At 52.9% G+C, this 57,671-nt stretch carries 51 protein-coding genes and 6 pseudogenes (1 of these 57 running past the window's edge); 23 read left to right on the top strand and 34 right to left on the bottom strand.

All coding sequences use genetic code 11. From position 1 onward, the window contains the following. The 4 genes from xdhB to DS901_RS15720 form a co-directional block, all read right to left on the bottom strand. On the bottom strand, positions 1 to 1,961 hold the 5' portion of the coding sequence (gene xdhB / locus DS901_RS15735) for a xanthine dehydrogenase molybdopterin binding subunit (RefSeq protein WP_113777848.1). 340 nt of this gene lie to the left of the window's left edge; only the first 1,961 of its 2,301 coding nucleotides appear in the window; it begins with the start codon at positions 1,959 to 1,961; its stop codon lies beyond the left edge, outside the window. Continuing rightward, the gene (locus DS901_RS15730; RefSeq protein WP_113777847.1) at positions 1,958 to 3,310 is read right to left on the bottom strand and encodes a xanthine dehydrogenase small subunit; all 1,353 of its coding nucleotides are present in this window, start codon (positions 3,308 to 3,310) and stop codon (positions 1,958 to 1,960) included. The genes xdhB and DS901_RS15730 overlap by 4 nt, the downstream gene beginning before the upstream one ends. Positions 3,311 to 3,494: 184 nt before the next feature. Then, positions 3,495 to 3,794, bottom strand: a complete 300-nt coding sequence (locus DS901_RS15725) for an ArsR/SmtB family transcription factor (protein ID WP_113777846.1) — start codon at positions 3,792 to 3,794, stop codon at positions 3,495 to 3,497. Positions 3,795 to 3,914: 120 nt separating this feature from the next. Then, positions 3,915 to 4,424, bottom strand: a complete 510-nt coding sequence (locus DS901_RS15720; RefSeq protein ID WP_113777845.1) for a hypothetical protein — start codon at positions 4,422 to 4,424, stop codon at positions 3,915 to 3,917. A gap of 230 nt (positions 4,425 to 4,654) precedes the next feature. On the opposite strand from DS901_RS15720, the gene dnaE reads away from it, so the two are divergent. Further along, entirely contained in the window at positions 4,655 to 8,155 is a 3,501-nt protein-coding gene (gene dnaE, locus DS901_RS15715) for a DNA polymerase III subunit alpha (protein ID WP_113777844.1), read from the top strand. On the opposite strand, the gene DS901_RS15710 is transcribed toward dnaE, so the two are convergent. Beyond that, a complete protein-coding gene (locus DS901_RS15710) occupies positions 8,152 to 8,451 on the bottom strand; it encodes a hypothetical protein (protein WP_113777843.1) in 300 nt (99 codons plus the stop codon). The genes dnaE and DS901_RS15710 overlap by 4 nt on opposite strands. A 144-nt stretch (positions 8,452 to 8,595) precedes the next feature. On the opposite strand from DS901_RS15710, the gene DS901_RS15705 reads away from it, so the two are divergent. Further along, on the top strand, positions 8,596 to 9,702 hold the full coding sequence (locus DS901_RS15705) for a Hint domain-containing protein (protein WP_113777842.1): 1,107 nt from the start codon (positions 8,596 to 8,598) through the stop codon (positions 9,700 to 9,702). A 1-nt stretch (position 9,703) separates the two neighbouring features. Here the strand turns inward: DS901_RS15705 and DS901_RS15700 are convergent, their stop codons facing one another. After that, entirely contained in the window at positions 9,704 to 9,907 is a 204-nt protein-coding gene (locus DS901_RS15700) for a SlyX family protein (protein WP_113777841.1), read from the bottom strand. A gap of 164 nt (positions 9,908 to 10,071) precedes the next feature. Between DS901_RS15700 and hisS the strand changes: the two genes are divergently transcribed. The 4 genes from hisS to DS901_RS15680 are packed head-to-tail and all read left to right on the top strand — an operon-like array spanning position 10,072 to position 13,848. Then, on the top strand, positions 10,072 to 11,550 hold the full coding sequence (gene hisS / locus DS901_RS15695; protein ID WP_113777840.1) for a histidine--tRNA ligase: 1,479 nt from the start codon (positions 10,072 to 10,074) through the stop codon (positions 11,548 to 11,550). Next, positions 11,550 to 12,623, top strand: a complete 1,074-nt coding sequence (locus tag DS901_RS15690) for an ATP phosphoribosyltransferase regulatory subunit (RefSeq protein WP_113777839.1) — start codon at positions 11,550 to 11,552, stop codon at positions 12,621 to 12,623. Before hisS ends, DS901_RS15690 begins: the two co-directional genes overlap by 1 nt. Then, on the top strand, positions 12,620 to 13,312 hold the full coding sequence (hisG, locus tag DS901_RS15685) for an ATP phosphoribosyltransferase (RefSeq protein WP_113777838.1): 693 nt from the start codon (positions 12,620 to 12,622) through the stop codon (positions 13,310 to 13,312). Before DS901_RS15690 ends, hisG begins: the two co-directional genes overlap by 4 nt. Further along, entirely contained in the window at positions 13,309 to 13,848 is a 540-nt protein-coding gene (locus tag DS901_RS15680) for a hypothetical protein (RefSeq protein ID WP_113777837.1), read from the top strand. The genes hisG and DS901_RS15680 overlap by 4 nt, the downstream gene beginning before the upstream one ends. 8 nt (positions 13,849 to 13,856) lie before the next feature. Here the strand turns inward: DS901_RS15680 and DS901_RS15675 are convergent, their stop codons facing one another. Continuing rightward, the gene (locus tag DS901_RS15675; protein WP_113777836.1) at positions 13,857 to 14,288 is read right to left on the bottom strand and encodes a DUF1489 family protein; all 432 of its coding nucleotides are present in this window, start codon (positions 14,286 to 14,288) and stop codon (positions 13,857 to 13,859) included. 147 nt (positions 14,289 to 14,435) lie between these two features. On the opposite strand from DS901_RS15675, the gene DS901_RS15670 reads away from it, so the two are divergent. Continuing rightward, positions 14,436 to 16,718 (top strand): adenosylcobalamin-dependent ribonucleoside-diphosphate reductase, encoded by a 2,283-nt coding sequence (locus DS901_RS15670; RefSeq protein WP_113777835.1) that lies wholly within the window; start codon positions 14,436 to 14,438, stop codon positions 16,716 to 16,718. A gap of 361 nt (positions 16,719 to 17,079) precedes the next feature. Here the strand turns inward: DS901_RS15670 and DS901_RS15665 are convergent, their stop codons facing one another. Then, a complete protein-coding gene (locus DS901_RS15665) occupies positions 17,080 to 17,688 on the bottom strand; it encodes a TetR/AcrR family transcriptional regulator (protein ID WP_181820893.1) in 609 nt (202 codons plus the stop codon). Between the two features lie 93 nt (positions 17,689 to 17,781). On the opposite strand from DS901_RS15665, the gene DS901_RS15660 reads away from it, so the two are divergent. The 3 genes from DS901_RS15660 to DS901_RS15650 all read left to right on the top strand — a co-directional run bounded on the left by DS901_RS15660 (position 17,782) and on the right by DS901_RS15650 (position 19,872). Then, positions 17,782 to 18,066, top strand: coding sequence for a DUF3817 domain-containing protein (locus DS901_RS15660; RefSeq protein ID WP_113777833.1), 285 nt, complete (start codon positions 17,782 to 17,784; stop codon positions 18,064 to 18,066). After that, complete coding sequence (locus tag DS901_RS15655) at positions 18,066 to 18,461, top strand: CopD family protein (protein ID WP_113777832.1); 396 nt, start codon at positions 18,066 to 18,068, stop codon at positions 18,459 to 18,461. Before DS901_RS15660 ends, DS901_RS15655 begins: the two co-directional genes overlap by 1 nt. 430 nt (positions 18,462 to 18,891) lie before the next feature. After that, entirely contained in the window at positions 18,892 to 19,872 is a 981-nt protein-coding gene (locus tag DS901_RS15650) for an alpha/beta hydrolase family protein (protein WP_113777831.1), read from the top strand. Positions 19,873 to 20,582: 710 nt separating this feature from the next. On the opposite strand, the pseudogene DS901_RS19055 reads toward DS901_RS15650, so the two are convergent. The 5 genes and pseudogenes from DS901_RS19055 to DS901_RS15625 form a co-directional block, all read right to left on the bottom strand. Then, a pseudogene (locus DS901_RS19055) lies at positions 20,583 to 20,750 on the bottom strand (transposase); the annotation flags it as partial. Between the two features lie 32 nt (positions 20,751 to 20,782). Beyond that, complete coding sequence (locus tag DS901_RS15640) at positions 20,783 to 21,838, bottom strand: quaternary amine ABC transporter ATP-binding protein (RefSeq protein ID WP_113778069.1); 1,056 nt, start codon at positions 21,836 to 21,838, stop codon at positions 20,783 to 20,785. Positions 21,839 to 21,850: 12 nt separating this feature from the next. Continuing rightward, positions 21,851 to 22,888 (bottom strand): ABC transporter permease, encoded by a 1,038-nt coding sequence (locus DS901_RS15635; RefSeq protein WP_113777830.1) that lies wholly within the window; start codon positions 22,886 to 22,888, stop codon positions 21,851 to 21,853. Between the two features lie 129 nt (positions 22,889 to 23,017). Continuing rightward, positions 23,018 to 23,989, bottom strand: a complete 972-nt coding sequence (locus DS901_RS15630; RefSeq protein ID WP_113777829.1) for an ABC transporter substrate-binding protein — start codon at positions 23,987 to 23,989, stop codon at positions 23,018 to 23,020. Positions 23,990 to 24,106: 117 nt separating this feature from the next. Beyond that, positions 24,107 to 25,363, bottom strand: coding sequence for a M24 family metallopeptidase (locus DS901_RS15625; protein WP_113777828.1), 1,257 nt, complete (start codon positions 25,361 to 25,363; stop codon positions 24,107 to 24,109). A 100-nt stretch (positions 25,364 to 25,463) separates the two neighbouring features. Between DS901_RS15625 and DS901_RS15620 the strand changes: the two genes are divergently transcribed. Further along, positions 25,464 to 26,390 (top strand): LysR substrate-binding domain-containing protein, encoded by a 927-nt coding sequence (locus DS901_RS15620; protein ID WP_113777827.1) that lies wholly within the window; start codon positions 25,464 to 25,466, stop codon positions 26,388 to 26,390. A 649-nt stretch (positions 26,391 to 27,039) separates the two neighbouring features. Here DS901_RS15620 and DS901_RS15615 read toward each other — a convergent pair. Next, positions 27,040 to 27,954, bottom strand: coding sequence for a LysR family transcriptional regulator (locus tag DS901_RS15615; RefSeq protein ID WP_113777826.1), 915 nt, complete (start codon positions 27,952 to 27,954; stop codon positions 27,040 to 27,042). A gap of 117 nt (positions 27,955 to 28,071) precedes the next feature. Between DS901_RS15615 and speB the strand changes: the two genes are divergently transcribed. The 3 genes from speB to DS901_RS15600 are packed head-to-tail and all read left to right on the top strand — an operon-like array spanning position 28,072 to position 30,433. Further along, the gene (speB, locus tag DS901_RS15610) at positions 28,072 to 29,124 is read left to right on the top strand and encodes an agmatinase (protein ID WP_113777825.1); all 1,053 of its coding nucleotides are present in this window, start codon (positions 28,072 to 28,074) and stop codon (positions 29,122 to 29,124) included. Between the two features lie 12 nt (positions 29,125 to 29,136). After that, entirely contained in the window at positions 29,137 to 29,481 is a 345-nt protein-coding gene (locus DS901_RS15605) for a RidA family protein (RefSeq protein WP_113777824.1), read from the top strand. Between the two features lies 1 nt (position 29,482). Beyond that, positions 29,483 to 30,433, top strand: a complete 951-nt coding sequence (locus tag DS901_RS15600) for an ornithine cyclodeaminase family protein (protein ID WP_113777823.1) — start codon at positions 29,483 to 29,485, stop codon at positions 30,431 to 30,433. On the opposite strand, the gene DS901_RS15595 is transcribed toward DS901_RS15600, so the two are convergent. From DS901_RS15595 to DS901_RS15570, 6 genes and pseudogenes are all read right to left on the bottom strand, one after another. After that, the gene (locus DS901_RS15595) at positions 30,430 to 31,485 is read right to left on the bottom strand and encodes an ABC transporter ATP-binding protein (protein WP_113777822.1); all 1,056 of its coding nucleotides are present in this window, start codon (positions 31,483 to 31,485) and stop codon (positions 30,430 to 30,432) included. The two genes, DS901_RS15600 and DS901_RS15595, sit on opposite strands and share 4 nt — an antisense overlap. A 13-nt stretch (positions 31,486 to 31,498) precedes the next feature. After that, entirely contained in the window at positions 31,499 to 32,341 is an 843-nt protein-coding gene (locus DS901_RS15590) for an ABC transporter permease (protein WP_113777821.1), read from the bottom strand. Between the two features lies 1 nt (position 32,342). Beyond that, on the bottom strand, positions 32,343 to 33,194 hold the full coding sequence (locus tag DS901_RS15585) for an ABC transporter permease (protein ID WP_220150243.1): 852 nt from the start codon (positions 33,192 to 33,194) through the stop codon (positions 32,343 to 32,345). A 25-nt stretch (positions 33,195 to 33,219) separates the two neighbouring features. Continuing rightward, on the bottom strand, positions 33,220 to 34,311 hold the full coding sequence (locus DS901_RS15580; protein WP_113777819.1) for an ABC transporter substrate-binding protein: 1,092 nt from the start codon (positions 34,309 to 34,311) through the stop codon (positions 33,220 to 33,222). A 302-nt stretch (positions 34,312 to 34,613) separates the two neighbouring features. Then, a pseudogene (locus DS901_RS15575) lies at positions 34,614 to 34,941 on the bottom strand (IS3 family transposase); the annotation flags it as partial. 19 nt (positions 34,942 to 34,960) lie between these two features. Further along, positions 34,961 to 35,269 (bottom strand): transposase, encoded by a 309-nt coding sequence (locus tag DS901_RS15570; protein WP_181820892.1) that lies wholly within the window; start codon positions 35,267 to 35,269, stop codon positions 34,961 to 34,963. A 536-nt stretch (positions 35,270 to 35,805) separates the two neighbouring features. On the opposite strand from DS901_RS15570, the gene DS901_RS15565 reads away from it, so the two are divergent. From DS901_RS15565 to DS901_RS15555, 3 genes are read left to right on the top strand one after another with little or no spacing between them, the layout of a single operon-like run. Further along, positions 35,806 to 36,204: an MAPEG family protein gene (locus tag DS901_RS15565; protein ID WP_113777817.1), complete on the top strand. Its 399-nt coding sequence runs from the start codon at positions 35,806 to 35,808 to the stop codon at positions 36,202 to 36,204. A gap of 42 nt (positions 36,205 to 36,246) precedes the next feature. Then, positions 36,247 to 36,606, top strand: coding sequence for a YciI family protein (locus DS901_RS15560; RefSeq protein WP_113777816.1), 360 nt, complete (start codon positions 36,247 to 36,249; stop codon positions 36,604 to 36,606). A gap of 3 nt (positions 36,607 to 36,609) precedes the next feature. Next, positions 36,610 to 37,215: an RNA polymerase sigma factor gene (locus DS901_RS15555; RefSeq protein WP_113777815.1), complete on the top strand. Its 606-nt coding sequence runs from the start codon at positions 36,610 to 36,612 to the stop codon at positions 37,213 to 37,215. Between the two features lie 20 nt (positions 37,216 to 37,235). On the opposite strand, the pseudogene DS901_RS15550 reads toward DS901_RS15555, so the two are convergent. The 10 genes and pseudogenes from DS901_RS15550 to DS901_RS15505 all read right to left on the bottom strand — a co-directional run. Further along, positions 37,236 to 37,385: pseudogene (locus tag DS901_RS15550) on the bottom strand (transposase); the annotation flags it as partial. 720 nt (positions 37,386 to 38,105) lie between these two features. Then, a complete protein-coding gene (locus DS901_RS15545) occupies positions 38,106 to 39,263 on the bottom strand; it encodes a M20 aminoacylase family protein (RefSeq protein ID WP_113777814.1) in 1,158 nt (385 codons plus the stop codon). A gap of 38 nt (positions 39,264 to 39,301) precedes the next feature. After that, complete coding sequence (locus DS901_RS15540; protein ID WP_113777813.1) at positions 39,302 to 40,078, bottom strand: ABC transporter permease; 777 nt, start codon at positions 40,076 to 40,078, stop codon at positions 39,302 to 39,304. After that, positions 40,075 to 40,827 carry an ABC transporter permease gene (locus DS901_RS15535; RefSeq protein WP_113777812.1) on the bottom strand — a complete coding sequence of 251 codons (753 nt, stop codon included), beginning with the start codon at positions 40,825 to 40,827 and terminating at the stop codon, positions 40,075 to 40,077. Before DS901_RS15535 ends, DS901_RS15540 begins: the two co-directional genes overlap by 4 nt. Before the next feature lie 16 nt (positions 40,828 to 40,843). Then, the gene (locus DS901_RS15530; protein WP_113778068.1) at positions 40,844 to 41,614 is read right to left on the bottom strand and encodes a transporter substrate-binding domain-containing protein; all 771 of its coding nucleotides are present in this window, start codon (positions 41,612 to 41,614) and stop codon (positions 40,844 to 40,846) included. A 30-nt stretch (positions 41,615 to 41,644) separates the two neighbouring features. Beyond that, complete coding sequence (locus DS901_RS15525) at positions 41,645 to 42,418, bottom strand: ABC transporter ATP-binding protein (protein WP_113777811.1); 774 nt, start codon at positions 42,416 to 42,418, stop codon at positions 41,645 to 41,647. A 406-nt stretch (positions 42,419 to 42,824) separates the two neighbouring features. After that, positions 42,825 to 42,902 (bottom strand): annotated as a pseudogene (locus tag DS901_RS15520) (IS6 family transposase); the annotation flags it as partial. Positions 42,903 to 43,338: 436 nt separating this feature from the next. Next, positions 43,339 to 44,430 carry a tRNA-dihydrouridine synthase gene (locus DS901_RS15515; protein WP_113777810.1) on the bottom strand — a complete coding sequence of 364 codons (1,092 nt, stop codon included), beginning with the start codon at positions 44,428 to 44,430 and terminating at the stop codon, positions 43,339 to 43,341. A gap of 245 nt (positions 44,431 to 44,675) precedes the next feature. Next, positions 44,676 to 45,785: pseudogene (locus DS901_RS15510) on the bottom strand (FAD-binding protein); the annotation flags it as partial. Between the two features lie 151 nt (positions 45,786 to 45,936). Then, on the bottom strand, positions 45,937 to 47,664 hold the full coding sequence (locus DS901_RS15505) for a hypothetical protein (RefSeq protein ID WP_113777809.1): 1,728 nt from the start codon (positions 47,662 to 47,664) through the stop codon (positions 45,937 to 45,939). Positions 47,665 to 48,859: 1,195 nt separating this feature from the next. Here DS901_RS15505 and DS901_RS18915 point away from each other — a divergent pair. Beyond that, on the top strand, positions 48,860 to 49,495 hold the full coding sequence (locus DS901_RS18915) for a hypothetical protein (protein WP_113777807.1): 636 nt from the start codon (positions 48,860 to 48,862) through the stop codon (positions 49,493 to 49,495). A gap of 244 nt (positions 49,496 to 49,739) precedes the next feature. On the opposite strand, the gene DS901_RS15490 is transcribed toward DS901_RS18915, so the two are convergent. Continuing rightward, positions 49,740 to 50,285 (bottom strand): tetratricopeptide repeat protein, encoded by a 546-nt coding sequence (locus tag DS901_RS15490; protein WP_181820891.1) that lies wholly within the window; start codon positions 50,283 to 50,285, stop codon positions 49,740 to 49,742. A gap of 134 nt (positions 50,286 to 50,419) precedes the next feature. Here DS901_RS15490 and DS901_RS15485 point away from each other — a divergent pair, with 134 nt between their 5' ends. Beyond that, positions 50,420 to 50,608, top strand: a complete 189-nt coding sequence (locus tag DS901_RS15485) for a hypothetical protein (RefSeq protein WP_113777805.1) — start codon at positions 50,420 to 50,422, stop codon at positions 50,606 to 50,608. 486 nt (positions 50,609 to 51,094) lie between these two features. On the opposite strand, the gene DS901_RS15475 is transcribed toward DS901_RS15485, so the two are convergent. Continuing rightward, positions 51,095 to 51,463, bottom strand: a complete 369-nt coding sequence (locus tag DS901_RS15475; protein WP_113777803.1) for a hypothetical protein — start codon at positions 51,461 to 51,463, stop codon at positions 51,095 to 51,097. 628 nt (positions 51,464 to 52,091) lie between these two features. Between DS901_RS15475 and DS901_RS15470 the strand changes: the two genes are divergently transcribed. From DS901_RS15470 to DS901_RS15455, 3 genes are all read left to right on the top strand, one after another. Then, entirely contained in the window at positions 52,092 to 52,271 is a 180-nt protein-coding gene (locus DS901_RS15470) for a hypothetical protein (protein ID WP_113777802.1), read from the top strand. 204 nt (positions 52,272 to 52,475) lie between these two features. Further along, positions 52,476 to 52,655, top strand: a complete 180-nt coding sequence (locus DS901_RS15465) for a hypothetical protein (protein WP_113777801.1) — start codon at positions 52,476 to 52,478, stop codon at positions 52,653 to 52,655. Between the two features lie 539 nt (positions 52,656 to 53,194). After that, a complete protein-coding gene (locus tag DS901_RS15455) occupies positions 53,195 to 55,984 on the top strand; it encodes an Hsp70 family protein (RefSeq protein ID WP_113777799.1) in 2,790 nt (929 codons plus the stop codon). 223 nt (positions 55,985 to 56,207) lie between these two features. On the opposite strand, the pseudogene DS901_RS15450 reads toward DS901_RS15455, so the two are convergent. Both DS901_RS15450 and DS901_RS15445 read right to left on the bottom strand, forming a co-directional pair. Beyond that, positions 56,208 to 56,354, bottom strand: a pseudogene (locus tag DS901_RS15450) (IS3 family transposase); the annotation flags it as partial. A 326-nt stretch (positions 56,355 to 56,680) separates the two neighbouring features. After that, on the bottom strand, positions 56,681 to 56,965 hold the full coding sequence (locus tag DS901_RS15445) for a hypothetical protein (protein WP_113777798.1): 285 nt from the start codon (positions 56,963 to 56,965) through the stop codon (positions 56,681 to 56,683). Between the two features lie 466 nt (positions 56,966 to 57,431). Between DS901_RS15445 and DS901_RS15440 the strand changes: the two genes are divergently transcribed. Next, positions 57,432 to 57,671 (top strand): hypothetical protein (locus tag DS901_RS15440; protein ID WP_181820890.1); only part of this gene is annotated, 240 nt, incomplete at its 3' end.

The following is a 57,671-nucleotide window of genomic DNA, read 5'->3' as shown; positions in this document are numbered from 1 at the left end:
TGGCCAATATCAAGGGCGGGGTTAAGGGAGGCACCCGCGTCATGCAAAATATCCGTGCGCAGAATGCGGTTTTCACCTGTCAGCGTGTCGATGACGACTTCGGTGATTGCAACACCTTGGGCGAAATAAAAGAACGGGTTGCCCGTGCCTTTGACACGGTCCCATTTCAGGCCGGGCGTTTTGTAAAACCCTGTCGCCGAAAGGCTCACCCGGTTGAAATAGGCTAGCCCTGCGGCCTGCGCGAAGGTAAAGGTTTGCCCAGCGACAGTGACTTGCCCATCTGCAAATTGCACCTGTGCCGGGGTGGTGCCGTTGATATCTGCCAGACAAGCTGCGATCCGGTCCCGGATCGTGTCGCATGCATTGGCGACAGCCATCCCGTTCAAATCTGACCCAGACGATGCCGCTGTCGCGGATGTATTGGGGACTTTGGCCGTATCTGTTGCGGTGATTTTCACGGCGCTGACATCGATCCCAAAGCGGCTGGCCGCGACCTGCGCCACCTTTTGAAACAGACCTTGGCCCATTTCGGTGCCGCCGTGGTTTAGATGCACAGAGCCGTCTTGATATACATGCACCAATGCGCCCGCTTGGTTCAGGTGCGATAGGGTGAATGAAATTCCGAATTTCACAGGGCTGATCGCGATCCCTTTTTTCAGGATCGGATTCTCGGCATTCCACGTGGCGATTGCGCTGCGACGGTTGGCATAGTCAGAGGTTTCCAGCAGGCGATCCGTCATGTCGTGCAAAATGAAATCAGTGACGGGCATGTGGTAGGGTGTCGTTTGAACGTAGGGTGGATCAAGATCCACCTTACGGGGCATTGGAGCATAATAGTTGCGTTGCCGCACGACCACCGGGTCGATCCCAAGATCATCGGCGATATGATCCATCACCCGTTCAATGCCAAACACACCCTGCGGTCCGCCAAACCCACGGTAAGCGGTGGCCGATTGGGTGTTGGTTTTGAGCCGGTGCGATGTGATCCGCGCGGCGGGCAGGTGGTAGGCGTTATCCGCATGCAGCATCGCGCGGTCGGCGACCGGAAGTGATAGGTCAAGTGCCCAACCACAGCGGGTCATTTGTGTAAAATCGACGCCCGTCAGCTTGCCGTTGTCATCGTAGCCCGCCACATAATCGATCCGGAAATCATGCCGCTTTCCGGTGATCATCATATCATCGTCGCGGTCGTATCGCATTTTGCAAGGGCGGCCTAAGGCTCGCGCAGCCACCGCACAGGATACGGCCAACGCATTGCCTTGGCTTTCTTTCCCGCCAAAACCGCCGCCCATGCGCCGCACTTCGACCCGGACGCCATGCATCGGCACGCCAATGGCCTCAGCAACCTTATGTTGGATTTCGGTGGGGTGCTGGGTCGACGAATGCACCAACATATCGCCACCCTCTTGCGGCACTGCGACGGCGGCTTGCCCTTCGAGGTAGAAATGCTCCTGCCCGCCCATGTTCAACGTACCCGATACTTGGCGGGGCGCATCCGATAGTGCCGCATCCACATCGCCTTTGGCCCAGATAACGGGGCCATCTTCAAATCGGCTATCAGCGGCAAGCGCCTGTGCGATCGTCAGGATCGGGGTTTCTTCGACGTAATCCACTTTACCCAAGCGCGCCGCTTTGCGGGCGCTCAGGTGGCTATCGGCAACAACTAAAAACAGCGGCTGGCCGAGATAATGCACCGTCCCGGTGGCCAGCAATGGTTCGTCATGCACCGATGGCGATACGTCGTTTTCAAACGGCAAATCATCCGCCGTGATCACGGCCACCACACCGGGTGTGGCACGCACGGCATCAAGCGTCATCGTATAGCTGCCGCGCGCGATCTCTGACGTGCCAAAGGCCAGATGCAAGGCGCCCGCTGGTGTCGGAATATCGTCGATATACCGGGCGGCCCCGGTCACATGCAGTTGGGCAGCATCATGTGGAAGTGGTTTTGCAACGCTCATGGGGTCACCTCTAAAACGTTGGTGGCCTGTCCCTTGCTGTCCGCGAAATAGCGGCGCAGCAGATTTTGCGCGATCTCGAGGCGATAGGTGGCCGATGCCCGCATATCAGACATTGGCGTATAATCAGCTGCAAATGCGGTTACCGCCGTGTCGATCGTGGTCTGCGTCCACGGCTGCCCAATAAGCGCGGCTTCAACATTGGATGCGCGGTGCGGTGTGCCTGCCATGCCACCAAAGGCGATGCGTGCGTCTGTCACCACGGCATCGGTGACCGTGATATTGAAACAGCCGCAGACAGCAGAGATATCTTGGTCAAAGCGTTTCGAAATTTTGTAGCAGCGCAGGTCTGGCGCGGATTTGGGGATGGTGACCCCTGTCACCAGTTCACCCGGCGCGCGATCTTGTTTGCCGTATGCGATAAAAAAGTCTTCGATGGCCATGTCGCGGGTCGCATCCCCGCGACGCAGGTGTAACGTGGCCCCCATAGCGATCAGCGCGGGCGGGTTATCCCCGATGGGCGACCCGTTCGCGATGTTCCCGCCAATCGTCGCAGCATTGCGCACCTGATCGGATCCATAGCGGCGGATCATATCGGCCCAATGCGGATGGTGGTCACGCGCAAGCGCCAGAACCTCGGTCATTGTCACGGCCGCGCCAATATGAATGTCTTCATCAATATTGATCGCCCGCAGTTCCGCGCAACGGTTCAAGAAAGCCACATTTGGCAGATCCCGCAATTGCTTGGTCACCCAAAGCCCCACATCTGTGGCCCCCGCGATCAGGGTCGCATCCGAGTTGGCGGCGTACCATGTGGCCAGTTCATCGAGCGTTTGGGGAGCATAGGGGGCTGGGGGCACAGCGGGTAAGTCATCGTCGAGCCATGTTGGTATGGGGGCTGCTTCAGCAGCTTTGGCTGCGCGAATGATCGGCGCGTAACCGGTGCAGCGGCACAGGTTGCCCGCCAACACATCGTCATGATCAGTGCGGCCTTGGGCGTGGCCTGCGGCCATAGAGGCGATAAACCCCGGGGTGCAAAAGCCGCATTGCGATCCGTGATGTTTGATCATCGCGTCTTGGACCGGGTGCAACTGGCCGTCAGGGCCACTGATACCTTCGACGGTGCGCACGGATTTCCCATGCAGTTGGGGCATGAACAGAATGCAGGCGTTCAGGGCTTTGTCGCCGCCCGCGTCGCGCACCAGAACCGAACAGGCACCGCAGTCGCCTTCGTTGCAGCCTTCTTTGGTGCCGTTTAATCCGCGTTCCACGCGCAACCAGTCAAGCAGGGTCTGCGTCGGTGCCGCATCAACCTGCACGGTTTCCCCGTTCAGAAGAAACGTGACATCCATAGTGTAAACCTGCCGCCTTACCAAATATGCAATGCACCCCAATGCGTCGATGCGGCGTAGACGCGTTAGGAACCCAACCCATCAAAGCGATGCAATGGCGTCTTGGCAAGGATAAACATGCCGTGCACTGCAAAATATTTAACTAAATGATCAATTTTTAGGCGATGTTGCCGCATGAGGCGGGCTAAAGTGGTGCTGCTTCGGGCCTATGTTCCCATAGGTGGCGCTGCCACGCAAGCCAACCTTGGGCTTCGATCAGAGGTTCATAGGCGAGGTGGCAGGTCCGCACGCGGCCCTTCTTGATCGATCGCACAATCCCCGCTTTTTCGAGCACGCCCAGATGGCGCATGAATGTTGGTAAAGCCATATCGTGTGGGGCGTGCAATTCACTGACACTCGCCGGGCCACTGGCCAACCGCTCAATCACCGCCCGACGAGTCGGATCGGACATGGCCGCGAAAAATGAATTGAGTTGCTCTGTCATCGGACTGTCATATTCGCGATTTCGGCAGGGGGCGTCAATGCAGGAGGTGGGGCGACCGTGGCGCTATGTCGCCCACCTAAAAGATTAGTCGTTAATCTTGCGGTCACGACGGGGCTCGCGTTATCTAGAGCCCCGCTGATTAAAAAAATTGCTACGAAATGATCCTAGCAATTTTTTAGCCGCGCCCGCGAGGTAAAGAAACTCCTCTTCAGTTATGATGCGCTCTTCCAACTTCTCAGCCAATTCTGCTGCTTGCTGTTGTTGTTTGGTGGGTAGGCCCGTGTCAAGAACCCAATGAAGAAGCTGCAACGCTTCATGTGCCCGACGCGCAGCAATAAGGAGATGGGCCATTGGGGCACGCAGCCGGGCGTCGTTTTGCCAGTTTTGGCCTTCAAACAGGTCTTGCGTCACGCGTTGCCCGGCACCGTAACAATTAAACCCCACACAACCAGAGAAGCCAAACTCTTCGCGTTCATCGTAGATAGAACACCTGCCGCAAGAATTCAGATTGGGGCAAGGCTCGCCTGATTTTTTGTCGATTGCAAAGCTTTCAGATTTCTCAAATTCAAACGCGATACAGCAAAGAGATGCGCAGTTTGCGCAATCAGGTCTTAGGTCTCTATTTGTCATGAAACGATCTTCCCGAGCGTAGGGAAATCACGCAGCACGGGAATGGCCACATTAAAATTGTCTACGCCTAGAGAAAATTTCCGTCCGAGATGAAGCTCAGCGAACAACACGAATAAATCACGACACTAGTGAAATGTCTAGCGATTATGGTAGGTGCGATGATGCCTACTCTGTCCGCTTAGCGGCCATTGCCACCTTGTACCCGCCCCGCCTTCAGATAGTTTGGGCGCATGACAACTGATCCTCGATTCATTCACCTGCGCGTTCATACGGAATATTCCCTTCTTGAGGGGGCGGTTCCGGTGAAAAAGCTGCCCGGCATGGCCGCGGCGATGGGAATGCCTGCCGTTGCGGTTACGGATCGCAACAATATGTTTTGCGCGCTCGAGTTTTCTGAGGGCGCGTCAAAGGCTGGCATCCAGCCGATTATCGGCTGTCAGGTTGATCTGCGGTATACCACGCCTGATCCCGGCAAACGCCCCGAAGACCCTGCGCCGATTGTGCTGCTTGCCCAGACTGAAGCGGGCTACATGAACCTTATGAAGCTCAATTCATGTGAATATTTGGATGCGGATGGGCAGTTGCCGCAGGTCACGCTGGATGATTTGACGCAGTATCACGACGGGCTGATTTGTCTGTCCGGTGGGCCTGATGGCCCCGTTGGCCGGTTGCTGCGCCAGGGGCAGCGCCCCAAGGCTGAGATTTTGATGGACCGTTTGGCCGCGATCTATCCGGACCGGCTTTATGTTGAGTTACAGCGTCATCCAATTGATGGCGGCTTGCCCGAGGCAGAGCGCCTTTCAGAGCGCGGTCATGTTGAAATGGCCTATGCCAAGAACCTGCCGTTGGTCGCGACCAATGATGTGTATTTCCCTAAGACGGATTTGTTTGAGGCCCATGACGCGCTTTTGTGTATTTCCGATGGGGCCTATGTGGATCAGCAAGAGCCGCGCCGCCGCCTGACCCCACAACACTATTTCAAATCGCCGCAAGAAATGGTGACGCTGTTTGCAGATCTGCCAGAGGCGATCGAAAATACCGTCGAGATCGCCAAACGTTGCGCGTTCAAGACCTATAAACGCGACCCGATCTTGCCGAAATTTGCGGATGATGAGGTCGCAGAATTGCGGCGTCAGGCCGAAGAGGGGCTGAAGGCGCGTCTCGCCATTATCCCGCATGCAGCAGAGGTTGCGGAATACGAAAAGCGGCTTGAATTTGAGCTGGGCATTATCGAAGGCATGGGGTTCCCCGGCTATTTCTTGATCGTTGCTGACTTTATCAAATGGTCCAAGGATAACGGTATTCCGGTTGGGCCGGGCCGGGGGTCTGGTGCGGGGTCTTTGGTGGCCTATGCGCTTCTGATCACCGATCTTGATCCGCTCCGGTATTCGTTGCTGTTTGAGCGGTTCTTGAACCCAGAACGTGTGTCCATGCCCGATTTTGATATCGACTTTTGCATGGATCGCCGCGAAGAAGTCATTCGGTATGTTCAAGAAAAGTATGGCCGTGATAAGGTCGGACAGATCATCACCTTTGGTGCACTTTTGTCCAAGGCCGCCGTGCGCGATGTGGGCCGGGTTTTGCAGATGTCCTATGGGCAGGTGGATCGCCTGTCCAAGATGATCCCAGTTGAGGGCGTTAAGCCCGTATCGATTGAAAAGGCGCTCGCGGACGAGCCGCGCCTGCGCGAAGAGGCGAAGAACGAAGAAGTCGTGGATCGGCTTTTGACATACGCCCAGCAGGTTGAAGGGCTGTTGCGCAACGCGTCAACCCACGCGGCGGGTGTTGTGATTGGGGACCGTCCGTTGGACGAATTGGTCCCGCTGTATCAAGACCCACGATCCGATATGCCAGCCACCCAGTTCAACATGAAATGGGTTGAACAAGCGGGATTGGTCAAATTCGACTTTTTGGGATTGAAAACCCTAACCGTCATTCAAAACGCGGTTGAGCTGGTCAAAAAGACTGGGCGCCCGTTGAATGTTGCCGCTGACGGGAAAGAGCTTTACCAGCCGCCCGCCGGGTTTGAATATGACATCGGGGCGATCCCGCTGGATGATGAGGCGTCATATAAGCTTTATGCCAGCGCGAAAACGGTCGCCGTGTTTCAGGTGGAATCCAGCGGCATGATGGATGCGCTTAAGCGCATGAAACCAACTTGTATCGAAGATATTGTTGCGTTGGTGGCGCTGTATCGTCCCGGCCCGATGGAAAACATCCCGACTTATTGCGAGGTCAAGAATGGCCAACGCGAGATTGAATCGGTGCATGAATCCATCGATCACCTGCTTGCGGAGACCCAAGGCATCATCGTTTACCAAGAACAGGTGATGCAAATCGCGCAGGTCATGGCGGGCTATAGCCTTGGCGGTGCGGATTTGTTGCGCCGTGCGATGGGTAAAAAGATCGCCGAGGAAATGGCCAAAGAACGCCCCAAATTCGAAAAAGGGGCGATGGAAAATGGCGTTGATAAGAAAAAGGCGTCAGAGGTTTTTGACCTTCTTGAGAAATTCGCGAACTACGGATTCAACAAATCACACGCGGCAGCCTATGCGGTGGTATCTTATCAAACGGCTTGGCTAAAGGCGAACCACCCGGTTGAATTTATGGCCGGGGTGATGAACTGTGATATTCACCTGACTGATAAATTGGGTGTTTATTTTCAAGAGGTTAAAAAAGGACTGGGGCTGGAATATACCCCGCCGTGTGTGAACCGATCACAAGCGACCTTTGATGTGCATGAGGGCAAATTGGTCTATGCGCTGGGCGCGTTGAAAAACGTGGGCGTTGAAGCGATGAAGCTGATCGTGGACGGGCGCGGTGATGCGGAATTTGTGAACTTGTTTGATTTTGCGCGCCGCGTTGATTTGAAACGTGTGGGTAAACGTCCGCTGGAAATGTTGGCGCGGGCAGGGGCGTTGGACGTGCTTGACCGCAACCGCCGCCGGGTCATGATGAGCCTTGATGCGCTATCGGGATATTCCGCCGCGATCCACGATCAAAAATCATCAAACCAAGTGTCGTTGTTTGGCGAAGCCGGTGATGATCTGCCCGAGCCGCGGCTTGCGGGCGGGGACGATTGGTTGCCAGCTGAGCGGTTAGCCGAAGAGTTTAAGGCAATTGGATTTTACCTGTCTGGCCACCCATTGGACGATTATATGGGCGCGCTGAAACGCAAACAGGTCCTAACCCTGGACGAGGTGACTGCCAAAGCCGAACGCGGGGCCTGCGTTGTCAAAATGGCGGGGACTGTGTCGGGTCGCCAAGAACGTAAATCCGCACGTGGCAACCGCTTTGCTTTCGCACAACTATCTGATCCAACAGGCCAATATGAGGTCACGCTGTTCTCAGATACGCTTGAGGCCGCGCGCGATTATCTGGAAACCGGCAGCCAAGTCGTTTTGTCCTGCGAAGCCACGATGGAAAGCGACCAGTTGAAATTGCTAGGGCGATCCGTAGCACCAATTGACAATGTGGTCGCCGATGCGGGTGGGGCGGCGCTACGCGTGTTTATCGATACGCCCGATGCGATTAAATCCGTGGCGACCATCCTTGCCAATGCCGCCAAAGACAATGTGCGCGCGGGACGTGGTCCGGTATTTTTCAATCTGATGCACCCAGATTTACCGGGCGAGGTTGAATTGGATCTTGGCGACGAATTTCCCGTAAACCCGCAAATCAAAGGCGCGTTGCGTAGCCTCGACGGGGTGATCGAAGTCGAGGATGCCTAAATTGCGAAAAACGGATCAAGCCGGGCAACGGCGCGCGTGTTTTTAATAATACAATAGTTGCGCTGCCCATCTTCGAATTCGGGGATCGCCTTGGTCAACCCGGCAAGCTCTTTAACAGCGAGTATCAAGGCGACACCCGTTTCGCCTTTAAATTCCGCTGTGTCCCTTTCAGTAAATGCGATCCCCATCACAATATCTGAGGCTGCAAACACCCTGTGTTCGAGCTCTGGGTCAAGCGCCGAAATTCGATCGGAAAGCCGCTTGGCGGTTTGTTCAGGTAGCGTCACGATTGCCATGATGAGGCCCTTTGTATGTGAGTGCACAGGCGCGCAAACCCCTATCCTTTTGTCTAGTTTACGGAAGTTTAGGGGTTTTCGCTTAGGCTGGGCAACCGATAGAAAAATTTCTTTGCTAGTGAAACAAGTTGAATAGGGCCTATCATGCCATTTTTGTTCGATTGGACAACGTTTTCTAGTCCGAACGGTACCACCACAATCAACGATGGTGCAAATAGCACGACGTTTACGTCCACGAATGTTGCAACTTCTGGGACGTCTGGATCAAGCTACAGCAATGGCTTTGGTGGGTATATTCAATCTAGCCAAATTCCGGCGGGCGAACTGAACGGTGTGCGATTAGATTTTACTGATCGGGCCGTTGATGACCTGAGTTTTGAAATCCTCGATCTAGACTCTGGCGATACTTGGGATGACCAAGTGATAATCTATGGGATCGACGCTGATGGAAATTTGGTCGCACCCACATTTTCGAATCTGAGTACGACCCACGATATTGTCAATCAGTATACCGTTGAGGCTAATGGCAATAACAGCACTGGTGTCGAAGGGCCGGGAGCAGCGGATTCTCTCACGGTCACATTTGATACGCCTGTTGTGCAGGTCTTTGTCCTGATGGGCGGAAGCTCTACCAGTGGGGTGAGTTCAGGGGTCATTGGCGTTGGCGACCTTTCCGGCGACGTCGTTTGCTTTGCACATGATACATTGATCGAAACTGACCGTGGACAGGTCGCGGTTCAGGATCTGAGGCCATCCGATCTCGTGCAGACGATGGACAATGGTTTTCAACCTATCCGCTGGGTCGGGTCGCGCACGGTCGCGGCGGTTGGAAAATTTGCTCCGATTCATATTTCCAAAGACGTATTGGGCAATTCGAGGGCGCTTATACTATCGCCGCAACACCGCGTTTTGGTGCAAGGATGGCAGGCTGAATTACTATTTGGGGAGCCCGAAGTTCTTGTGGCGGCAAAACATCTGGTAAATGATCGTTCAATCACGCGCCGCGAAGGTGGTGAGATTACATATTACCACATCATGTTTGATCAACATGAAGTCGTTTACGCCAGCGACGCGCCATGCGAGAGCTTTCATCCGGGGCATGTCGGTCTTGAGGGTATGGGCGCAGAGCAGCGCGCAGAAATCTTCACACTGTTTCCGGAACTAGAACATGACATCACGGGTTTTGGTCCGTTAGCGCGGATGACGATAAAATCGACCGAGGCTAGGGTAATGGTGCAGAAAACCGACTAATCTACCAATGCGGCGGGCGCTGGTCTGCGAGCGGGACAGTGCCGCCGCCGTCCAATTCACGCGATGCTTCGCGCTCCATCAACATCGCAAGACGCCGGCTCGCGAGCGCAAGCGCCGTTTCTTGCCGCGCGACGATGTCGGACAGGTCATCGACCGTGCGGGTCAGATGCGCAATTTGTTCTTCAAGATGTGTAATATCGGTCATTCTCACCGTCTAGCGCAATGTATCTTCCCTGCATAGATGGGCCAGCAGACCAACGCGTGAATTGACAGAAATATGAAGATATTGCGCGATTTTTGGCGATTGCATTGCTCCTAAGACTTTGGCGCGTTAAACGGCCTCAATGACCAGTGAAGGCAGAATCCGAAATGGCTAAAGTCAAGAAGCAACCCCGTCCTAAGGCGCAGACCCCAAAGGGTTTTCGCGATTATTTTGGTGCAGAGGTGGCGCAACGCACCGAGATGCTAACCAAGATTGCCGGAGTTTATCATCGTTACGGGTTTGACGCGCTAGAAACATCGGCTGTGGAAACGGTCGAGGCCTTGGGTAAATTTCTGCCTGATGTCGACCGCCCGAATGAAGGTGTGTTTGCGTGGGAAGAGGACAAAGACTGGCTGGCGCTGCGCTATGATTTGACCGCCCCATTGGCGCGCGTCGCGGCGCAATATCGCAATGATCTGCCTTTGCCTTACCGTCGCTATGCGATGGGCCCAGTATGGCGCAATGAGAAACCCGGTCCGGGTCGGTTCCGTCAGTTTTATCAATGTGATGCGGATACGGTTGGCGCGTCTAGCGTGGCTGCCGACGCCGAAATCTGCGCGATGCTGTCAGATACGCTAGAGGTCGTGGGCATTCCACGCGGCGACTATGTTGTGCGTGTCAATAACCGCAAGGTGTTGAATGGCGTGATGGATGTCACAGGCCTGTTGGGTGATGACAAAGAGGCCGAGCGCGGCATTGTACTGCGCGCGATTGATAAGTTAGACCGTCTTGGCGTTGACGGTGTGCGCGCGTTACTTGGCGAAGGGCGCAAAGATGCGTCCGGTGATTTCACCAAGGGCGCCGGGCTTGGCAATGAGCAGGCCGAGATCGTCATGGGCTTTATGGATGCTAAACGCGCCAACGGGCCTGCAACAGTTGCACGGTTGCGCGAATTGGTGTCCGGGTCTCAGGTTGGTGCCGATGGCGTGGCTGAGCTGGAAACGATGGCGGAACTGCTTGATGCGGGGGGCTATAATGCAGACCGGATTGAGATTGATCCATCGGTTGTCCGTGGCCTTGGCTATTACACCGGCCCTGTGTTTGAGGCTGAATTGACGTTCGAAGTGCTTGATGACAAAGGGCGGCCGCGCAACTTTGGCTCTGTTGCGGGGGGTGGGCGTTATGATGATCTGGTGAAGCGTTTCACGGGTCAAGAAGTCCCTGCAACGGGCGTATCTATCGGTGTGGACCGGCTGTTGGCGGCGCTGCATGCAAAAGGGCGGCTTGATAAAACGATGGACGGTCCGGTCGTTGTGACCGTGATGGATCGCGCGTGCATGGCTGATTATCAGGGCATGGTGGCGGAGCTGCGCAATGCGGGTATCCGGGCCGAGGTTTATCTGGGCAACCCAAAGAATTTCGGCAACCAGTTGAAATACGCCGATAAACGCAATTCACCCGCTGCGGTGATCGCGGGCGGCGATGAATTTGATGCGGGCATGGTGCAGATCAAAGACCTGATCCTTGGTGCTGAAATCGCCAAGAACGCAACCCTTGAAGAATGGAAAGACCGTCCAAGCCAATACGAAGTGCCGCGTGATCAATTAGTCGCCAAGCTGCGCGAAATTCTGGACGGGCAGGGCTGATGCCGAATTCTCCTCAAATCCTCGCAGAGGCGTACCGGCTACGCGATCTGTTTGTCGCCCACGGCGCGCAAGTGATCGAGGCCGATGTGCTGCAATCTGCGGAAACCTTGCTGGACCTTTACGGCGAAGACATTCGCGCGCGCGCCTATCTGACGTCTGATCCGCTGCGTGGCGAAATGGTGCTGCGCCCCGATTTCACCGTACCTGTCGTACAGATGCATATGCAAAGCCACGCGGATCCCGCACGCTATGCCTATGCGGGCAAGGTGTTTCGTAAGCAAGAAAACGACGAGACCCGTGCGAACGAATATATGCAGGTCGGCTACGAAGTCTTTGACGGCAAGAACCCCGTTGCCACGGACGCCGAAGTCTTTGCCATGATCGCGGAGGCGCTGACGGGGCTGCCCGTGCGTGCGGCCACGGGTGATATTGGTATTCTGACAGCTGCCGTGAACGGGTTGCGGACAAGTGACGCACGCAAGGCGGCATTGCTGCGTCACATCTGGCGGCCAGGGCGGTTTAAGTCACTGTTGAAACGCTATGCCGGCGGCAAGGTGCCCGCAACGCGCACAGCCCTGCTTGCGGCGGCGGATCCGTTTGCGGATGCCGGACCTGATATTGGGATGCGTCGTCGGTCCGAGGTGGAAGCCCGGATCGCAGCCTTGCGCGCCGATGCGCTCGAACCACCGATATCAACGGATGAGGTCATGTTGATCGATGCGATTTTGGATCTGCGTGAAACCACGCCAAATGTGCTGAGCCATCTGCGCGATATCGCAGTTGATATGCCTGCAATATCAAGTGCGGTCGCCCGGATGGAAGCCCGCACAGGTGCCTTGGACGCACGTGGTGTGGATGTCGATAACCTTGATTTTGAAGGCAGCTATGGACGTAGTTCGCTTGAATACTATGACGGGTTCGTCTTTGGATTTTACGCGACGCAGCGTCCTGATTTACCGCCTGTTGCGACTGGCGGGCGTTATGATGCGCTGACAGCCCGTTTGGGCGAGGGACGCGCTGTACCCGCCGTCGGCGGTGTGATCCGTCCTGACCTCGCGTTGGAGATCAAATGATGTTGAAACTGGGTGTGCCGTCAAAAGGGCGGCTGATGGAAAAGACATTTGACTGGTTCGGCAACCGTGGTGTGACCCTGCGAAAATCAGGGTCTGACCGTGAATACGCGGGCGAAGTGTCGGGCATTGAAGGCATCGAATTGGTGCTGCTTTCTGCTGGTGAAATCCCGCGCGAATTGGCAGCGGGCAATATCCACCTAGGGGTCACCGGATCAGATTTGGTCCGCGAAAAGCTGGCCAATTGGGATAGCCAAGTGGGTGAGCTGGCCTTGATGGGCTTTGGCGGAGCGGATTTGATTATCGCGGTGCCGCAGGCTTGGGTTGATGTTGATACGCTCGATGATTTGGATGCCGCTGCTGCCGCATTTCGTGCTAAACACGGGTTCCGACTGCGCATTGCAACAAAATACCACCGTTTGGTGCGTGAATTTTTGCGCGAACAGGGTGTCGCCGATTATCAATTGATTGATAGTCAAGGCGCGACCGAAGGCACTGTTAAAAATGAAACCGCCGAAGCGATTGCGGATATCACGTCGACCGGGGAAACATTGCGTGCGAATGGGCTGAAAATTCTTGATGATGGGTTGATTCACGCATCGCAAGCGACATTGTTTCGCGGGCGTCGCATGGATTGGACAGATGAACAGCGCAAGACGCTCAAGACGTTACAAAAGGTTCTGGGCATATGAGATGGGTGATCGCTGCATTGGCCATGTTGCCGACGCAGACGGTCGCTGATACCCAATATTGGAACTACGGCGATTGGTCAGTTCGTGTTGAAACTGTTGATACCGGCGAGGATTTGCGGGTGTTTTGCGCCGCATCGACGGGCGGCGATGGTCTGCCTGCGCTACGGATTGAAGTGTCAAACGGTGATGCATTGCCGCCCCATTACTACCCTGCACCTGTGCTGCATGAATTTGCCCCGCGCGGGCACACAACGATGATGCAGGACGGGCAACGGGTGTTGTTCGAATTTGATCTTGATACCGTCAGTGAAGGGTTCGTACAGGCGGGTTTGGATGAGGACGGGATCATGCAGGCCCGGGCATCTGTGCATGGGGGCGATAATTTATGGTTGCTGCAAAACATGCGTCATGCTGAAATGCTCTGGATCAAGCTGGATGATGAGGTCGTTTATGGCGCGTCACTGGCGGGGTTCACCGCATCCTATGGCAAAATCGCCGAACAATGCGGATTTTCGACGATCGGCGTGATTGACTAACTATTGACCTAGCGCACCCCAATATCGGCCAATGCCTTAGATAGCTCTGGTGGCAGCGCCGTTTCGGCCTGTTGGCTTTCGGTCAGGTCGTCGGGTGCCTCATCTGCCGCTAAATAGCGCCAACCTTGAAATGCGCGGCGCGGTGTTGCTGCGACGCGGATCAGTCCCGGTTTGCTGACGATGGCACAGCGCCTGATACCATCTTCGCCGATGACTTCATCAAGGCGCATAATCGGTTGGCGGCATTGGATCACTCCTTTGATGACCCAATAGATAGAGCCACCGTTCAATATCTCATCGGCGCGCTTTGGCCACATGCGGGTGATGTGGCGCGGAGAGCCGTCTGCGGCCTGTGCATGCCGTGTGTTTTGCCAAGCCTCTAGCCCCGCGACATCTTCTGTCCCGACCGAAAGCTTTACTATATTTACCCATTTTTTCAAAGGTCACGCCTAGATATTGTGGTATTGTCACTTTATAGGCCGTCTTCTGGGATTCTGAAAGACGGTTTGTGACTTTGCTTTTGGCCTTCCCTTACCTATGCTTTATGCCCTACCTGACCTCTCTCAGAATCAATCAAGGATCATCCCATGACCGCCTTTGCCGCACCGATTGCCGAACAAATCTGGGATATGAAGTACCGGTTTAAGCAAGCTGATGGCACGCCAATTGATAAAACGGTCGAAGATAGCTGGCGCAGGATAGCAAAGGCCTTGGCCGTGGTTGAAAAAGATCAAAGTGTTTGGGAAGATAAATTCTATGATGCACTGGCCGGTTTTAAATATCTTCCTGCTGGCCGCATAACTGCGGGTGCTGGAACGGCGCGCTCTGTCACCTTGTTTAACTGTTTTGTCATGGGGACGGTGCCTGATGATATGGGCGGCATTTTCGATATGCTTAAAGAAGCCGCGCTGACCATGCAGCAGGGCGGGGGCATCGGGTACGATTTTAGCACGGTGCGCCCAAAAGGGGCGGGTGTGAAGGGTGTCGCAGCCGATGCATCTGGCCCGCTGTCGTTCATGGACGTGTGGGACGCGATGTGTCGCACGATCATGTCGGCAGGGTCGCGCCGTGGTGCGATGATGGCCACAATGCGGTGTGATCACCCTGATATCGCCGATTTTATCACCGCGAAATCGGATGCGGCCCGCTTGCGCATGTTTAATATGTCGGTGCTGATCACCGATCCGTTTATGGCGGCGGTTAAGGCTGATGGCCCTTGGGATTTGGTGTTCGGCGGTCAAACCTACCGCACCGTACAGGCGCGCGAATTGTGGGATGCGATTATGCAATCGACCTATAATTACGCCGAGCCCGGTGTGATTTTTATCGATCGTATCAACCAGATGAATAACCTGAATTACTGCGAAACGATTGCGGCGACCAACCCGTGCGGAGAGCAGCCATTGCCCCCTTATGGGGCCTGCCTGCTTGGCTCTATCAATATGGCACGGTTGGTGAGCGAGCCGTTTGATGATGCCGCCGCCCTTGATGTCGACGTGATGACCGATCTGGTCGCCACTGCGGTGCGGATGATGGATAATGTCGTTGATACCTCGCGGTTCCCGCTCGAGGCTCAAGCCCAAGAAGCCGCTGCCAAGCGTCGCATTGGGCTGGGTGTTACCGGGCTCGCTGATGCGCTGTTGATGGTTGGTTTGCGCTATGGCTCAGAAGACGCGGCGCGTCAGACGGATCAATGGATGAAAGCGATTGCGCGCGCCGCATATTTGGCGTCAGTTGATTTGGCTAGGGAAAAAGGTGCGTTTCCCTTGTTCGATGCCGATAAGTATCTAGCTAGTGGCACAATGCAGGATATGGATACGGATGTTAGGGACGCTATTCGTCGACATGGCATACGAAATGCGCTTTTGACTTCTATCGCGCCTACTGGCACGATCAGCCTTTATGCCGGCAATGTATCATCTGGAATTGAACCGGTTTTCGCCTATGCGTATACCCGTAAGGTTTTGCAAAAAGACGGATCACGCACAGAAGAAGAAGTTGTGGATTATGCCGTGCAAATGTGGCGCGACCTTAAAGGTGACGTGCCGCTGCCTGACCATTTTGTGAACGCCCAAACACTGGCACCGCTGGACCACGTCCGCATGCAGGCGGCCGCGCAAAAGTGGATCGACAGCTCTATCTCCAAGACGATCAACTGCCCCGAAGACATCAGCTTTGATGATTTCAAAGAAGTGTATATGGCTGCTTGGGACCAAGGCTGCAAAGGCTGCACAACCTACCGGCCCAACGACGTGACAGGGTCAGTATTGTCCGTGTCCGAAGAGGCAACCCCAGCCGAACGCCCTGATCAAATGCGCGATAGCGAAGACGGTTCCGAAGTGATCTATATGTCCGAGCCGCTTGACCGCCCCAATGAACTGGAAGGCGCGACCTATAAAATAAAATGGCCCGAGTCAGAGCACGCGATTTACATCACCATCAACGATCTGGTGATCGCCGGACATCGCCGCCCATTCGAAGTATTCATCAATTCCAAAAATATGGAACATTTTGCATGGACAGTCGCGCTTACCCGGATGATTAGCGCGGTGTTCCGGCGTGGCGGAGATGTGTCGTTTGTCGTTGAAGAGCTAAAGGCGGTGTTCGATCCACGTGGCGGCGCGTGGATGCAAGGCAAATACGTGCCATCGATCTTAGCGGCCATTGGTGGGGTCATCGAAAAACACATGGTCGCAATAGGTTTCCTCGCTGGGGAGGGAATGGGGCTCAAAAGCGACCCGCAGGCGGATGTCGTCGCGATCAACGGTAAACCACGCGGCAAAGCTTGCCCATCCTGCGGCGCCTACGATTTGCGTATGATCGAAGGCTGCATGACCTGTGGGTCCTGCGGGCACTCTAAATGTGGTTAACTAAGGCTGGACCTGTTGTGGGTGCACCTAAAGTTTTGCCATTTTGCCCCCTAATTCTGCCATTCTATGCCCATAAATTTGCCATCACGTGAATTGTCACATGGCATGATCAAAATACCAAAAGGGTTATTTTGGCGGATAACTTGCTTAGGCGGCATTAGAAACTCTCTAAGGCCGTTTTCTTTTCCTAGAGCTACTATGGCTGCGCTGTTCAATTCCAAATGCTGACAAGTGTTTACACCAAGGGCGGGAAGGAGACCTTCGCTGCAAGTGCGCGATTATTGGTTTTCATAGTGCAAAGCCGACATTCCCCCCCTGCCTGCGCGGTAGTTCTTGCCGCGACATGCGCCAAATGCGCCCTTTAATGCCGAACCGGAAACCCCTGCGCCAACGCCGCAGCGAACCCATGGAAGAGCGCATCAATTTCTGTGTCTGGACGCCCCGCCACTATCGCGCCGAAGAAATTCACCGAAAAAGACACATGCATAACCCCAGCGAACAACAAGTCGATATTAATATCTGGTGAAACTTTGCCGTTATCCTGTAACCGTCTTACACGGATGCGAAAATTTTCATCCGCGAGACCATCTGAATGCACGCGCCCCTTTTCTCGAAACTCGACATCGATGGCGGCGCGACTGACGATCAGCCGCACGATGTCCTCGTCCTTCAGATCGTCGCGTAGCTTTTCGTGCAGGTATCTGTATATCTCGTCTTCCAACGTATCCTGCGGTGGATAGGATAACTTCCCCTCTCGGCGGCTCGCAACAAACTGTTCTGTCAACGCAGTCAGCAACCCCTCTTTGCCCCCGAAATACCGGCTGATCAGCGATAGGTTCGCTTCGGCCACCTCCGCAATCTCGCGCAGCCCGGCTGCATCGTATCCGCGCCGGGCAAACACGGCGCGGGCCGCGTTGAGAATGCGGGCCTCGGTCGCGGCGCGATCTTTTACGATGCCGGCTTTTTTCACTGCTATCACCTCCGTGTGAACAACTGTTTACACGCGCCGGACCTCACCGTAAAGTAAACATATGTTTACACACAGAGATTCGGAGAATCCTTCATGATTGGCCTCATGCGTGCCGCTATTTTCGAGGCTCTGACGCTCCTCACTTTGTTTTGCGTGGCGATGCCATTGAAATACTTTGCAGGTTTGCCGCAACTCGTTTCTGTCATGGGTCCGATCCATGGGTTGGCCTTCGTGATTTTCCTCTGGTTCGTGATCCGATCCTGGGCAGAAGGCCTGATCGGCTGGACAGGTGCCGCGCGCCTTTTTGTCGGTGCGATGATCCCGTTCGGCGGCTTTGTGAATGAGCGCTGGTTGCGCCGAAAAATGGAACAAAAGTAATGCTCTACGACCTCACCAAAGCCGCACATCTGATTGCACTCTTCATTTGGGTCGGTGGGATGGCCGCAGTTGCCCTCGCACTGCGATATCCAGCCTTGATCCATATGAAGTCGTTGAAAGCCTATGACAGGGCGGTGTCGTCTCCTGCGATGATCATCGCTCTGCTTTTAGGCATATCGCTGGGGGTTCAGGGCGGCTGGTTTACATCAGCATGGTTGGGGATGAAGATTGTGCTCGTGCTTGGCTTCTCGGGGTTGCATGGTGCTCTGGTCGGTAAACTACGCCGAGCGGTTCAGGACAACGCGAGTGACGCAAAGCCCAACGGAAAGGCGTTTCTGTTTGTCGGGCTGGCCCTTTTGACGTTGATCGTCCTTCTCGTGACGATCAAACCATGACTATTGCATCGCGTTGCTTGATTGGGGCTAAGCCCTCTTTTTCGGAAGAGAAAAAGAGCAGACATTCAAATGAGGAAACGCAACGACAGCAAAGTCCGCACAGCCGGCGCTCGCCTTCCAGTTTGGCGTCGATTTGGTATGCAAATGCCGACAAACTCGGAAAAGAGCCCACTTTTGCCGAAATACTGCACCGCCGCGAATGTCTGCTGTCGTTGGCTTGTCAAAAACGTTCCAGAACTGCCTTGGTTTTGAAAGGGGTTTTCGACGGCTCAAAATGAGGTGGTTTTTGCATGTTCCAAAAACGAGTGTTTTTTGGTGCATTCCAAATATCTTGTATGGAGAGCATTGCCCCCACTTCTAGGCGCTATCATACTTCATAAGTGAATCACTTCTTCCAGTTTGGGACTGTGAAAAACCTAGGAGCCGGCCCATGAAATCCGCCATCTTCTTTTCCTTTTTTATCGCCTGTGCAACGCCGTCTTTTGCAGAACAATCACTTGGTGTGACATCAATTGCTGTGACAGATGAAGCTCAAACTCGTCCATTGAATTTATCACTCTGGTATCCAGGGAGCGGCGGCACGCAAGAGGATGTGGGTGCTAATGCTGTTTTCACGGGCGTTATTGCAGGCCGCGATGCAATGGTGACTGAAGATCGCCTTCCTGTGGTGTTTGTTTCGCACGGCGGATTGCGATCCGCCGAAGACTCAGGTGCATGGCTGACTGCCGGGCTTGCACGTGCGGGATATCTTGCCGTTGAGGTCAACTCGCCACGGCCAACTAATGCTGCTACTGCCGTTGATGAAATATGGCACCGCCCCAATGATGTCAGTCGCTCAATTGATGCAATTCTGAGAGACCCTGTTTGGTCTGAACGCATTGATAAAGATCGCATTTTCGTAGTGGGATTTGCACTTGGTGGCACGGCAGCACTGGGACTTTCCGGAGGCAACTTCGATTTACAATCCTATAATCTGTCTTGCGACGAGCCTGCCCAAGGACCGGACTGTGCTTGGTATCAATCCCAAGATGTTGCTTTGAGTGACGTTGATCAGATTGAGTTGGCTAAACCCCGGCGAGACACCCGCATTTCCTCGGTCGTAGCGATTTCTCCTGAATACTCTGCTGTGTTTTCTGGCGGGCAATCCTCCGTAGAAGCGCCGACGCTGGTGGTTGCTCTTGGCCACGATAATGCGCTGCCATCCGTTACACCGACAGCTCTCCTCACCCAAGCGCCGTTCACTGATGCGAGTGTATTTGACGGATTTCAGACTTGCACTCCGGCTGGTCCAGAAATTCTTACTGATGATGGTGGCGACCCTGCACTTTGCGGAGCGTCTACCGAAGCAAGACAGCAAGCACATGATGCAATGTTGAACAAAATTACGGGCTTCTTTGAAGGGGTTCAATAAGTGCTCATGTGGCACGTGCAGTGGCCCGCAAAGTCCGCGTTGCTGTCATTCGGTTAACCCAAAATGCTGCGGTGCGCATGAAGGTCCGCTCTGGGGAATTGCGGCGAGGCGTCGAGAGCCTTCACCAACGGCGGATTCGGGCCGTTCTTACCTACATCTCGAACCTTAACTGAGCCCCACCGTATCGGTTGCAAACCGCGTATAGGCTTTAATCCGCGGCATAAAATCTGAGATGGATTTTGAGTACATAATGGCGGGTTCCAGTCTTGCCCGGAATAGGTTTCACTTCATTTAGGACAGCCGGAATAAGCTGGTTCTAAATCAAACACTTACTTTACTGAACAAGCAGCAGTTCTTCACCCGCTCGATCAGAAAACAGGACCTATCAATTTGCTCCGTGTGCTGGATCGAAGATTTGGAAAAAGGCGCGCAACAGGTCGATGGCTGTGTTCAGCGGTGGTAATGACCCCGCGATCAGATCCCCTTACTGCAAAGAAGTGGAGATGCCGCTGGGGAGGTCCGTGAAGACACGCGATTTCGCAGAAAGGCTTCTGCATGCCTCTCATTATGCAATCGGCGAAATGAGAGGTGGTCCTGCTTTTCCGACCAGTTTGCAGCCTTGATTAGGTGGATCAGGGTTTCATTTCAGGCTGCTAATCTCATTGGTTCTGTTTTGCTGGCATAATCTGCTCGGGGGCCGAACCCCAGCGGGTAAAGGCCGTCGCCATGTTTTCTATCGCTGCGCGCTTCCACATTCCGATCTGCGTCGGGTGAACACCGTACTTCTTGGATAGCTCCGCAAGCGTCATCTCCTCGCGGATCGTTTCAAGCGCAACCTTGGCTTTGAACTCCGGCGAATGGTTCTTTCGTTTCTTCATTCTGGATCACTTCTTTCGTCATGCGATCCACCTTAACGACTGGTCCGAAAATCCGCGACCACCTCTGTGTGCGCTGGTACGAGCGATTTAACAACATCTGTCATCGAAAGCGTCCCGACATTTTCGCCGTGGCTGGTGACGATGAATGTGACATTGGTATTACCGTCCGACGCGGCGATGAGATCCTCTAGCGTAGCGGATGCATCGGCTTCGTGGCTAAGCCCCGTGGTATCCCCGCCTTTTGTCATTACTGTACCTGCACGCAAAACGCGGGCGCGGTTAATATCTGCGATGAAGTCCATGATATAGGGATCATTTGGATTGATCAGAATATGCTGAGGCTCGCCTTGTTGGATGACTTGCCCGTCTTTCAAGATGACCAAGTGATCTGCAAGTTTCAACGCTTCATCCAAGTCATGCGTAATGAATACAATCGTTTTATTGAGCTCTTTTTGCAGCTCAAGCAGCAGATCTTGCATGTCCGTGCGGATAAGAGGGTCAAGCGCCGAAAACGCCTCGTCCATCAGCATAATGTCTGAGTTCGAGGTCAGTGCACGCGCGATCCCGACCCGTTGCTGCATTCCGCCAGATAACTGATGTGGATACTGCCCGCCCTGTCCGGACAGGCCCACGCGTTCCAACCAACGGGTCGCTTCGGGTTCCCATTCAGCTTGCGGAAGCCCGTCGATGATCAGCGCTGTCGCGGCATTTTCCAGCACGGTCCGGTGCGGAAGGAGCGCGAATTTCTGGAACACCATCGACATACATTTGCGTCGCATGTCGCGCAGTTGCGCCGCGTTATAGGTCAAAATGTCTTCGCCACTGACAATAACCTCACCGCTGGTCGGTTCGATCAGACGGTTCAGGTGGCGAATAAGTGTCGACTTGCCGGAGCCTGACAAACCCATGATGACAGTGATTTCACCGGGTGCCATATCGACGTTGATATTGTTCAGACCAAGGGCATGACCATGGTCTTTGAGCAGTTCGGTTTTGCCCATGCCATCTTTGACTTTACTCAGGACGTCTTGTGGGCGGGGGCCAAAAACCTTGTATAGATTACGGATCGATATCTTCGGTTCGGTCATTGCGTGTTCCATTCAAGATTTTTGAGCGGCATTGACGCGGGCAAGTGCAGCTTTGGTCAAGCGGTCGAGGATGATGGCCAGCAGAACGATGCCAAGACCGGATAGCAGACCGACGCCAAGCTCAAGATTACGGATGCCGCGCAGGACGAGAACACCAAGACCCGGGGCCGAGACAAGGCTGGCAATGACAACCATCGCGAGCGACATCATGATGGTTTGGTTCACACCAGCCATAATGTTGGGCAACGCGAGCGGAATTTGAACGCCATAAAGCTTTTGCCGTTTGGTCATGCCAAAGGCATCCGCCGCTTCGATAACCTCTTCATCGACCAAGCGGATACCGAGATTGGTTAACCGGACCACGGGTACAATTGCGTAAAGAATAATCGCAATACCGTACAGCTTTGGTTCGGTGACTGAGAACAAGAAGATCAATGGGATAAGATAGACAAACGGCGGCAAGGTTTGCAGCATGTCCAACACGGGTATCATGCCATTCTGAAACCTGTCCGATCGAGACATCGCGATGCCTATCGGCACCCCAAGAAGAATACAGATCAGGGTACAGACAAAAATAATTGCCAGCGTTTGCATCGTGTAATCGTAATAGTCAATGAAAGCGAGACCGACAAAAGAACCACCAACGAAGGCAGCAAGAAGCCAGGACCGGCTGACAAGCAGCGCCAATAGGGTCAACAGCGGTATCATGATCCACCACGGCGTCGTTTCAAAAAACCACAACGCGTTGTGCAATGCCCAGCTCAGCGGTTGTGTGATCGGGTCAAGCACGGCCGAAAGCGAATCTTTAATTCCGAGAAACCCGTTTTCCAGACCAAGAGCGACAGATCGCGATTGGGGAAAAACGCTGCAGGCGTCATTGAGAACGTCCATCGACGGAAACGGTGTATTCCAAAGTGATGTTTCGGGGGCCTCACCGCTCGCTTTCGCCAACAAATCGGCCATAGACAACGGGGCGTTACCGCCTCCGCCGTCTCCATCGCACCATTCACGCAAACCGAGTGTGTTAAAGATCCAATCGAAGTTGGCCATTGGTCGTGTCCCCTGTTCTGATCGCTGCACCATTTTGGGTGTCTTGCGAAACTGCGCATCGGCTTCATCGCCTTTCGCGCGAATAGGCGGCCCCTAAAATAAGGGACCGTCTGAGTTGTAGCGCGGTTTTTATTTCAGAAGTGCGCTCAGATTTTCGCGTGCATCGTCGTTGATCCAACCAGACCAAACGTCCTGATAGGTGGACAAGAAGTAGACAGCGGCTTCTTCGCCCGTTGCGGAATTGTCGTTCATCCAGCTCAAGACCTTGTTCATCGTATCAGTCTCAATGGTCATGTTGGCCAGGAATTCGCCCAACTCTGGATGCTCTTCAACGAAGTCGGTTGTGACGGCCGTGACCACGGGTGATGGCGGGAAAGAGCTGCGACCAACATCGGTGGAATCAACGTCACGCGCCGCTTTAAAAGCAGCTTCATCATATTCGCCCATATCAACCTGAACGAGGTCGTAGCGACCGATAACCGCTGTCGGTGCCCAGTAATAGCCGAACCATGGCGCGTTATCTTCAAATGCTGCCGCGATTGACGTGGCAAGCGTTTCGCCAGAGCCATGATTGAAAATTTCGATACCGGCTTCCTCGACACCGAAAGCTGGCAGCAGGTTGTCATTAAAGACGCGGCAACCCCAACCTTCGGGGCAGTTGTGGAACCGTCCGCCGACCAATTCAGGGTTCGCAAGGATACCATCGATGGTCGCAAGCTCGGGGTGTGCTTCGACAAGATAGCCGGGGATCCACCACGCATCGACACCGCCGGGATCGATCACAGCGCCGAGCTCTTGGATCAGGCCTTCCTCTTTAAGACGCGCGTAAGCTGTCCCTGTGCCGTTAACCCACAATTCGGTCACGATATCGGGTTCGCCGTTTTCAGCAACAGATGTCACCGCTGGAACCGTGTCAGATGGCACGATTGACACGTCGCAGCCGTATCCTTGCTCCATGATAAAGTTCGCAACATTGGTCACAACAGACGCTGACGCCCAGTTCATTTCAGTAATCGTGACTGCACCACAGCTGTCTGCGTCTTGGGCAAAGGCGGGGGCAGCAACCATTGTGGCGGCGGCGGCTATAAGTAGTTTTTTCATTGATATTTTTCCCTGTGTTATTGTTGAAAGACATGAATTTGCGTGTTGTGCAGCGCTGCAAATGACATGGCGCAAAAGCGGAAATCCCCTCAGGCATACGTCAGCTTGCATTGCGCTTTATTTGAGAAGTTCCTCTTCAAACGGAAAGCGAGAGAGCAACTCAACCCCGGTTTCAGTGATCAGCACCTGCTGTTCGAGTTTGACACCTTCGCGCCCGCCATCTTCACCGGTATAGCTTTCGACACAAAGCGTCATGCCGGGAAGGATTTCACCGTCGTATCCGGCATCTGGAAAATCGCCGTTATGATACAGGTACGGATATTCGCCCGTCATCCCGCAGCCATGGGCGCTAAGATAGTACCGGTTGGCGTAGTATTTCTCGGGGATATCCCATGCGGCATCCGCGTAGTCACGAAACGACATCCCCGGACGCAAGATACCCATGTTGTGATGCACTTGCTCGTAAGCAACTTTGTACAGATCGCGTTGTTTATCTGTCGGTTTTTCAGGGCCTGCATGGAATGTACGTGAGAAATCAGAGTAGTAGCCGTGGCAACCAACCACATCAGTATCAAGTGCAACAAGGTCGTTTGCCTGGATGAGATTAGAGCTGGTTTCTTGAAACCAAGGGTTCGTTCGGTCGCCAGAGTTAAGTAACCGGGTTTCCACGTAATCACCGTTCTGCGCGATGATCGAGTGATGCAAAACCGCCCATAATTCGGCCTCTGTCATACCGGGTTTAAGCGCGTCTCGCAGTTCGCCAACACCGCGTTCCGTCGCGCGCAGTGATGCGTTGATGCACTTCATTTCTTCCGCGGATTTGATCGCGCGCGCCATTTCAACAGGTTCTTGCGCATCCACAAGGTGGATACCATGATCAGCCATCGCCATTGCTGTGCCGGCATTCATGCGTTCCACACCAACCCGGGGGTTTGTACCGCAAAGTTCGCGCAACGTGGCTGCCATGTCCTTGGCCCACTTTTGTTCACGCGCAACAATATCGGGCCCTGCGGCTACAAAGCTGGCGGTCACAGCGGGGCGAATTTCGTCGATCGTCTCTAGGCCTTCGGGCAGATGCAACGCGCCGGTAAATTCATAGATAATCGTGCGATCAGCGGTCATAACAAGGTAACGCGACGGGCCATTGCGCATTGAAAAGACTTGCATGTTGCGGGCCCCGGTCGCGTAACGGATATTGATCGGGTCCATCAATATGACCGCATCAATGTTGCGTGCAGCCATCTCACGGCGCACCTGACCTTGGCGCCAAGCACGCACTGCGACCAGATCTATGCCTTCATTTTCAGGTGCACGATCAAGTAGCGCGAGCCCCGCAAGATCACTTCGTTCGGCATGCCAATCAAATTCAGCCATTTTAGGCTCCTGATAGTGGTTGTGAGTTTTGGTGAGGTTAGTAGCCCTAACAAAACTATCAAACTCTGGTAATTTTCATGAATTTAGATAACCTAGAGTTATGAAGAAATATCGAAACCGCCTTCCGCCACTCGACACCTTTATTTTTCTAGAGTGCGTCTTGCGGCATGGCAGCTTTACGGAAGCCGCCGATGAACTGCTCGTGAGCCAAGCGGCCGTCAGCAAACGGATCGCCCAGTTAGAGGGATGGCTAGGTGTGCAGCTATTCCACAGGCGGAAACCGAAACTGGTGCCAACATTAGCCGCGCGCCGCTTGGGTGATCGTATGTCCATGGCGCTTGAGTTCATTGATCAATCTATCGCCGAAGTTGCCAACCCGGCGAACCCAATCGTGCGTATCGCCTCCATGACAGCCGTTGGCATGTTTTGGCTTCAGCCCCGATTGCGAGACTTTGCGCTCAGCGAAGATGCCTGCATGTTTAATCTGACCCTCAGTGATGATCTCACCAACCTGTTTTCAGACGATAACGATCTTGCCATCGTCTATGGCGACGGCACATTTCCGGGTTGGAACGCGACGAAGATACTCACTGAAGAACTCGTGCCGCTGGCCACACCAAAAATTGCGCAACGGTTGGCGGGGTCTGCGATGTTGGCCGACGCACAAGCCCCGCTTTTGGTTTATGATCGCCTATCACCGGAATGGATCGACTGGGAGGTTTGGTCAGAACGGCTGCAGGTAGCCCTACCCGAAAGCCTAGCACGGACACATTGCTCAAGCTATTCGCAATCAATCGGCCGCGCGCTTGCCGGCCACGGCGTATCCCTCGGATCGCTTCCTCTATTTGAGAGGGAAATCGCGGAAGGCCGCCTCGCTCGACTTCAGCAACCCTCTTACAGCGGTTTGGGTGGATATTGGTTAGCGTGGCCGCAAGCGCGGCATATGACAGATGAAACCCAAAGATTTCTCAAAGCATTCTCTGATCTGAAAGTTTCGGACAACAATTCGGACAATCTCCCAAATTGATAACTCATTGCCTCCACGACAAAAGGGCGCGCGGGCACCATTGTCGCTACGGGTCAGTCCGCAAATATGTTTGCCATCAGCGATAAGTGCTTAAGGCCAGTGGCCGGCTTATTGTGCAAGTTCGGCGATGGGTTGTTCGGCGCCTAAAAAGACCGTTTGCCGAAGGGTCTCGTTCCACGGCATTGGGCGGTAGGGAATGCCGCACGACCGACCAAGGTCTGCTTTGGGGAAGCTGCAGCGCAGCGCCAATCGATGAGACGGACGGCTGCAGTGGGCCGTTCGCGTCGATCGACCTCAAGGGCGGAAACCTGACTTTCGCTGCGGCAGCAAACCAGATTGGACAATTCAAAGAAAGCAGACCTTCAGGGCGACGATCCAGTTTGTTCAATTTCCAATTGCAGCTAACGGCAGGTTTGAGCCCACACCGGCCCCATTGATTTTGTGCTGCGCGCGCTCGCAGCGTTGCTTATGCTGCAACCGCTAAAATTCTGTTGTCGCAACGCGGCGTGAAAACCAGTCATTCGGATAATTTGCAGCAAAGGAATGATAGCCAAGTATCAAAGTGCGGAATTTACCGCGCACGCCGTCTCTCTTACGTTTAAACAGTGCTACTAGGACGCATCTCATCAGGCGGCAACTTGGAGAAAGCCTATGGTTTCAAAAGATCGAGAAAGTCCTGCAAGATCGCGGATTGATTTCGATCAGTGCGCCAAACGGCACAGATCGGAGTGGAATAGCCAAAAACATCAGGCAGAATTTCATAGAACTCATCACGAATTAAGTCTTGGCAATGAGACGGGAAGTAGCCCAAGTAAACACCGCTTCGCACAAGGGAAAGTACCGCTTCGGTCTGGTAGACCGTACTGCCAACCGGAAAGATTTGCTTTCTTTTGCGCAAACGCTCGCCTTCAAAATATCCACGATGAACCAGCTTGTGCTTACAAACGTCCCTGTCCGACAATGTAACTCCGTTAAGTAAATCATCGACCAGTGGGTGATTCCCACCACAAAACAGCCCAACGCGTTCATCGTAAAGCGTCATATAATTAAGGCTTGGGTGGCGTTGGTAATCGGGGACGATCCCCACGTGTAATTTGCCGTCAATCACGCCGCGCTCTACCTCGTTCGGCGATCCCGTCATCATAGTGACCGACACATCTGGGGACATAGCTTGAAGGCTACGAATGGCGGATACGAGCGGATTCTTCACGTCGCTTATCGTAAAATCGATCATGCCGATTTCGATTTTTCCAACCAACTTGTTGCTGATACTGGCAATGCGCGATGTAAAGTCTTCGCTCTGTTTTAAAAAGTGGTCAATGAAATCATAAGCCTGCTGACCTTGCTGCGTCAGGTAGAACCCACTGCGCCCGCGATGACACAGACGCAGCCCAAGTCTAATCTCAAGATCCGAAATTTGCCGAGAAATCGTGGATCGACCAACGCCCAACTCGGTCTGCGCAGCGGACAAGCCACCACATTCAATCACGGTTTTAAACACACGCATCAAACGTAAATCCACGTCATTGATCGTGCCGGAAAAAGCTTTCTTGGGTCGAGGCATACGAGAAAATCCATGAGTAATTCAAGTTGCATAACTATGAAACAAAACTTCCAAATGTTCAAATTTAACTCACCACTCAGGCTGCGCTAAGCATGAGCGATTAATTGGGAGATTTGTATGGCTTGGACGGCGGAAAAACTCGCCCGTTTGCAACGGAAATTCGAGGACACAACGGGCGGCGACTTGCACGATCCAAAGGCGCAAAGGATAGCCGCGAAAATCTTTTCTGAGGGTGGGCGTCGGCCTGCCCCATATGCCGGTATGCCGACATTACTGGATGCGCCGCATATTCCCTTTAATTCGGGTGTTGAGATTTCCGCTTTGGATGTTGCGCTTTATGGGGTGCCGATGGACCTTGGCGTGACCAATCGCAACGGGTCGCGGTTTGGACCACGGGCTTTGCGAAGTATCGAGCGCGTTGGTCCCTACAACGACGCGCTCGAATGCGCTCCGGTTCACGAAATGTCTGTTGCAGACATTGGCGATGTGCCGATGCAGAGCCGGTTTGACCTCACGCAAAGCCATGCTGACATCGAAGAATTTGTCACCAAAATCGTAGCGCATGATGTGATCCCATTAGGTGTTGGTGGTGATCATTCCATCAGTCACCCAATTCTAAAAGCTGTCGCAAAAGATGGCCCTGTCGGGATGATCCACATCGATGCCCATTGCGATACTGGTGGGTCTTATGAAGGCGAGAAGTTTCACCATGGCGGCCCTTTCCGCAATGCGGTGCTTGACGGGTTGCTTGACCCCGAGCGCACGATCCAGATCGGCATTCGAGGGGCCGCAAAATACATCTGGGAATTTTCCGAGATGTCAGGGATGACCGTGATCGAGGCCGCAAGCATCACCGATGCAAACCTGCCTGACATCATCGCGAAGGCACGCGAAGTTGTCGGAGATGGCCCTACTTACTTTTCCTTTGATATTGATAGCCTCGATCCAGCCTATGCGCCCGGAACTGGTACGCCAGAGGTCGGTGGGCTAACCACGCGCGAGGCTTTCAAACTGATCCGCGGCATGAAGGGCGTGAACCTTGTCGGCGGTGATGTTGTCGAAGTTGCGCCCGCTTATGACCCAACAACAAACACGGCCCAGAATGGCGCGCAAATGTTATTCGAAATCCTGAGCCTGATTCAATTCTCTCCCTCTAGAACACCAAAGTAAGGATACCTGCCAATGACGATCACACGCACCGAACTTGACACTCGCATGAGCCAATCTGTGGTCCACGGTGATACAATCTATCTCGCAGGTCAGGTTGGCAGCGGGGCGGATGTCACCGCACAGACCAAAGACATGTTGTCCGAGGTCGACCGCTTGTTGGCGGATGCAGGAAGTAACAAATCCCAAATTCTGACCGCGACGGTTTGGCTTGCCGATATCGCGAACATCGCGGATATGAACGCTGTTTGGGATGCATGGATTGATCCCAAAAATCCGCCTGCGCGCGCCTGTGTTGAGGCACGCTTGGCCACGCCAGATTATTTGGTTGAGGTCATGATTACGGCCGTAAAAGGGTAATATGCTGCGGGTTTTTGACACGAATGAAACGCGGGCGGGGCTAGAGTGGCCCCGCTTGATCGACGGGCTGGACGCGATGTTTCGGTCGGGCTGCGTCATGCCATTGCGCCACCATCATGAGGTCGAGGTCCCAAACGAAGACAGCGGCACCTTGTTGTTGATGCCAGCGTGGACGCCGGGAAAATACATCGGCGTTAAAATGGTCAACGTCATACCCGGCAATTCAACGCGATCGTTACCTGCAATTTCGGGCGCGTATCTTTTGTCGTCAGGTGAAACTGGCGCATTGCTTGCCGTGCTTGACGGCGCGGAATTAACCGCACGGCGCACGGCCGCAGCGTCAGCCCTTGCAGCGCGGTATTTAGCACGGCCGGATGCACGCAATTTGCTTGTCGTCGGGGCCGGAAAGCTGGCGCTTAACGTGATCGAAGCACATACTGCGGTGCGCCCCCTTACATCGGTGACGATCTGGGCACGCCGCATCGAACAGGCCCAAAAGGTGGCAAAGGCTGCCCGTACTTTGGGGTATGACGCGCAGGCCACTGATGATCTGGAATGCGCAACCTTGCAGGCCGACATCATCAGTTGCTGCACGCTATCTCGGGCCCCCCTGATCAAGGGGGCTTGGGTAAAGCCAGGGACGCACATCGATCTTATCGGGGCGTTTAAGCCAGAAATGCGCGAAACGGACAGCGCGCTGATCGCGATGGCGTCGGTTTTCGCAGACACGCGCGAAGGTGTTTTGTCCGAAGGTGGCGATATCGTTCAAGCCATTCGCGAAGGTGCCTTCGGCGCTTCAGATATTAAGGCGGATTTGTTCGATCTGGCACGAGGGGATCATGCCGGACGCCGGTCTGAGGATGAGATCACCGTCTTTAAATCGGTCGGTGCCGCATTGGAGGATTTGGCTGCGGCAATCCTCACGTATGAGGCCACCGCAACGACGCATTAAGCCGCCTTAAACAGCGACACCAACGCAGGGTCGAATGTCAGCGCCACTTTTGAGCCAACATCAAGGCCCTGCGCTTCTACGCTTGAGCGACGCACGCGCAGGTTCTTGCCATCAATTGCCACGACAAATTCGGTTGCCGCACCCAGATCACGCATGAAAGAAATCGCGCCGATGCCCGCATGGTCGTCATTGGCAACAGGGGTCAGGCCCACGTGTTCTGCCCGCACAGCGGCGAGCATTTTGTCGCCGTCTTGATGGGGTACTGTGCTTTTGACGGGGGTGCCGAACAGATCGATCGCGCCCCCCTTCATTGCGCCCACCTCGATCAGGTTAGCCGCGCCAAGGAAATCCGCGACAAAGCTGTCTGCGGGATCGTTGTAGATTTGTGAGGGTGGTGCAGACTGGCGAATTGCACCGTCTTTGAGGACAACCAACTCATCGGCCAGCATCATCGCTTCGTGCTGGTCATGGGTCACCAGAACAGTAGTCACGCCGAATTTTTGTTGCAACTGGCGCAGCTCGATCTGCATGTTGTCGCGCAACTGAGCGTCCAGAGCAGAGAGCGGTTCATCGAGTAAAAACAGCGGTGGCTGGATTGCCAAAGCACGCGCAATGGCCACCCGCTGGCGTTGCCCGCCCGACAAGGCCGAAACGGGGCGATCCGCAATGTGCGGTAGCCGGATCACGTCCAGCAGCTCTTCCACACGGTCCCGTTGTGCCGCACCTTTGACGCCGCGCAACTTCAAACCATAGCCAATGTTGCGCGCGACACTCATGTGCGGAAACAACGCCAGCGATTGAAACACCATGCCAAAGCCGCGTTTGTGCGGTGGCTGATTTGAAATGTCTTGTCCATCGAGGATCAGGCGGCCTTTGGTTGCGGCCTCGAACCCGGCGATGATGCGCAGCAACGTGGTCTTGCCGCAGCCCGATGGCCCCAAAAGGCACACGAAAGATCCGCGTTCTATTTTGAGATCAACGTCGCGTAGCGCGTCGACGGTACCGAATTTTTTCGACACGTTTTCGATGTGGAGGTGAGTATCAAATGTCATATCTCTGACCTTTCTAAAAGAGGCTCGCGCGACCGGCGATCAGCTTGTCCACAAGCACAATCAACACAACATCGGCGACAATAATGAACACGGACAGCGCCAGTGTTGATGGGTCCAACGAAGACACCGTGCGGCTGTACATCCAGATGGGCAGCGTGCTGACATCAACGGTGTACATGAAGAAGGTGATTGTGAATTCGTTGAAGCTGATGATCAGCGCAAAGATCAGGCCAGCAAGGATACCGGCCTTCATCATCGGAATGACAATATCCCATATTGCGCGCAGTGGAGACGCACCGAGCGATACGGCAGCTTCTTCAACTTCCAAGCTGATCCCGCTCATGGCGCTGAGACAATTGCGCAGCACGAACGGCAGGACGAGCGCGACATGAGGGATGATGATGCGCCATATGCCGATGTCGAGCCGCAGGCTTTCGGCAATCAGTAAAAACGCAATGCCAAGGATCACCAGCGGGAAGACCAAGGGCAATGTGAACAACAGTTCCATCCCGCTGCGAATGCGCCGATCACCCCGCGCCAAAACATAAGCCAGAGGAATGCACACACCGGTTGAAATCACCATAACGATGACCGCGACGACAAGGCTGGTGATCGTTGAGGACACCACCGATTGCGCGCTGTTGGCGTCTTCGGTTGTGAACATCGCGATCACTTCCGAATACCAACGCAAAGACAACGCTTCGGGCGGAAAGCCTGTGTTGTCGGCCGCAGAGAAGGACATGATCGTTACGACGATGACGGGTAGAGAGGAAATCAAGATGCCGCAGATCGCGAGCAGGATGATAACAAAACGATAGGTGCCGCCCCCTTCAGTTGGAAGAAGATCAACCCGCATATCAGCGCTCCACTTTTTCAGATGTGATCCGCGCCAACCATGCTGCAAACAGCATCGTAATCATGGTGACAAAGATCAGGATCATGCCAGCCGCCGCAGCGCCAGACCAATTAAACAATGGTGAAATCATATCTCGGATGGCGATGCCCATCATCTGGACGCGGCGACCACCCAACAGCAACGGAATGGCGAAGGCGCTAGCATTGAAAGCAAACACGATCGACGCTGCACCAAATAATCCGGGCCGAAGCAGCGGTACGGTCACGTCAAAGAAGATGCGCCAATGCGAGGCGCCCAGCGAACTGGCCGCCTCCAGATGTTCGCGCGATATGCCGCGAACGGAACTAACAATCGGAAAGACCGCCAAGGGGAGAGAGGTTTGCACCAACCCCAGCAAGACTCCCGTCTCGTTGAACAGTAAAAAGATCGGTCGTTCAATGATGCCAAAGCTACGCAGGGTGGAATTCAAAACCCCACTGGGCCCGAGCAGCAATATCCAACCGTAGGCTTGCACGAGCAGGTTCAGAATGAGCGGCAGCAAGATCACAATGGTCAGGCTGCGGCGGGCAAAGGGACTGCGTAGGCTTGTCAGCAGGAAGGCAAGCGGAACCGCCATCAACATGGCAAGGATGGTCGCAATAAACGCAAGCCGCAGTGTTAACCAAACGGTACGACCAAAATATGGCGTCATCAAATCCACATAGGGCTGGATCGAAAAGCCCTCGATGCGGGATTGTTCGCCTGAAATGGAAAAACGAAAGATATAAAAACACGCCCCTAGAAAGGGGAGAATTGCGATGAGCGCTGGCAAAGAAAATGCCAGCGCTTTTGATTTAGTTAATTGAAGGCTCACTGAGGAACGTCCTGTCTTGGGCGGATCACGCCAAGGTTTGTGTGTAACGGGTGATCCAATCTTCACGCACATCGGCGATGAAAGATTTGTCATGCACCACGGCAGTATCGCCCATTTGCTCGGGCTTGATGATGAACGGGCTTGCTTTGGCCTCATCAGACATCACCGCGTTTTGGTTGATCGGGCCGTTCAAGACGGCTTCGGCCATTCTCCCCTGCACATCTGCGTCCAGTGTGAAATCGATGAAGGCGTGAACAACGTCATCGTCACCCGGCTTGGCCTTTGGAACGATTGTGTACATCAGATCCGCAAAGAAACCTTCGTCGATGTCATAGGTGGCACCCATGTTTGAATTCGCAGGGTCCTTCAATTCATCCGCATAGAATGCAGGCGCATAGACACCACCGATATCCAGCGCATCAGAGCGGAACAGCTCGGAGATTTGCGCAGGGTTTTCACCGAATGTAAGCAAGCTATCGCGAAGCTCTGCCAATTTGGCAAATGCTTCTTCAGCGTTGGTGCCATCGCCACCAAGCATCTTGCCTGTCGCAAAGATCGTGTCGAGTGCATCGGTCCACGTGGACGGCGGCAAGAACAGACGATTTTGGTGGGATGCGTCCCACATTTCCGCGTAGGATTTTGGTGGCTCTGCGAAGGTCTTCGTGTTGTAGATCAAACCGCCTGTCCACAGGAGGTAACCGATGCCGTGCCCGTCCGCACCCGTGCGGAACCTCGGATCAACCTGTTCGAGGTTTGGCAGCATGTTCAGATCCGGTTGTGCCAAAAGTCCATCTCCGGCCAACTCAACCGCGCCAACACCCGCAAGGGTAATCACGTCATATTGTGGGCGGTCGCCAGCAGCGCGTAATTTGGCAACCATTTCAGATGTGGATCCGGTACGGTCTGCAATGACACGCGCGCCCGTGGCTTCCTCGAACGGCTTTGCAATGTGATCCAGAATGGCAAGACCTGTGTTGTCGGACCACGTCAAAAGGCGCAGCTCTTTGCCAGCCAGTGGCTGGTGACCTGCGGCACGAACGATTGCTGGCATTGCCAAGGCACCTGCTGTCGCCGCTGATGAGGCCAGAAGCCCGCGCCGTGAGATTTTGTATGTCATGATGTTCCCTTGTTGGAAGTCGGCTCTCGTTTTTGAGCCGTTGCTTTGATTGGGGCATCATTGCAAACACCGCTTCAATTTAAATACCGCTGAAACCAAGGATTGTTTCATCGAAATGCAACTTATGCCAACTTAATGGGCATCAGGTGCATCAAACTGGAAAATTTCTGGAAATTCTTTTTAACTTGATCCAAGGGCTGTTTTGTGAAAATTTCAACGTCTGCGACAGGCGGGTTTGCCTCGCTTCGCGGAACTTGGCGCATCTAATGGGACGTGAGCCCAGAGTGAGAGACATTCCACACCTAGACCAGCCCGCTTGCCCTGAGGTGGCCCGAGGCCCCTAGACGCTTGCCTCTTATTCTCTGCTGTTTCATTTCATAGTCAACCGGTGACAGCATGCCGTTGTTCGTGTGCATGCGGTTTGGGTTGCCAAACATCTCGATGTAATCGAACACGTTCTGCCGTAGCGTCGCGTGTGAGGTACGTCTGTCGCCTGATGCGTTCGCGTTTCAATAGACAAAAGAAGCTCTCGGCGACGGCGTTGTCATGACAGTTCCCACGTCTGCTCATGCTGGAAACCAGATCGTGTTTGGTGAGAAACGATTGCCAATCATTTCTGAAGAACTGTGAATAGCCCCTAGCAACTGTATTAAATTTCCGGGTTCCACACAGTATTTTTGGTGAGCAAAGAGTTTACCAACACAATCAATTTTCTAGCAACTGCGATGAGAACGACCTTGTGTGGCTTGCCCTTTGCGCGCAATCGCTTTACTAAGTCGCTTAGGACTGGATTGATCCGAGCAGCTGATAATGCAGCTTGGTACAGAAGCCGTCGCAAGCCGCTTCGCTCGCCTTTGATGCGACAGCGCCCTTTGTATTTGCCGCTTTCACAATTGATTGGCGCAAGACCCACGAGAGCCGCGACCTTTTTTTCGTCGAGCGTTCCGAGCTCAGGCATTTGCCCAACCGCAGGGAAAATGCAGTTTGGAATTGACGTCATCAACCCACGTTGAATGGCCGCTCTGACGACGTTGACTGTAACGCCGCTAAGAACATGCTGCGCCCGCGAAGAGATGCTGCGTCAGCATTAGCTGCATGAGCAAAAGGCCGGTTTGTCCGCTTAGCAGCCATCTGCTCCCCAATTTTGCGCTGCGACGCGGAGAATGTCTTCTTCGAGCCCACTTTACCGGATGCTGCGTGTTGCAGGGATGTCCGCTTTCACCAATTGCGACCTCTCGCAGCACACCTTCTGCCGATCCCGAACTCACTTCTGATGGCTGGTTGCGTTTTCGGCCCCAAAGTCTGCCTCGGGTTGGCAAGGTTCAGGTTCACTTCAAACAACGTAGGGAGTTTTTTAAGTAGTAAATTAACTGGTGTTTGCAGTGGATTGGCTCGTGTTTCTATTCGATAATCAAAAAAGAACCATTTTTCGAATGCATGTCGAAAAATCAGAATGGCGAACGTCCTAGAGGTATCAAAACGCAAAAATAGGAGATCTTACTATGTTTACAGATCACACCGATCTACGCCCTCGCGGTTGCAGTCGTCACCCTTGCCCTTTGGTTTCGGGTGACATTATACAGAGGCAACATTGGCATCTCAATCGGCGACAATGGCGATGTGAATTTGCTTCAGCGCATCCGCCAGCATGGGAACTGCGTTGAATGGAGCAGCTTCATCCTGATCATGATGATCCTTGCCGAGGGTATGGGGGCTCCGGGTCTTTACATCCAAATTTCGGGAGCGTTGCTTCTGATTGGCCGCATCGCCCATCCGTTTGGCCTCAAGATCGATAACGCCGGACACCCTTTGCGCTACGTTGGCAATGGCACCAACATTCTGGCAGCCTTGAACATCATGGTTTGTTTGGGCGTGAATATCCTCGGCCTGTAATTCCCTAGAACTGAAACCAACTTGAACTGAAGGAACGAACCCATGAAATATATGCTCTTGGTTTATAACAACCCCGCCGAAGAACCCACCTATGGGACACCTGAATTTGACGCCATGATGGGAGGTTTCTTTGCCGCCAACGAGAAGATGCAGGCCGATGGTGTGCTGGCAAGTGGAGAAGGCTTGCAAGGCATCGAAACCGCTACATCTCTGCGGATCAAATCCGGAAAGGTCGAAACCATGGACGGCCCGTTTGCCGAAACACGCGAACATCTAGGTGGCTACTATGTCGTGGATGTGCCGGACCTTGATGCAGCACTCAAATACGCGGCCTTGTTGCCTTCTGCAAACTTTGGAACAATCGAGGTCCGCCCTTTGATGGACTACAATCCAGCAGGATAACCCATGACCAACGCCGCCCCCAAAGCCATCGCTGTCAACAAAGCCGTCGATGACGTCATATGTAGCGATAGGGGACGGCTCATGGCTGGATTGGTTTCCCGATTGGGCGATTTTCAACTTGCTGAAGATGCGCTGCAAGACGCAACAATCTCGGCTCTGGGCCATTGGGGTCGTTCTGGAATACCGGACAATCCAACGGCCTGGCTGATGAAAGCATCTTTTAACAAAGGGATAGATCGGATCCGCAAAGCGAAACGCGAAGGTCAAAAGGGACAAGACCTAAGCCTGATCATAGAAGATGAAGACCCTATGCATGCCACCGAAGAAATCCCCGACGAGCGGTTGCGGTTGATTTTTTCCTGCTGCCATCCTGCTCTGGAAGAGAAGTCCCGCATCGCTTTGACCCTACGCACCGTGTGTAACTTGAACACGCGCGAAATCTCGGATGCGTTTCTGAATACCGAGACTACCATGGGCCAGCGCCTTTCCCGATCTAAAGCCAAGATTAAGTCCAAAGGCATTGGTTTTGTCGTGCCAGAGCCCGAACAATGGGCAGAGCGGTTGAACACTGTCTTGGCCACCCTCTACCTGATCTTTACCACAGGCTAGGCCCGCGAAGAACTGGGNNCCACATCCGTGTCTCGGTGCGCGGTAATCCATTTGTTCAGCGTCGACATGCCGACACCCAGATCGTCGGCTACTTGTTTACGCGTTAGCCCACTGGTCAACGCGATACGCACCGCATCTTGGCGGAATTCATCCGTCCGTTTCAGTCCCATAGTCAGTATCCTTTGCTACAATAAATGCTATCAAAGGAGCGGCATCAAACCGTGACAGGTCCATGACCACGAACAATCCCGACTACATGTTTGAACTTCCTGACAACACCAGACGTTAGCCGGATCGAAGCCAAGGTCCGCAAAGTCCGCGCACCGGACCGAGACTCGCGCCGTGTTAAATGTCCAGGTTGGGTCAGAAGTGCTTGACGTTTGGGCCAATGTCGCATGACGAGGTCCCTTGATCGGATTCAGAAGATCGGCGTCATTGAAGCAAAGCTGCGTGACGTTACACCTATGGAATTTTCATTCGAAAAAGAGAAATTTTAAAAGCAGTTGTAGATATTTGGTCTCAATAAAATCATAGGCTTACATTCGCGATTATGGAACGTTTATGTGAGACGGGACACCTGTCTGTGGACGTCCCCAAAGTCTTGCCATTTTGACCCCAGGGATTGCCATTCTGGTCTCATAAAATTGCCATCGGGTATTTTTGTTTGCCTAAATCAAATTTGATGCTTGGGCCAACGTTTGCTCAACGAAAGCGGGGGAATGTACGCGAGCATGTGCACCTTGCAGCATCAGTTAATAGAGCTCGTTTGAGGCATTCGCTGGGCAAAGCTCAAACGCCCGTCGGCACGCGTTAGCTATATGACAAGCACTCGCGCCAAGCTGGACGGTGGTATGTCCTGCTTGTCACTTCGGATTTAATTGGGTGAGAATTTAACCAAGAGGCAACGCCCGTTCAATCAAGCGCGCAAAAAATGACGCACCGTAGGGCGATGCGGTGTCATCAAAATTAAATTCGGAGTGGTGCCATGCGGCGCTGTTTCCGTTGCCGATAAACAGATAGGCCCCCGGACGTTCACGCAGCATATATGAAAAATCCTCGGCGCCCATGTCGCGGGGGCGGTGGTCATTGACAGATACAGCAATCTCGCGGGCGACATCTGCTGCAAAGATTGCCCGGCCCGGGTCGTTGATTGTTGCGGGATAGCCCAATTCAAAATCTAATGTGGCCTCGACCTCGTAAGCGGCGGCATGACCGTCGACGATCGCTTGCAAACGTCGGGCCACCATTTGCTGCACCTCGGTATCAAAGCTGCGCACGGTGCCATTGATATAGGCCGTGTCGGGAATAATGTTATCGGCGGAACCTGTATGGATCTGCGTGACAGAAACAACCAAATCTTGGTTTGCATGATGGTTACGGCTGACGATGGTTTGAATCGCATTCGCAATCCCAACGGCAGCGACAACAGGGTCAGCCGTTTCATGCGGCATCGCCCCATGGCCGCCTTTTCCTTTGATATAAACGTGTAAGGTATCAACGGCCGCCATGATCGGCCCAGGTGTCGTTTCAAATGCACCGACATCCATGCCCGGCGCACAATGAAGCGCGTAAACCTCGGCAATTGAAAACCGGTCCATCATGCCTTCGTTAACCATGATTTCGCCGCCGCCCTGATCTTCCTCAGCGGGTTGAAAAATCAATGCGACGCGGCCTTTAAAGTTACGGGTTTCCGCCAAATACCGCGCCGCGCCCAAAAGCATTGTGGTGTGCCCATCGTGGCCGCAGGCATGCATGCGACCGGGAACGGTTGACGCGTAATCAAGCCCCGTTTGCTCATCCATCGGCAAAGCATCCATATCAGCGCGTAGTCCGATAGTTTTGCCATCTTCACGCCCATTAATAATGGCGACAAGGCCAGATGTTGCGATGCCTTCGTGTATTTCATCAACGCCAAATTCACGTAAACGGTCTGCAACGAACCGCGCGGTTTCATGACATTCTAATCCCAATTCAGGATGTGCGTGCAGATGCCTGCGCCAAGTGGTCATATCCGCGGTGAATTCCGCGATTCTGTTGATGATAGGCAAGGTGGATCGTCCTTTTGGAGGGAAAGAGAGCGAGTGTTTTAGCGGCGCGAAGGGACTTGGTTTTCGACGAATTTAAACGCAACAGACAAAATCGCGGCGATGATCATATACACAACCGCGAGTAACAAAAGCGGCTCATACACGATAAAGGTATCTTGGCGTACCCGTGACGCGACCGAATAGATTTCGACAATTGTGATCGTCGCCACCAAAGGGGTCGCCTTGAGCTGTAAGACGGCTTCGCCACCCAATGTCGGTAAAACGTCGCGAATGGCCAAAGGCAACCACACCCGCCGAAACAACATAAACCTTGGCATGCCAAAGGCGCGCGCGGCCTCTAACTGACCGCGGTTCACACCTTTTAACGCGCCGCGCATGACTTCACCTTCGTAACCTGCAACGGATAGCGTCAAAGCGACAAAGGCATAGGGCCATGCGGACCGCAAGTACGGCCAGAAAACGCTGTCACGAATGCCTTCGATTTGCGGAAACAAAGAGCCCAGCCCGTAATAGATAAGCCAAATTTGCAAGAGAAGCGGCGTGCCGCGAATAACTGTGCAAAATATGCGCGCAGGCCATGCCAGATAGAATGGTCCAAATGCTTGGGCAAAACCGATTGGGATTGCCAGTAAAAAGCCAACGACCAAGGAAACCGCAAGCAACAAGAGCGTGTTACCGATGCCTTCAATCGCGAGCGGCATATATTTCGGCAGCCAATCCCAGCGCATCGACAATACACACCACAGCACAAAAGCTGCGAGAAGCATCATCATCACAATGCGATGCGGTACCAAGAGTGCACGTAGATTGTTCATTTGCTATCTCCGCTCATTGGGCGTTCTCCGCGTCGTGCCCATTTTTCAATGCGTGAAAATGCAAATGTCGAAATCAACGTCATGGCGAGATAAAGACCGCCGGCCGCCAGAAAGAACGTCATATAGGCGCGGGTGCTGCTTGCGGCTTGGCGTGTTTCCAATGTCAATTCACTGAAACCAACGACCGCCAAAAGCGCGGTGTCTTTGGTCGCGATCAGCCAAAGATTTGCAAGGCCGGGTATCGCAAATGACAACATCGCGGGAATGGTGACCCGGCGCATCATCATCATGGTAGGCATGCCAAAGGCGCGGGCCGCCTCTATTTGTCCAATAGGAATAGCTTTGATCGCGCCACGCAGAACCTCTGTCGCATATGCGCCCTGGACGATGCCTAAAACGCCAATACCCGCGGCAACACCGCTAATTTCCACGCGCCCATAGCCCAAGGCGCTGGATGCCTTGTTGATCAAATCAGTGCCTACGAAGTAGAGGATCAAGATCAGAACAAGTTCAGGAACCGCCCGCACGACGGTGGTATAAATCGCCAATAAATCACGCGTTATCGGCCCACCATTCAGCTTGCCGTAGGCGCCAAACAGCCCAATCACAAGGCCAAGCAGATAGGCGCCGACCGCGATCTTGACAGAATTAGCGAGCCCCCGGAGCAGGTTCATGCCCCACCCCGGCGGCGAAAGCGAAAGAAGTTGGAGACTGTCAGTCAATCCCAATGCGTCAATAACAGTCTCCAACGTCCGAACCCTCAGCTTAGTAGATTGAACTTGCGAAATACCGTGCGGTGATTTCTTCATATGTTCCGTCTTCGAGGACTTTCGCGATGCCCGCGTTAAAGGCTGCTTTCAACTCATCTTCGCCTTGGCGCAAACCAACGCCCGCGCCCAGCCCAAGAATTTCATCGTCTGGCGCAACAGCACCGATGATTGTGCAGCATGATCCGCCTGTTTCCGACAAAAATGCATCCAGCGCGATGCTATCCGCTTGGGTCGCGTCGATCCGACCTGAGAAAAGGTCTTGATTGGCTTCGTCTTGGGTTTGGTAAATGCGCAGTTCGGTATCCGGGAAATGTGCTTGTGCGTAAGTTTGGTGAATGGTCGAAGCTTGAACACCCAAGATTTTTCCAGCCAAACCTTCAGCAGTCGGTTCGATATCCAAAGAGCTATCGGCCATAATCACAGCCGGTGTGTTGTAGTATTTATCGCTGAAATCGATGACCTGCATACGCTCTTCGGTGATGGACATGGACGCCATGATGGCGTCGATCTGTTGACCTGTAAGGGATGGGATAATGCCGTCCCATGAGACAGGTGTGATTTCGCAATCCAGTTCGGCCGCGGTGCAAATCGCACCGATCATTTCGATTTCCCAACCTTCCCATTCGCCCGCAGAATTCAACGATGCGAAGGGTGGGTAAGGTTCTGCGGCAATGCCAACTTTGATTGTTTCGGCTGTGGCAGATCCAGCCAAGACTGTGGTGCCAAAAGCCAGTGTGCCGGTGATAAAAAACGTTTTCAGTTTCATTGTTTTCTCCATGTTGGATGTCGTTGGGGTTTAGGTAACAGATTGCAAAAACTGTTTTAGTCGCTCTGATTTAGGTGCGCCGAATATTTCTGCGGGGGTGCCGTGTTCTTCGATCCGGCCTTCGTAAAGATAGACGATTTTGTTCGCGACCTCGCGGGCAAACTTCATTTCATGCGTGACAAGAATCATCGTGCGCCCCTCCGCGGCCAGATCTCGGATTACGCCAAGCACTTCACCGACCAGTTCGGGATCGAGTGCGCTTGTTGGTTCATCAAACAACATCACTTCAGGGTCCACAGCCAAGGCGCGGGCAATCGCGGCACGCTGCTGTTGTCCACCAGATAGGAATGCAGGGTAGGAGTCTTCTTTGTCTGCCAGACCTACGCGTGCCAGCAGTTCGCGCGCCTTTGCGATAGCTTCTGTTTTGGGGACCTTCAGCACATGAACGGGAACTTCGATCATGTTTTCCAGAACAGTGCGATGCGACCAAAGATTAAATGATTGAAAAACCATCGCGACGCGGCTGCGCATTTTTTCGATTTGCTTTTGATTGCGCGGCGACCCGTCAGGTTTCATTTCGATCACTTCACCGGTGACCGAAATTTCACCAGACGAGGGTGTTTCAAGAAAATTTATGCAACGAAGCATTGTGGACTTTCCTGATCCGCTGCCGCCGATGATCGCAACGATATCGCCTTTTTCAGCGGTCATTGAGACGCCTTTAAGAACCTCTAATGTGCCAAATGATTTGTGCAGATCGCTGACTTTGATCGCTTGTGGCACCGCAGCCTCACTAGATACCATCTTGTCTCTCCGTCACGCATTTTTGGCATTGGTTGCAAATATTATACAATTGTATAGTAGGGGGCCTAGAGAAAAGACAACTTATTAGCCGGGCAAACACTTGGTTGCTCTTTTTCTGGAAGGAGCGCGATTTGAGCGTTCTCAATCAAAATCTATGTCAGAAATTCAAATCGAGTAGAAGAATTTAACGTTTATTTAGAATAGCTTGATAGGATTCTATTTCACGTATGAGTAATAAAAAATATCATAAATTTGATGCTTAATTCGGTATTTCCCCAAAATGTGCCGCCCAATAATTAGGCGCAATTCTCCCAAGTGACCAGATTGCGCACCGCAAGCAAAGTGCTGATGGCTGCTAGCAAGTCGATATCCAGTAACACGCCGACGTCGCCCAAGCCTATTTTAACGATTTGAAAGCCTGCATGGGGCCTGTGATCTTCTTTATGAAACGGTGGTTCTGTTCTATAATATTGTTAAGGTATTTACCTGCAGAACCTCGATCAACCAGCATCAGCTATTCATCACTGGTAGGCGATTGATATTGAACAGGCTGAACCGCGTTGGACCCGCTTTGTCGATGGCACCAGCGTATTTCCGACCCAACGATTGAGGGTTGCGTGGTCCATGGTGCCGCCACGCTCGGCCATTCTCGTCTTCCAAAGCCCGTAATCGCTTTGCGTCAGAAGTTTCTTTCCCACCTTACTTTGACTTGTATTCGTAGAAAGTCGCCGAACTGATCTGTTCGCCCGCAAATCGTGCCTTCATTTGTCCGTCCTTATGTTGGGCGGACTCTATACCAATATAGGAGAGTTTTAATGGCGCAGGTTAATGATTACCCGCGTACAGAACACCACCCAGTTGGAAACACCACGCCCGGGTTGTTTGGGGCGTGGTGGATGATGCGATGCGCTGTTTGCACGCTATTCTGCGTAACCGCCATTATAGTCTGCGCTTTTGCGACGGATTTGCGATTGTTCAACGATCCGTTCACGGGCGATTCCGCGGAAGTCTTCGATTGATGAAAACCCTTTGTCTTGCAGATAGGCACCAAGATCGTCTTTGAGTTCTTGGATAAGTTTGATGCCTACGCCGCCGCTGCCTTTTTCTTCCATCGCGGCGGTGCAGACTTGCAGATTTCCAGCGCCATGCACGATAAAATTGAAGGCCTCGCGGAATCCTTTGATGCCGCCAATGCCCGAAATTTGTTTGTCGGGGAAGGCGCGCGAAAGATCAGAGACGCGTAGCAAAGCTTGGTTTAGAATGGCCAAACCGCCTTGTCCGCCCGAAGACGTAAGCCCATCAACCTCGACTTCGAATTTCATCGTGTCAGGGTCCATCAACGGCAGTGATGGGAATGTGTTGCACAGTGAAATTGCTGACGCGCCCGCCGCATAGGCCGCTGCAGAGGCGCTGACGAGGGTCGACGTTGACGGCGTCAGTTTAACCCAAATTGGCACGTCGACGACGCTTGTTACCGCTGCGAGAATTGACGTAATGATATCTTCATCATTGGCGACGTTCGCGCCCATGTCTTTGCGGTCCATGTGCGGGCACGACATGTTTAGCTCAAGCGCGTCGCAGCCAGCATCAATGCAGGCGGTCGCGAGCTTGCGCCAGTTATTCATTTCTTCTTCATTACCCGCACCAGCCATAATGGAGGCAATCAGCATACGGTCAGGATATGTTGCTTTGATCTCTTTCAGATCAGGAAGCCATAATTCAAGCGGTTGATCCGAGATGAGTTCCCAGTTCCAAGAAGAATGAGAGACAGTATCGGGTCGCTTGTTGCGCGAAACATAGGGTTTTTCTTCGCTTGTGCGCTGGTAGATCGTTTTGGGCCCGGCGACATTTTCGACCGGATGCAGGCCAATGGTTTTCGTGACCACGCCACCCCAGCCGGCCTCAAAGGCCTTAAGAATTTTGCGCTTACTTTCCGTCGGCGGCGCCGAGGCAAGAATGAATGGGTTTACAAAATCGAGACCTGTAAATTTCGTCGTAAGATCATATGTCATGGCTATCCCTGCGTTGTTGGTCTCAGGAGTGCAATTTTTTACCAAAGAGTCAATATTTAACCTGCCGCTCTGGTCACTCGTCTGTAAATCATCACATTTCCGGCTGCTTGGTGCCCAAAAAACGGGATGCGATCAAGGATTCTGAAGCATATTTATGCAGCAGCCTAACGGCATATCTTTTCACCCAGTCGTACACGGCCGGGTTGGAGCGCAATGAGGCAGTATCTGTGTACTCTCACACGCGCCTAGCCTGCATTGCGCCCCGCTGCCCGCCCAGAAAAGATGCAGCCGCCCAAAAATGTCCCCTCAAGAGAATTGTAGCCGTGATACCCGCCGCCGCCAAAACCGGCAGCTTCCCCTGCAGCATAGAGCCCTGCAATCGGTGTATTCGTGGCATCAAGCATTTGGCTGTCGAGGTTGGTCTTTAGCCCGCCCAGCGTTTTGCGGGTGATGAGGTTGAGCCGGACCGCAATCAGGGGCCCATTGTTGGGATCAAGAAAACGGTGCGGTTTGGCCGTGCGGATCAGCTTGTCGCCGCGATAATGGCGGGCCTCTATCTGGCGGTGCAGATGTGCCTCTTCGATGAGCGCCTCATCGGTAAGACCGTTCATCTCTTTGACAAGGTCAGAAAGATTGTCCGCCACGACAAAATCTGCGCCATGTTCTTTGAATGCTTCGACCGGGCCAGTTGCGGATTTTCCCGACAGGATACGTTGTTTAATGACCTCGCCCCATTTGGCCGATCTCAGGTCAGGATTTTGTTCAGACCCCGAAAGCGCAAATTCCTTTTTAATGACCTTTTGGGTTAGAACGAACCAACTGTAGTCATAGCCTGTGTCAAGGATCGCCTTGAAGGTTCCGTTGGTATCAAAACCGGGCATGGCGGGCGGGGCAAACCGGTTTCCGCGTGCATCGAACCACATTGACGACGGCCCGGGCAGGATGCGGATACCGTGGGCCGGCCAGATCGGATCCCAGTTTTTGACGCCTTCGGTATAAAACCATAGCCGGTCGCGGTTGATCACATGTCCGCCCGCGTCCTCGGCAATGCCGATCATGCGCCCATCGACATGGGCCGGCACACCCGACAGCATGTTTTTGGGGGCGGGGCCAAGACGTTCTGTTGGCCATACTTTGCGGATTAATTCGAAATTACCGCCGATACCGCCTGACGCGACGATCACGGCATCTGCATCGACACGAAATTCGCCCGTGCTTGTGCGGTTGGTTTGCGCACCCTGCACCGCGTCGTCTGGGGCAAGTGTTGTGCCGCTTACGCCAACTGCTGCGCCATTTTGCATTTCGAGCCGATCGACTTGGTGCCGATGAAGGTAGGTTAACCGACGGCTCACATAAACACCCTCGGCGGCTTCGGCTGCCGGGGGAACCCCACTTTGTTTTTTTATTCTGGATTGGAGGGCTAAGGCGTGCCAATCGGCATGCAGGTGCAGCGAAAGTCGGTTAAGAGCCCATGTTGATCAATGCTGCACAACACACGAATGGCCGCTATTGAAGGAACCGTCTACGGTTAGTCCCACGACACAGTGCTTCACTATCCCACTTTCTGTCGAAAACATTCCCCTCCAGCGTCGTATCAACCGTGAACCCTGCTTCCCCCAGCAGGTCGCGAACTTCTTCTTCACGACCTTGTCCTACCAAAAATCTGAATATGTTCGTATATGATCCTAGCTGATTTGCCACGCTATCGCTTAGCAAAACAGGTCGTATCCTTATCATCAATTCATCAGTATATGACGTCAACTTGTCAGGTGGCAGTTCGCAAATCGCATCTTTCCAATCGAGCAAAGCATTCAGATCAGCACCCGTTGGAAAAGCATTCATAAACGGCCGTTCATCGATCCCAAACCGGTAGCCAGCCGAAACTAGACCCAAGTACTGCCCGGCAGGATCAAGAGCGAGTTGCGCCTCCATAATTCTAAGAATTTGATCTGCGTGTTGTTCAAACTGCTCAATATAATTTTGTCCAAATCGCAGCCTTTCCAACATTGGCTCAATGAGCGCATCATCGCGTTGTTCACCTCGATCAAATTCTGCGATCAAACGAGGGAAGAATTCCTTAGCGAGTTCATCATCCTGCCAAAACAACCACCGCGTGGCATCGGCAAAACGAGCGTCGCGACTGTCCAGAATTTGGCGAATAATGTCTCTGTCAAGGTCAGATAGCGAATTCCTACGTTGGTTTATTCCGCGAAGCCAAGTGCGAATGTCGCCGGGCCTTACTCCGCCAGGATCCGGGTGCGGGATACCAGCATATATTTGGTAAACGCTGTTTTGAGCATATATGAATGCTTCCCTTCGCCTCATGTTGTCACGTTCACGCTCTTCGGCCCGAAGGCGTGCGCGCCTTTCAAGCGGGGTTTCATATTCGCTTACCGGTATAAAAAGGTCTTCAGCAATATCCCACAACGTGAACGGATTGCTTTGCCATTTCTCCCGTCTCATCGATAGACCGCCATCATTGCCTCCACTTGTGAGCCCGTCAAATGCTGGAACTGGGAACGAAGGGAATGAAATCAGCGATGCTTGAACATTCGTTCGTCTCAAAAGTGGATCAGAAGCCAAATCCTGAATGCGACCATGTGTTGTGACTGTGACGCGCTCGAGCTTTAAATTAGGAATGTCGGCGATCAATCCCATGTCGATCGTTTCCTCACTGGTTAGTTGACTGGCCCATGATCCTACCCAAAATGTTAAGTCAATATCACGTGGAAATGGCTCCAGTGCCTCGATTTCGTCACCGCTCAATGAATAGTCTATGAAGCGGTTCTCTGCCTCAGTGGTTCCTTGCCCCATCCGAACAACTTCGACCACTCCACCATGCAAAAGGGCCTCACAAAAGGCGCTACAAGAATTCTGTCCACCAACTCCAAAAGATCGCGCTCCATCAGATGTGGTGGCAATAGCAACCACTTTAGAGACAATCTCCGTTGTTCCAACAACCACGACATCCTGGGCAATCTTACCGTCTATGAATTGATTAACGGGTTTTCGTTCTAGCCAGCTAGGGACAATTGCCAAGGCAGCGATAAGGGCAAAGCTGACTGGGACCGCGCGCCAGCCAATCACAGCCATTGGCAAGAAGCAGAGACCGTAGACAAAGCAAGCCGATACAAGAATCATCAGTGGGACCGCCAGCCCAAATGTGAGCACCGCGACAATCAGCGAGAAATCAGGCATCGCGGCAAGCGCCGTAGCTACGCCCAAAAAACCCATAGTTATGAAATACGCTCGCAAGCTAGTCTCCAACGTTCTAGCATCCGCTTCGAAAGCAGAATCAAATCACTTTATTAATATCCTGTGAATGCCTCACAAAATCATTACGTTTCAAAGAGTTTAGCATTATTATGGGAACAGATTCAGGCCGCGGTCAATGTAGCGAAGCGCCAACACCGGCCATTGGTGCCAAAGCAGCGAATGTCTCAAAGTCCCGCATAGCCGACCTTGCCAGCGGCAATGCAGCCCCAGTGCCCCAGAGCCGCCCGCTCTTGACCGATGTGACCTAGTGGATGGGGGTAGCTATGTGTTGGTATGGTATTTGGCTTTGGTTAATCAGAACTGGGTACGCAGTAGTCGATACTTGCTAGCATGACATTCTGCAAATCGTCTTTTTCGGCCAGTGTACTTGGTCTGATAGGCACCGTAATCGCGCTAGGAATGTAGTCGATTTGGCACATATCTCCTCGGCATTGTTGGTGAAGCCGATCACGGAAGGACCGCCGTTGGCTACGCGAAGGCCGATCAATTCGAAAGAAAGCAGTTGCGGTCTCGCCCGTGATAGCAATCGACCACCTTGTACCCCCTTCTTCTAGTAGGCTCGGCATAGTCAGCCACGAAATATTGCCATGGAGCGATGCGAGGGGGACGGTAGTCCTAGTCAAAACAATATCGGAGTAAGGATGATACCGATTGAGAGTTTCGAGCGTGAGTATGCAGTCTGATATAGTAGCCTGTACAATATTAAGATCGGGTTCTTCGGCCTCATAGTTCAGGAGCTGTGTCAAATTGGCAAGTGGGTTTTCAGGCTCAGCTTCGACGGGTAACGAAGTGAGGAGAGAAGCCAATATAGAAGACTTGCATACGAGAATGGCTTTTTTTAGCATGAGAACTCTCTATTGCAATTTAGTAAATCTGGTAACATTCGGCAGCCATTCAGAACAGCCAAAAATGTCAGTGCGCCGCCCTTCTCAGCTCCTCCGGAGCGCCCCAGAGACGCCCACTGGTGGCATTGCTGTTGCCTTGGATGGGGGGTAGCTATGCCTCGGCGTAGCTGACCCACTGTGGCAGAGGTTGCGGGTCATATTAACCGTTAGGGTGGTAATCTGTTCTACGGGTAATAGGTATAAGTAATGGAGAAGAGGAGGGAAGCTTAACCCCTTCCGCTAGAGCATACCCAAGGGAGACATAAGCAATGGTAGGGATAGATGACCCTTGGCATAGTAGACCAATAGACGTCCACCGGTGGTCAGACCATCCTGAGGTGGCTAGCATTGTTGCGCAGATCTGGGCAGAACACTTCCCGGCTGAGAATAAGTCCAAGCCCGGTCCCAAGCCCAAGACGCCCTTCAAGGATCAGCTGAAGATCCTGCTGCTGGACTGCTACGTGGCTTGGCTGGAGGACCCGGAGCTGAGCATAGGCATATCAATGAGCACCAACGCCTATGACACAGGGTCACGCTATAACGCCCTGCGCATCAGCAAGCATATGATACTGGTGGTGAAGCGCCTCATAGACGTGGGGCTGCTAGACGAGGCCAAGGGTTCCTACGGTGGCGCTGGTATAGGTAGCAACCGAACAACAAGGATCCGACCCTCTGAGGCACTACAGGCGCTGTTTCAGGGTGCCAAGGTGACCCGTGATGACATCCGCCGCGCAGCCAACGAAGAGTGTGTGATCTTGCGGGGAACGGATGACCGCCGTGTTGACTACGAAGATACCGAGGAAACCAACCGCCAACGGGACGAGCTACGGGCCTATAACAGCGTTCTGGCAGCCCATTACATTGACCTACCGGGCCTTGAAGAAGCTCCTGCTCACAGCTCTTAATGCAAGAGATCGACAGTCAGCCTATCGGTCTTTCCGGGGTGAATGGCCTGATGGACATATGGGTAAGAACATGACCAACAATGACCTTGACCGAGTACCACGGCGGCCATCACCCCAAAACCGGCTACAGCGGTCATGAAGGGCGGAAAGCGGACTTTCGCTGCGGGTGCGAACTATTCATGTCGAAGCTGAAGGAGCGGACATTCATAGTTGGTTTGGTGGTGCGCTGGCTGGCTTGATAGAGCTAAAAATACCCATCTCGCCACTCACGGCTTTCGCGTTCTATTTCGGGGAGGCGTTCGCGGATAGCATGCGCTTCACTTTGCGCCTTCAGGCCCTCCTCATTGCGGCCTAATTGGACCAACATAGCACCGATTTTGTCGTGACTGCGGGCGATGTTTTTTTGTCCGACAGTGGTTTTGGGCGTTCTATCTTCAAGGCGCTCTTGGACCGCAAGGCAGTCACGATAGGCCTGCAAAGCCTCTTCATACCGGCCTTGTTTGAACAAGATGGTGCCTATACGGTCATGGCTGACATAGAGGTAGCCGCGCCAATGTTCGTTTTCAGGCTCTTGTCCTAAATACCCTAGCGCCAGATCGCGCGCCTCGCGATAGGTACGCAGGGCCTCGTCGAGACGGTTCGTCTCCAAAAGCGCCTTGCCGAGCTTGTTGAAGCCGTGGAACACATCGTGCTGGCGCAATCTGTTTTCGGGTTCTTGCGCGGCAAGGCCCGCTCTTTTGACAATTTCGTCGCGATGGGACTGCAACGTGGGTTCGACATCATGCGCCAAAGTGTAAGGTCCTGAGTAACGGAAACACTTGGAATGATACATACACACCGATTGACCGAAACAGAAAAATGGTCGACAGGTCTCGTTGGCAGCCTAGAGTAGGGCATGCTGATGGTCTAGAAAAGTGAGGTTCCATGAATGATGCCGCCGATAAAAACGATAAATTCATGAAAGGCTTGGATCGCGAAACGATACGTGACGTGCTCAATAATTATGCTCATGGTGGCACGGTAGAGCAATGCGCCGAGAGTGCCGGCGTCGATTACGATATGGCCTATCAGATCATAGGAAATGCCATTTCAGCGCAGAAAAAACCGGAGTGAGCCAGTTCTATTGTAGCTGGTTCACAGATGCGCGATCCGTGAGCATTCTGAATGGGACGCCAGACGCTCCCACCTTGCGCGCCATATCCTGATTATAACGCCTAATCCAAATATTTCAGATATCGTTTTAGCGGTAGCAAACTACAAGGGCCCTTCCCTGTACAAAAAAGTCAGTATGAAGAGGCGATACAGGCTTATCGCAAGGGCCTTGCTCTTGATGAATGCTTGGAGAAAGGGTTGGTCAAAACCACCGCTGGGCAAAAAAATCGCCCGCTGTTACGACAAGATAGCCCTTACGTTGATCAAGTTAAATCGCCGCGAAGAGGGGCAGGAAGCCGAACGTGCTGCTCTCGAAATCCAAGAAAACCTCCCCGAAGTTGAGCGCGCATACCGAGAATGGTGGGATGGCTATCCCTAACCACCCCAATATCGCATGCGTGCCGGTCGATAAATTTGGCTACCAGCCCGACCGACCGCAATGACGCGTTATTCGAAGCCTACATCCTCGAAGTGATAAGATGTATCGTTACAAAGATTGACGTTCTCAAAGGTTGCAGTAGATCCATCTTCCTTCGTCGCGCGCAGATCGTAGGTACAGACAGTTCTTCCGTCCGTGATTTCATAGGGGAAAACCTCAGCCGGTGCCATAGTTCCGTCAGTCAACGGTAGGCTCACAAATACGTCTGCACCAGCGGGAGATAGCTCCACGGAATTCAAAGTGTCCCATGAATTGCTGCGGAACTGAATGGTCATAGAAGCGTCGTCACTGCCGCCTTGTTGGGACCAGAAGTAGTAACCGACACCAGCGGCGGCGAGAATGACAAGAACGGAAATAGCTTTAATGCGTGAAGACATGAAATGGTCTTTCTTTATGGTTGAGTAAAAAATTACATAAGCAAATATCCACTATTTTGTGTGTCTGTAAAGACTTGGGTTCGAAAATCTCTGGTGTTCAAAGCCAGAAGAGGGAAGAGGGCAGTGTTCGCAAGTAAATGCTATACGTCGAATTTTTCGATCCAAAGGGATTTGGTAATGCACATATCTGCTCCCCTGTCACATCAGATATAGGCTCCATAAGGACCGTTTGTTGAACAGTTCGCCAAAACGGACATTGGCGCATTTGCAGCGGAGGTTCGGTAGGCCAGCTGATCGACTTTGGCCCTCCAAAATGCTGCAACATGCATGAATGACCGCTCTGACGGGTTGCACCGCAGCAGCATGAAAGTGGGGCGAACGGCGGCTTAGGTCCGCAAGCATCCCCCAAACACCCCCCACCCAAAAACCGCGCAACCCTCCGTATCTAAAATGATACCAATCAAAGGAGGGTTACTCATGCGTATCTTAACGTCCCTCGTCGCGGGCTTTCTTTCACCACCACCACCCAAGGCCGTGCTGGTCACGCTGGTCTGGCTTGGCGGGCGGTCACACCCGGTCATCACCCTCATGGCAACCATCGCTATCCTGGCTGCCTGGAGGCAACCTCATGATTGACCTACAGGAGGGCGACGTGGTGGTCATTCGTGCGTCCGAGGACTGGCCGGAGCATCTGTTTGAGGTCGATGAAGTCTTTGAGGACTGCGTCAGTGGCTACTCACTCACGGGGCCTCTGAGCGGCGTCTATGGCGAACCCGGCTGGGAGCTGATCCTGCGCAAGGCACCGTGACTGGGGCAGCGGTTGGGGCGACGCGGTTTCCGGCTAGGAACGTTCCAAACCATCAAAGCCGCTGAACCCAATCAAAAATCTCAACTCAACAATCAAACTGGGGCGGTTGCCCCAAAGGAGGAAGCATGCGGATAGGCGGCCGGTCACACCCGGCCATTACACTGCTCGCCACCATCGTTATCCTGGCTGCCTGGAGGAAACCCAATGACTGACCTGCAGGAGGGCGACGTGGTGGTCATTCGTGCTTCCGAGGACTGGCCCGAGCATCTGTTTGAGGTCGATGAAGTTTTTGAGGACTGCGTCAGTGGTTACTCACTCACGGGGCCTCTGGCGGGTGTCTACGGCGAACCCGGTTGGGAGCTGATCCTGCGCAAAGCACCGTGACTGGGGCAGCGGTTGGGGCACTTGCGGTGCGCTGCTGTCATGCTGCGATCGACGTTCGGTGGTGTGGAAAGGCTGGCTGGGGTGGTAGGATTCCCACCCGACTTTTCAGCAGCATCATGGGGTGCTGACATACATGCAAATAATTCGACATCCAAAAAAGATGTGATGCAGTTATGTTGCACATCTGGTGATCGAATTCAAATCGCTTTTAATGAAGCGCAAGGTGGTTTTCTTGGTCCAAATAAAACTGCAAAAGTATAGGTATTAGATCTGCAACCTGCTCATTCAGCTTCGACATCTCATTACGCTTGGTCTTCAGTTCAAGAGGGAGGTCTTGATGCAATTGCTGCACAGAACGTATAAATCTGACTTGGCATAGCGGTCGCTTGGCAGATCTCAGGTCGTAGTCCGCAAAGGATTTTGACCGGGCACGTTTTCCACCAACCTCAACAACATAACTTATTAGGGTCAAAATCGCCACGAAATAGATAATTTCGAAGCATTCAAGCGCTTTCAAATATTGTGGACCGTCATCAAGGATGATCTACTCTACTTTAGGGGGTGTCCGTGGTGGCAGTCGTCACGGTAAACAGGTGAAGAAGAAATCGATGTCAAATAAAAAACTACTGATAAATCAAGTAAAAGTCGCCTCACTGCAAGACCGAGCGACGATACCTACGAAAATAAGGTATGAAGGAAAAAACTTCAAAATTGGGCATGATGTACGCGCTGAACGCAGTTCTGATGACAGGGTTATCGGGAACTTTAAAGTAGAGCTTGGGCGTCAAACGCGCGAGCAATTGATTTCGAAAAAGGCACGAGTTTCCAAGGGTCACACCAGAACTGCGTTAGGCATTGCCAAGGACTTCCTCACAGCCCTGTGTGACGAGATAAACTCTGATGTCGAGAGATACGGACGGCAAATGCCCAAGAAGGTTTTAGTGGCAGAACCAATATCTATTGAAGAGGAAGGCAAGGTCTCAGGACAATGGCTTGCGAACTATAGATATGCGATAAAAGCTGCTCTACAAGGGCGCTTTGAAGAAGTAGATTTTTTACCCGAGCCATTTGCCGTTTTTCAGTATTACAGATACGGGCTTCGCCACCCATTACTGAGTGAGCATGCTTCCCATATTGCGCTTGTATTGGATTTTGGTGGCGGCACATTCGACGTTTCCGTAATTGAGTCCACCAAATCTGGCGATATAAGTCAAAGTGGTCGTGCGTCTCGACCTCTTGCAGCAAAGTCGATTCCGGTGGGAGGATTTTTTATAAACCAGAAAATTGCTGAGCACTTGCTTTTCGAAACACTTCCAGGAAAGCCCGAGAAAACAGCCGCCCGGAAGGTCTTGAAGAGCATTGGGGAGGCTTCATCCTGGTTAACTCTGAACAGTGAGGATCACCCGCCCGAGCAGGCAAACTTTATAAAACACTTCCAAAGCCTGCTTGATGAAGTTGAAACGGCTAAAGTGAACATTTGTGGCTCCATACGAAACTGGGAGCTTACAGAGGATATCCCACTTCAAGTTCGTCAGATTGTGGAAGTTCCGCGAAGCCCGTTTTCAGATAGTGGCGACTTTGTTGGGATTTCCCTTTCTGCGAGTGAAATTAAGACTGTTTTTCAAAGAGATGTTTGGAGCTCGCGCCTAAAGGAAGCAGTTTTCAAAGCAATCGAACGCGCTAAGCAAGAGGTTCAAGGGAAGCCCATATCCGTCGTTCTTCTTTCTGGGGGCTCAACCAATATTGGCTGGACCAAAACACTCATCGAGCGAGATCTCGTCAATGCGCTCGGTGGAGCATCAATTTTGGAAATCTCCGAGAACTATCAAGAGGTTGTCGCAAAAGGTCTAGCTGTCGAATGTGCTAGGCAATTTTACACCGAGGGTGATGGAGATTTCGGTGCCGTAACCTACAATAGACTCAATCTTGTACTTAGTAACGACTCAGCAACTGCAAAAGTCTACCCATTCAAGCCGAGAACAAAGGGGCTCCCAAAGCCTGAGGGAGACGGAATACTTCTGCCTTCAGCCGCATCACTTCGTGCCTATCAAGATGAGGTTCTTTCTTGGAAAGTAAACTTAGACTCGTCTCCCCGACATTGCTTAGAGTACTTCTATCTGAAAAGCTCATTTGATCCAAATGATCTGGAAAATCTGCACAACGCAACAGCAACCCGTGTGTTTTTGAAGGATAGAATATTTGGCCAATCGATTGATGTTGAACTGAAAGTTAATGCGGATGGGTCAGCGTTTCCAACATTTCTCCTCAATAGAGGGAAAGGGGAGCGCGAAAGACGGGTCTCTGGAGATCCCTTCTACTTGGACATGACCTACGCAGGGGGAAATGAAGCCCAGGATTCATATCTTGGGCTCGATTTCGGAACGGCCACATCTGCTGCTTCAATCGTCTTTGAAAATGACATAAAGGCCTACGAGGATAGATCAAAACAGAAATCGTGGCTCGAGTTGAGTGACCTTATAGAGACTCTTCCCTACCCAGCATCGCACCCTCTCGCGGTTTATGTAGCTCAGACAAATAAAAATTTACTTGAGTCAGCCTGGAAAACAGCTGTTGAATCCATTTTAACGCTTTTTGCATATATTGGCTATTCAGACATTTGCTCGACATTGGGAAGAAAGCCCTTTGAACTCCCAGCCAACTTCAATCGCAGCGCCGGGCCTCTGCTGCAACTTATCTCACGTTTCTCAGAGGTGGATCTATCCAAAACTAAATATGCTAGTAGCTTTCACAGAGCGATAACCCAAGATATCGATGCGGAAATTTCCGAAATTTCTGCGGGAATAAATGACATTAAACATGATCGCATTCCCAAAGTTGACTTCAACCATACGCTGGGTTTGCTTGGAAATTCACTTAAGAAGTCCCTTGATGGAAGTCATTTTGGAACATTCGAAGCAATGCGGCGCAAATCATTCGGATCTGGGTATGAAGGGGTGTACCGATGCTTCTTAGGCGCAAACCCTCCTTTTATTGTTCTCAATACCTATTCCGGCGCAAATGATTTTGGGCCAGCTAATGTCTTTATTTCAGATTTGGATACAGGAAGTATCCTTGATCTGTCACCATTCTACTACAGCTTTCCAGATTCAGGGGTACCGATAGAGGGCGACTGCCCGATACATTTTTTGGATAGCGTGAAGGGTTCTTTCGAAGATTACCGATATATTCCTGTAAAGAAGGGGCGAGGCATCGACTTGGAACAGCAGGCAGCCCTCAAAGATTTGCGGGAGTTTGTTTCGGCTTGCCTAAAAGGGGAAGAAAATTGCACTTTAATTGCAGAAGGTAAGTTTTCCGAGAGAGAGCGATAGAGCAAACTCTTCTACGCTCCCGCCGTCCGCTAGGCTCCAGAGCCATTAATCGGCTTGATGCTGAAACGTTTCTGTGATTCAGGGTCCCCAAATATGGTGGTGCCACGCCCTGTATCCCCGGCCGCAAGTCTCATAGCAAACTCGTCAAATACGACAAGCGCCGCTACAAACGCCGCAAGCCAAAGCCCCAGCTCCGCTTGTTAGCAGTTAGCCGTTCCAATCAGTCGGCGATCTCTGCGTTCTCATCGCTCAGCACTGGGCTGTAGCGATAACACGTTTCGCTGATCTGGAACGTGCGACAGGCCAGAGCGATGCTCACCCCATGCAGTGCGGCGGCATTCATGGCCATCTCGCGCCTTTGAGATGACCTACGGCATCTATTCCGCGGGCATCAGTGACACCCAGACGTCTGCATCTCCGGATGCTATTTGGGTGGCCAGAATATCCATTGCGGCGACACCTGCGTCGAGCTCGGCCTCCTTTTGCAGGTACGACCTACAAGTAGCGTCCCATCTGGATCAACGTACATGTCGGTCAAAGTTTCAGCGTGAGACTGAATATCGGCAAGCTCGATATACTCCGTCACAACATGAGCACTGTCAGTGCCATCAGTCCCTGAGCCAACGGATGCAGCTAGCGCAACTACAGTCTCGCATAACAGCCAAAGACGAATTGCCCCTGAAAACAATTGGTAACTCATCTGATTTCGATCGCATCCATTCCCGCTCCCTGAACGAAATGCCATCCATCGCTTCTACTGGCATCAATACTTACAAGTGTTGCAGTCAATATGTAGCCTTCAGGCAACTCGACTCCGCAGCCTAAAAGTGCGTCGATGTTGAGTTCGACGTCTTTGGCCTCGTCATCTCGAAGGCTTACGAAAACGTGGGCGCTTGCGCCATTTTCATATGCAGATATTTCGAATTGTTCTCCAAAATAGTTATCCGCCAACAGCGTACTACCGACCAAAACCTCTGACATGAGCTGGAAAACAGCTCCCTGAGGTGTAGCGAAGGAGCGGTCTCCGGGCCTAGCTACCGTTGATCATTTGTACCGACGCCGCGGAGCAACTTGCCGAAAGCAGACCTTGGTCGATAACAATCCTGGCATCAACTTGTTCTGGCTTAATCGCCCTTTCCCAACGACTAAAAGTAACACGGGCCGCGATTGTTCAGCGTCCGCGCATCGCTCATTGGCAAGCTCTATCAGAACTGTGGGAATTACGCGACGTATCCGTGGGGAACGAAAATCTTCTGCTTCGTCGGCATGACGGGTGAGGATTTGATAAACCTCAAATGCCCAGTCTGAACATTCGCAAAAAGTATTAACCGAGGTTTAAAAATCTCAATTGTTTTCCACAATTTTCCGCACACCACTAAATGTATTTAGAGATCTCAAAGTCTATATGCGTTATATTGCCAGTCGATAAACCACGTTGGAGATAATTATGAGCAAGACGAAGACTGGTACTAAAAAAAGTACTATTAACGATGACGGTGATGCAACTCAAATGGGTACCCCAGAACTCATTCCGTCTAAATTAGGCGCCAAGATAGATAAAATCGCAGAAAATGGATGGAGCTGGCCTAGAGCCATGCGTCATTTGTTGAGATTAGGTTTTTGTAAAAATGCCATTGCCCAAGCTCTGAAGATTGTAGGGATTAAAGAACCTGCAGCACAGATCGGC

It is taken from the genome of Loktanella sp. D2R18, assembly GCF_003318235.1.
In the GTDB taxonomy this organism is placed as follows: domain Bacteria; phylum Pseudomonadota; class Alphaproteobacteria; order Rhodobacterales; family Rhodobacteraceae; genus Yoonia.
Note: the sequence above shows the minus strand (reverse complement) of the source record. Positions and strands in the feature narration are given on the sequence as shown.

What these genes read in the sequence shown, in the direction of transcription:
- DS901_RS15730 (WP_113777847.1), bottom strand. Translation starts at nt 3,310, where the DNA reads ATGGATGTCACGTTTCTTCTGAACGGGGAAACCGTGCAGGTTGATGCG.
- DS901_RS15725 (WP_113777846.1), bottom strand. Translation starts at nt 3,794, where the DNA reads ATGACAGAGCAACTCAATTCATTTTTCGCGGCCATGTCCGATCCGACT.
- DS901_RS15720 (WP_113777845.1), bottom strand. Translation starts at nt 4,424, where the DNA reads ATGACAAATAGAGACCTAAGACCTGATTGCGCAAACTGCGCATCTCTT.
- dnaE (WP_113777844.1), top strand. Translation starts at nt 4,655, where the DNA reads ATGACAACTGATCCTCGATTCATTCACCTGCGCGTTCATACGGAATAT.
- DS901_RS15710 (WP_113777843.1), bottom strand. Translation starts at nt 8,451, where the DNA reads ATGGCAATCGTGACGCTACCTGAACAAACCGCCAAGCGGCTTTCCGAT.
- DS901_RS15705 (WP_113777842.1), top strand. Translation starts at nt 8,596, where the DNA reads ATGCCATTTTTGTTCGATTGGACAACGTTTTCTAGTCCGAACGGTACC.
- DS901_RS15700 (WP_113777841.1), bottom strand. Translation starts at nt 9,907, where the DNA reads ATGACCGATATTACACATCTTGAAGAACAAATTGCGCATCTGACCCGC.
- hisS (WP_113777840.1), top strand. Translation starts at nt 10,072, where the DNA reads ATGGCTAAAGTCAAGAAGCAACCCCGTCCTAAGGCGCAGACCCCAAAG.
- DS901_RS15690 (WP_113777839.1), top strand. Translation starts at nt 11,550, where the DNA reads ATGCCGAATTCTCCTCAAATCCTCGCAGAGGCGTACCGGCTACGCGAT.
- hisG (WP_113777838.1), top strand. Translation starts at nt 12,620, where the DNA reads ATGATGTTGAAACTGGGTGTGCCGTCAAAAGGGCGGCTGATGGAAAAG.
- DS901_RS15680 (WP_113777837.1), top strand. Translation starts at nt 13,309, where the DNA reads ATGAGATGGGTGATCGCTGCATTGGCCATGTTGCCGACGCAGACGGTC.
- DS901_RS15670 (WP_113777835.1), top strand. Translation starts at nt 14,436, where the DNA reads ATGACCGCCTTTGCCGCACCGATTGCCGAACAAATCTGGGATATGAAG.
- DS901_RS15660 (WP_113777833.1), top strand. Translation starts at nt 17,782, where the DNA reads ATGATTGGCCTCATGCGTGCCGCTATTTTCGAGGCTCTGACGCTCCTC.
- DS901_RS15655 (WP_113777832.1), top strand. Translation starts at nt 18,066, where the DNA reads ATGCTCTACGACCTCACCAAAGCCGCACATCTGATTGCACTCTTCATT.
- DS901_RS15650 (WP_113777831.1), top strand. Translation starts at nt 18,892, where the DNA reads ATGAAATCCGCCATCTTCTTTTCCTTTTTTATCGCCTGTGCAACGCCG.
- DS901_RS15640 (WP_113778069.1), bottom strand. Translation starts at nt 21,838, where the DNA reads ATGACCGAACCGAAGATATCGATCCGTAATCTATACAAGGTTTTTGGC.
- DS901_RS15635 (WP_113777830.1), bottom strand. Translation starts at nt 22,888, where the DNA reads ATGGCCAACTTCGATTGGATCTTTAACACACTCGGTTTGCGTGAATGG.
- DS901_RS15630 (WP_113777829.1), bottom strand. Translation starts at nt 23,989, where the DNA reads ATGAAAAAACTACTTATAGCCGCCGCCGCCACAATGGTTGCTGCCCCC.
- DS901_RS15625 (WP_113777828.1), bottom strand. Translation starts at nt 25,363, where the DNA reads ATGGCTGAATTTGATTGGCATGCCGAACGAAGTGATCTTGCGGGGCTC.
- DS901_RS15620 (WP_113777827.1), top strand. Translation starts at nt 25,464, where the DNA reads ATGAAGAAATATCGAAACCGCCTTCCGCCACTCGACACCTTTATTTTT.
- DS901_RS15615 (WP_113777826.1), bottom strand. Translation starts at nt 27,954, where the DNA reads ATGCCTCGACCCAAGAAAGCTTTTTCCGGCACGATCAATGACGTGGAT.
- speB (WP_113777825.1), top strand. Translation starts at nt 28,072, where the DNA reads ATGGCTTGGACGGCGGAAAAACTCGCCCGTTTGCAACGGAAATTCGAG.
- DS901_RS15605 (WP_113777824.1), top strand. Translation starts at nt 29,137, where the DNA reads ATGACGATCACACGCACCGAACTTGACACTCGCATGAGCCAATCTGTG.
- DS901_RS15600 (WP_113777823.1), top strand. Translation starts at nt 29,483, where the DNA reads ATGCTGCGGGTTTTTGACACGAATGAAACGCGGGCGGGGCTAGAGTGG.
- DS901_RS15595 (WP_113777822.1), bottom strand. Translation starts at nt 31,485, where the DNA reads ATGACATTTGATACTCACCTCCACATCGAAAACGTGTCGAAAAAATTC.
- DS901_RS15590 (WP_113777821.1), bottom strand. Translation starts at nt 32,341, where the DNA reads ATGCGGGTTGATCTTCTTCCAACTGAAGGGGGCGGCACCTATCGTTTT.
- DS901_RS15580 (WP_113777819.1), bottom strand. Translation starts at nt 34,311, where the DNA reads ATGACATACAAAATCTCACGGCGCGGGCTTCTGGCCTCATCAGCGGCG.
- DS901_RS15570 (WP_181820892.1), bottom strand. Translation starts at nt 35,269, where the DNA reads ATGCCTGAGCTCGGAACGCTCGACGAAAAAAAGGTCGCGGCTCTCGTG.
- DS901_RS15560 (WP_113777816.1), top strand. Translation starts at nt 36,247, where the DNA reads ATGAAATATATGCTCTTGGTTTATAACAACCCCGCCGAAGAACCCACC.
- DS901_RS15555 (WP_113777815.1), top strand. Translation starts at nt 36,610, where the DNA reads ATGACCAACGCCGCCCCCAAAGCCATCGCTGTCAACAAAGCCGTCGAT.
- DS901_RS15540 (WP_113777813.1), bottom strand. Translation starts at nt 40,078, where the DNA reads ATGAACAATCTACGTGCACTCTTGGTACCGCATCGCATTGTGATGATG.
- DS901_RS15530 (WP_113778068.1), bottom strand. Translation starts at nt 41,614, where the DNA reads ATGAAACTGAAAACGTTTTTTATCACCGGCACACTGGCTTTTGGCACC.
- DS901_RS15525 (WP_113777811.1), bottom strand. Translation starts at nt 42,418, where the DNA reads ATGGTATCTAGTGAGGCTGCGGTGCCACAAGCGATCAAAGTCAGCGAT.
- DS901_RS15515 (WP_113777810.1), bottom strand. Translation starts at nt 44,430, where the DNA reads ATGACATATGATCTTACGACGAAATTTACAGGTCTCGATTTTGTAAAC.
- DS901_RS15505 (WP_113777809.1), bottom strand. Translation starts at nt 47,664, where the DNA reads ATGGGTTTTTTGGGCGTAGCTACGGCGCTTGCCGCGATGCCTGATTTC.
- DS901_RS18915 (WP_113777807.1), top strand. Translation starts at nt 48,860, where the DNA reads ATGGTAGGGATAGATGACCCTTGGCATAGTAGACCAATAGACGTCCAC.
- DS901_RS15485 (WP_113777805.1), top strand. Translation starts at nt 50,420, where the DNA reads ATGAATGATGCCGCCGATAAAAACGATAAATTCATGAAAGGCTTGGAT.
- DS901_RS15475 (WP_113777803.1), bottom strand. Translation starts at nt 51,463, where the DNA reads ATGTCTTCACGCATTAAAGCTATTTCCGTTCTTGTCATTCTCGCCGCC.
- DS901_RS15470 (WP_113777802.1), top strand. Translation starts at nt 52,092, where the DNA reads ATGATTGACCTACAGGAGGGCGACGTGGTGGTCATTCGTGCGTCCGAG.
- DS901_RS15465 (WP_113777801.1), top strand. Translation starts at nt 52,476, where the DNA reads ATGACTGACCTGCAGGAGGGCGACGTGGTGGTCATTCGTGCTTCCGAG.
- DS901_RS15455 (WP_113777799.1), top strand. Translation starts at nt 53,195, where the DNA reads ATGATCTACTCTACTTTAGGGGGTGTCCGTGGTGGCAGTCGTCACGGT.
- DS901_RS15445 (WP_113777798.1), bottom strand. Translation starts at nt 56,965, where the DNA reads ATGTCAGAGGTTTTGGTCGGTAGTACGCTGTTGGCGGATAACTATTTT.